The following is a 55,814-nucleotide window of genomic DNA, read 5'->3' as shown; positions in this document are numbered from 1 at the left end:
TGTCGTGCCGCCCGGTGACGAGGCTTCGTGGAGCCATCCGCCCTTTGCCGCCGAGATCGCCGATGGCGAGTTGTTTGGTCGCGGCGCGGTGGACATGAAGGGCGGGATTGCCTGCTTTATCGCCGCCGTAGCCCGCCATATCGAACAGCATGGTGCGCCAGAAGGCTCGATCTCTTTCCTGATCACCGGCGACGAGGAAGGCCCGGCCGTCAATGGCACGGACAAGCTGCTGAAATGGGCAGCCGAAAAAGGCGAGCGCTGGGATGCATGCCTTGTCGGCGAGCCGACCAACCCGGACGTGCTCGGCGACATGATCAAGATTGGCCGTCGCGGTTCCGTTTCTGGCAAGGTCGTCGCCTACGGGGTGCAGGGCCATGCCGCCTACCCGCATCTGGCAGATAATGCGGTGCGTGGCGCATTGGCATTGGCATCGTCCCTGATGGACCCGCCATTCGATGCCGGCACACCGGAATTCCCTGCTTCCAATCTCGAAGTGACGACGATCGATGTCGGCAATCCGGCAACCAACGTGGTGCCGGCCAAAGCGACATTCGCCTTCAACATCCGCTTCAACGACACATGGACGGCCGATACGGTGAAGGTGGAAATCCTGCGCCGTCTGGATGCTGCGGCGGCGACAAACCCGCTGCGCCCCGGCCGTGATGCGACCCGCTACGAGATCACCTGGGCTGAACGCCCCAGCCATGTCTTTCTCACCCGCAACGATGCGCTGATCGGATCGGTCGCCGCCTCGGTCAAGGAGATCACCGGCAAAGAACCGAAGCTGTCTACGACCGGCGGCACGTCCGATGCCCGTTTCATCAAGGATTATTGCCCGGTGGTGGAATTCGGCCTTGTCGGCCAGACCATGCATATGGTGGACGAGCGTGTGGCTGTGGCCGATCTCGAAACACTGACCCGCATATATGGCGACTTCATCACCCGGTGGTTTGCCGATGCCGTCATTCGCTGAAATTCAACTTTACATCTCCGGCCTGTGGCTGCTGATCAAGGGCGACGCACAAGGGTTTCGCCGACTTGACTTGACCGACCGCGGCATGAACCGCTCGTTCTGGGCGATCGCCTGGTGCCTGCCGCCGATGCTGATCTCCTGGAACTGGGCGCGCCTTGCGGTGCTGGAAGACAGTCCGCCGGGCACAAGACTGGGCCTGGCATTCTTCGCCAAACTGGGGCTGATCGACGGCATGAACTGGATCGTGCCGCTGGTGCTGGTCGCCGTGCTCTGCATGGTGCTTGGCTTGCGCGGGCGTTTTCCGGCCATCGTGGTGATTTCGAACTGGCTGTCGGTGCCGTTTTCCTACGGCTATGCGCTGCTGATCGTCATCGCGTTCCTGCTGCCGGGAAGCGAAGGTTTTGTTGCGCTTTTATGGCTGGCGCTGCTGCTGGGCCTGGTGTTTTCGCTGTCGCGCATCCTGCGAATGATCTTGGGGCCTCAGCCGCTGATCGTCGCCACCACGGCGATGACGCTGATCATTCCGTCGCTGCTGCTGTCTGATGCGCTGCAGACGTTTCTGGGCGTCTCGCCCTGATAGACATTCCTCCCGGCGTCAGAGATCGCCGGGATAGTCCACCTTCATGAAATAAAGCCCTTCCGGCGGCGCCACCGGTCCGCATTCCTTGCGGTCACGGGCTTCCAGTGCCTTGCGCACATCATCCGGTGTCACCTTGCCTTCACCCGCAATCTTCAGCGTACCGGCAAAGGAGCGGATCTGGTTGTGCAGAAAGCTCTGGGCGCTGGCGCGGATCTCGATCAGATCGCCGACGCGCGTCACATCCAGCCGATCGAGCGTGCGCACCGGGCTTTTGGCCTGGCAATGCGTGGAGCGGAAGGTGGTAAAGTCATGATGGCCGACCAGAGTCTGCGCGGCGGCATGCATGGCCTCGTGGTCGAGTTCTTTTGCCACCCACCATGCCCGGTTCTTCTCCAGCGCCAGCGGCGCCGGGCGATTGAGAATGCGATAGAGATAATGCCGCTTCAGAGCCGAAAATCGTGCATCGAACGTGTCATCGACCGCCATGACCTCGACGATCGAAACGCCTTCATTCGCCATCATCAGATGGGCGTTGACGGCATTGCGCAGCTTGTGGGGCAGCCATTGCCGCGACAGATCCGCATGAATGACCTGACCACGCGCATGCACGCCGGAATCGGTGCGGCCGGCGCCACGTATCGATACCGTCTCCCCGGTCAGCTTGAGAATGGCTTTCTCGATGGCCGACTGAACGGAGTGCCCGTTATCCTGACGCTGCCAACCGACATAGGCGGTGCCGTCATATTCGACGACCATGCGAAAGCGCGGCATCAGGCGACCTCGGAGGGCACGGGCAAAATGGTGCCGGCGACGATCGGCGTGCCACGCAGGAAATCGGCGGCATCGAGCGGCTTGCCGCCGGCCTTCTGCAGGCGTGTCAGCCGCACGGCACCCTCGCCGCAGCCCACGAGCAACGCAGTATCGGCCAGAACTTCCCCGGCCTTGCCCTGAGCTTCACCACATTCGGACCCCAGAACCTTGATGCGTTCCGGCTTGCCGTTGATCTCCAGTTCGAACCACGCGCCCGGAAACGGCGACAGGCCGCGGATGTGGTTATGCACATCACGCGCCGGTCTGGCAAAATCGATGCGCGTCTCGCCCTTGTCGATCTTGGCGGCATAAAGCACGCCCTCTTCCGGCTGGGTCGTCAGCGGCAGGTCGTCTGCCTCCAGCTTTTCCATGGCCTCGACCATGGCGCGGGCGCCGACCAGCATCAGCTTGTCGTGCAGCTCACCGGCCGTCATCGCCGCGCCGATCTCGACTTCTTTCGTCAGCGCCATCGGGCCGGTATCGAGGCCCTTTTCCATCTTCATGACAATCATGCCGGTTTTCTGGTCGCCGGCCATGATGGCACGCTGGATCGGGGCGGCACCGCGCCAGCGCGGCAGAAGTGAGGCGTGGCCGTTATAGCAGCCGAGCTTTGTACCTTCGAGAATGGCGACCGGCAGCAGCAAGCCGTAAGCCACCACAACGGCGACATCAGCCTCGAACGCGCGAAACGTCTCGCGGTCTTCCTCGGCCTTGAAATTCAGCGGCGTCAGAACCGGAATGCCGAGCAGTTCGGCGGCCTGATGCACCGGCGATTTGGTCAAATCCAGTCCACGCCGTCCTGCCGGCCGCGGTGGCTGGCTGTAGACCGCGACGATCTCATGGCCCGCGTCCTTCAACGCCCGAAGCGTCGGCACGGAAAAATCCGGAGTCCCCATGAAGATGATGCGAAGCGACATGCTGTTCTGCCCGTTTTTGTTCAGTGGTCTTCAAACGGGTTTACCAGAAGAAGATCAAGCCCCTCGAGATCTTTTCGATTGCGGGTGGCAAGCGTCGCGCCATGGGAAAGACAGGTGGCGGCAATCATGGCGTCCTGCACGCCGAGAGGACGACCAATGTTTTCGCGGCGGGCGCGGAGTTGGCCGGCCAGTATTGCACTCTCGTGTGTGAGTGGCAGAATTTTTCCGCCGAACCTTTTCAGCGTCTCGGAGAGCTTGGTTTCATGCCGAGAGGAACCGGTGCGTCGCAAGAACCTTTCAGCACCATAAGCCTGCTCCATCACCACGATATCACAGAGATAGATATCCGAATGCAGATTGGCGCCGTACCAACGCGCGACCGACCGGTGAAGGTTGGCATGGGTGAGTTCGGAAATGATGTTCGTATCGAGAACGATCACTCGAAATCCTCGAACGGACGACCGAAGTCGCGTTTGCGCTCCGCCTCGATCTCCTCCATGATCTCGATATATATGGCTTCTTCTTCTGCGTTATCCGCCTTCATGATGGAACGCAAAGCTTCGAGCGCCGACATCCCATCAAGGTCAGGCGCCTGCGGAACCTCTCCCACTTCCTGCCGCAGGATGGCCTTCACTTCATCGGACACGCTGTGGCCTGCCCTGTCGGCTCGGGCCACAAGGCTTTCTTTCAATTCCTCGGAAACATCGCGCACCAGCAGATCACCCATGGCCACCTCCTGTGATATCGGCAATATCATAGGTGCGGCGCGACGTTTTTTCAACGCAGCCGTCAGACCACCTTCGCCTTGGCAGCCTTGGTGAACCGCTTGATCACCATCTCGCGTTTCAGGCGCGAAATATGGTCGATGAAGAGGATGCCGTTGAGGTGGTCGAGCTCGTGCTGGAAGCAGGTGGCCAGCAGGCCGTCGGCCTCCAGCATATGTTCCTTGCCGTCACGACCGATGTGTTTCACCGTCACCGTCGCCGGGCGTTCGACCTCGGCATAATATTCCGGGATCGACAGGCAGCCTTCTTCGTAAACCGAGCGCTCGTCGGAGGACTTAACGATCTCCGGGTTGATAAACACCATCGGCTGTGCGGGATCGCCTTCCTTGGCGACATCGATCACCAGCAGGCGGCGCGCTACGCCGATCTGGATGGCGGCAAGGCCGATGCCGGGCGCGTCATACATCGTTTCCAGCATGTCGTCGGCGAGCTTCAATACCTCGTCGTCGACACGTTCGATGGGGGCGGAAACCGTGCGCAGCACTGGATCGGGCAGAATAATAAGCGGCTTGATCGTCATGCCCTCCCCATATCTCATCTTTTTCGGCGGGAAAACAAAAATTGCAAAGCCGGTTCATGCGACTATCGGCCAACGAACAATCTTCATTGCCATCGCGCGCATCATCGCATTTTGTTCCTGTTTTGATCTTTCGCACAACAGGAAATCTGCTAGGCTTGCGCCATGGAAACCCAACAAACCCTTCTGGCCGTGCTGACCGGCAACCCAATGCTTGCGGCCCTTGCCGGCGTCGTTGCCCTGCTGCTGATCTTCGCGTTGCTGATGGCATTGTCCGGCAGACGCGCTGCTGCCGATGCGCAGGAAGAGGCGGCGCGCCGCGCCACGGAGGCGGATGCGCGGCTTGCCGAACTGCTGCGGGCGCAGGCGGAAATGCAGGGGCGCATGGCGGCGATGGGCGAAGCGCTGAGCACGCGCCAGTCGGAACTCAACCGCGCCGTCAGCCAGCGACTGGACGGCATGAGCCACAGGCTCGGTACCACCATCACCGAACAGACCAAATCCACCCATGACAGTCTGCGGGCGCTGCAGGAGCGGCTTGCGGTCATCGATGCAGCGCAGAACAATATCCAGACGCTGGCGAAGGACGTGGTTGGCCTGCAGGCTATTCTCTCTAACAAGCAGACACGCGGCGCCTTCGGTCAGGGGCGGATGGAAACGATCGTTGCCGACGCGCTACCGCTCGGCGCCTACGGTTTTCAGACCATGCTGTCCAACGGCACGCGGCCGGATTGCACGATTGCCATGCCAAACGGCGCGCCGCCGCTGGTGATCGACGCAAAATTCCCACTGGAAGCCTGGAATATTTTTCGCGAAGCCACGGATGCGGATATTCGCCGCAATGCCGGCCAGCAGTTTCGCCGCGACCTGGAAGTCCACATCAAGGATATTTCCGAAAAATACCTGATCCATGGCGAGACGCAGGAGACCGCTTTCCTGTTCGTGCCATCGGAATCGATCTTTGCAGAGATCCACGAGCATTTCGAAGGCGTGGTGCAGAAGGCACAGCGCGCCCGCATCGTCATCGTCTCCCCTTCCCTGCTGATGCTTTCCATTCAGGTGATACAGGCTGTGCTGAAGGATCAGCGCATGCGCGAGCAGGCGCATCTGATCCAGGGCGAAGTGGCGCTTTTGATGGACGATCTCGGCAGGCTGGACGACCGCACGCGCAAACTGCAGAGCCATTTCATGGCAGCGCAGAAGGATGTCGAACAGATCCTGACCTCATCAGACAAGCTGAACCGTCGCGGCGCGAAAATCGGCGCGCTGGAGCTTGAGGCTCCCGCGCCTCACAGCCCAGGCATCGAGGCCCATCCCCCCACAGTTTCGCACGGCGTCGAAAGCCGCACCGGCCTGCTGAAACTGCGGGTGGTTGACGAGGACTGATACAGTCGGGCAGTGTCGCCCGCAAAATATCTGCTTCGAACGCACGCACAGGCTTTTCATGATCACTGTCCTCGGCTCCATCAACATGGACCTCATCGCCACCACGCCCCGCCTGCCGGAGCCCGGCGAAACCGTTGCCGGCACCGGCTTCTCGACGGCTGCCGGCGGCAAGGGCGCCAATCAGGCGCTGGCGGCCAGAAGGGCAGGCAGCAGCGTACACATGGCAGGCTCTGTGGGCGAGGACGAGTTTGCCGGGCCCGCGCTGGAATTGCTGGATGAAGCCGGCGTCGATCTTTCGGCAGTGGCCCGCAGCAGCGAGCCGACAGGCACTGCGCAGATCCTGGTGGGCGGCGATGGCGAGAACATGATCGTCGTCGTGCCGGGTGCCAATGGCACGATCGATGACGATCAGGCTCACATTGCCGTCGGCACGATGCGGGCCGGCAGCCTGCTCATGCTGCAGCTGGAAATTCCGGCGGCGAGCGTCGAACGCGCCCTTCTGTCTGCCCGCGCCCAGCATATCGTCAGCATTCTCAACACTGCGCCGCTGACACCGGAGGCTGCAGAGCTGGCAACGCTTGCCGATATAGTCGTTGCCAACGAGACGGAATTTTCACTGCTGATCGGCAGGACCATCACACGCGCTGACGAACGTGAAGCGGCGATGCTGGAATGGCACTCCATACGCGGCCAGGCGCTGGTCGTCACGCTTGGTGGTGATGGCGTGATCGCTGTCCGCAACGGCATGGTGCACAAGGCCAAGGGGCTTGATATTGTGCCCGTGGATACGGTCGGTGCCGGCGACACGTTCTGCGGTTATCTCGTGTCCGGGCTTGAGCAGGGGCTTGATTTCCCCGACGCGCTGCGCCGCGCCGCCATTGCCGGCTCGCTTGCCTGCCTGAAGGCCGGCGCACAACCGTCGATACCGACGGCGCAAGAGGTTGCCGCGCATCTTTGATGCGCTTTCCCCTTGCTGCGGGCGCTTTCGGTGCTTGCAGCAAGGCTGCAGATTTCCCATATGAATGTCGGAGCCGCATGCCACTTTCGGGTGCGGACATGGTCGCTTGAATTCAAGGACTGACACGACATGAGCCGAAGCACGACCTTCGCAAGCCCGCTGTTTCTGGGTTTTGACGCGATGGAAAAGACCCTTGAGCGCCTGGCAAAGGCGAATGACGGCTATCCGCCCTACAATATCGAGCGCATTGCCGCGAGCACCACAGGATGTGATGAGCGCTTGCGCATCACCATCGCGGTTGCGGGGTTTTCAGAAGAGGAACTCGACGTCACTGTCGAGGAAAACCAGCTTGTGATCCGCGGCCGCCAGATCGACATGCCGGAACGCGATTACCTCTATCGCGGCATTGCTGCGCGGCAGTTCCAGCGTGTGTTCGTGCTGGCTGACGGCATGCAGGTGGGCGGCGCCGGATTGCGCAACGGGCTTCTGTCGGTGGATCTCATTCGCCCGGAACCGGAGCGTATGGTGCGAAAAATTAATATTTCCGTCTCAGAGTAGGTCAACGGCGACGATGCCGGAATGCCCTCAAGACGGAGGCTGGAATGCTGCTTAAAGAAGCCACTGCGCGCCTGACGCAGAATGAACTTGTGGATCTCGGCGCCGGTGAAGTCGGCTATATCCGCAGGATGCGCTCAGAAGAAGTTTCGCGCTGCTTTCCGGAAGCTCCAGACATCGATCCGACCCTTGACCTCTGGGCCCTGTTCGGCGCCGACGGCACGCCGATTCTCTTGACCGACAACCGTTCCAGCACCTTTTTCAAGGCAGCGGAAGACGAGTTGCGCACCGTCAGCCTTCACTGAGAAAAAAACGGCGCGGTGCCTTGGGCAACCGCGCCTTTATCGTCTCCACAGAACTGCGTTCAGCGCGTCAGACGCGGCGGAACGTCAGATAGGCCGAGGAACGGCCTTCGCGCTTGGCCTTGGCCTCGTAGCGCGTGCCCGGCCAGCCGGCGAAGGGTGTCAGCCAGTCCGCAGGCTCTTCAGCCGTCCAGGCAAAGCCACCATGGTCGTGGCAATGGGTCAGCGTCCAGTTCACATAGGTATCGATGTCGGAGGCGAAGCAGAACAGCCCGCCCGGCTTCAGCACGCGGTGAAAACGCGTCAGGTTTACCTGCGACACGAAGCGGCGTTTCCAGTGTTTCTTCTTCGGCCACGGATCGGGATAGAGAAGATCGATCCGATCGACGCAGGCCTCCGGCATCCAGTCCAGCAATTGCGTGGCGTCATCGGCGTAAACGCGGATATTGTTCAGATCCAGCTCGCCGGCGCGGCCCAGAAGCTTTGCCATGGAATTGACGAAGGGTTCGACGCCGATGAAGCCGGTGGTCGGCTCTTCCTGCGCCCGGTGCACCAGATGCTCGCCACCGCCGAAACCGATTTCCAGCCGGATACGCTCCGGCGTGAAGGGAAACAGTTCGCCCAGATCCTTCGGCGCTTCGGTGTTCAGATCTACGGCGAGAGCCGGCAGAACCGTATCCATCGTTTCCGCCTGGCGTTCGCGCAGGGGTTTTCCCTTGCGTCTACCGAAAAAGGCTTCGGTGGCGCGTGTCGGATGCGATGGTTCGGTCATGGTCGGTCTTTCGAAATCAAAAAGCGGACGTCTCGGTTAGGAGACATCCGCTTTACAGTTTTATTCACTGGTCCGTAAAGACCGATCAAGCTGCCTTGATGGCATCCTTGAGCGGCTTTACCAGATCGGTCTTCTCCCAGGAGAACGAACCGTCGCGGCCGTTCTTGCGGCCGAAGTGACCGTAGGACGCAGTCTTGGCATAGATCGGCTTGTTGAGATCCAGGTGACGACGGATGCCGCCCGGCGAAAGGTCCATGGTCTTGCGGATAGCCGCTTCGATCTGATCTTCGGTGACGTCGTTGCCGGTCTCGTGCAAATCGACATAGACCGAAAGCGGCTGAGCGATACCGATCGCGTAGGAAAGCTGGATCGTGCAACGTTCTGCAAGACCGGCAGCCACGACGTTCTTGGCAAGGTAACGGGCGGCATAGGCGGCAGAGCGGTCGACCTTGGTCGTGTCCTTGCCGGAGAACGCACCGCCGCCATGCGGAGCAGCACCACCATAGGTGTCGACGATGATTTTGCGGCCGGTCAGGCCTGCGTCACCATCTGGACCGCCGATGACGAACTTGCCGGTCGGGTTGATGTACCACTTGCAATCGGCGTCGATCGGCAGGTCGCCGATGGCTTCGCGGATATAGGGCTCGACAACTTGGCGAACCTTTTTCGAATCCCAGCTCTCATCGAGATGCTGAGTGGACAGAACGATCGAGGCAACACCAGCAGGCTTGCCGTTTTCGTAACGCACGGTCACCTGGCTCTTGGCATCAGGACCAAGCTTGCCGGCATCGCCCTCGCCTTTTTTACGGGCCGTTGCGAGCAGCTGAAGGATCTTGTGCGAATAGTAGATCGGCGCTGGCATGAGGTCCGGCGTTTCCTTGCAGGCATAACCGAACATGATGCCCTGGTCGCCGGCACCTTCATCACCCTGCTGATCGGCGGCGCTATCGACACCCTGCGCGATGTCCGCAGACTGCGAATGCAGCAGCACGTCGATCTTGGCCGTTTTCCAGTGGAAACCGTCCTGCTCGTAACCGATATCGCGGATTGCCTTGCGGGCGGCCGACTTGAACTTCGCCGGATTGATGACGTCGTTGCCGTTCTTGTCCTTCTTCATCAGGCTCGGCGGCAGACGAACTTCACCGGCAATCACGACACGATTGGTGGTGGCCAGTGTTTCGCAGGCGATGCGCACCGTCCAGGGATTGACCCCGGTCTTCACGGCTTCGCGGTAGACCAGATCGACGATCTCATCGGAGATACGATCGCAAACCTTGTCGGGATGACCCTCAGCAACGGATTCGCTGGTGAAGAGGTAGTTGGCACGCATGTTGGGATTCCCCTCAAGAACAACTCGGCGAATGTGTAATGTCTTCGCCTCCGGAAAACAATAACACAACGACATAAATATATCTTTATGCGGTGATTTCGCTTTGATACGGCATGCATGCGACACCAGATCGCGCCCAAGGCGGCGAAAAAACATAAAAAAAAGCGGCCGTGAGGCCGCTTTCGAATAAGCAGTCTTGGGAGGAAAGCGTTATTCGGTATCTGCTTCTGCAGCGAGTGCCTTGACCAGATCAACCAGACGGCGGCGAACCTTCGGGTCGGAAATCTTCACGAACGCGCGGTTGAGTTGCAGGCCTTCCGAAGAAGACAGGAAGTCGACAACGTAGTTCGAGCTGGAGGCTTCGGCCATGCCGGACTGGCCATTTGCCTGATCGCCGGGAGCATCTTCGAAGAAGAAAGAAACCGGTACGTTCAGTATGCTCGAAATATTCTGAAGACGACTGGCGCCAACGCGGTTGGTGCCCTTCTCGTATTTCTGGATCTGCTGGAAAGTAATGCCGAGGCTTTCGCCCAGCTTTTCCTGGCTCATACCCAGCATGGTACGACGAAGACGAATGCGACTACCGACGTGAATGTCAATCGGATTCGGCTTCTTCTTATTCTCAATCATCTCACAGTCCTAGTTAAGTTGCTATCAAATCCCCATGACCCGTATCCCGTGTGTAAATACACTCATTGCTAATTTAGCTGCACGCAACATAAACGAGAAAGCATATGGCAACACGATAGGCTGACAGCACTATGCAATTTTGGGGGTTTTTGGTCAATTGACGCGAGATTTAAAACCCAGACGGGAAATCAGTGCAATCAGAAACATTGCGGCCACAATCAACCATAGGTGCCCTTCCCGACTAGAATTGTTCCAATGAGAGACAGCCCCGCCACCCACGGTAGAATCGATCACGCCTTTGTGATCAAGTTCTAAACCTGTGGATATACGTCCGAAGGGGTCTACCACCGCCGATATGCCGTTGTTGGCATCGCGAATCAAAGGAAGACCCGTCTCGATTGCACGTATTCGCGCCTGCTGAAAATGCTGGTATGGACCTGGGCTGATACCGAACCAGGCGTCATTGGTTATGTTGAGGATAACGCTCGCCTTTTCTATATCCGAGGTGATTTCATCCGGAAAAATCGCCTCGTAGCAGATCAGCGGATAGAAGCTGGTTCCGGAAGGAAGCGTAATGAGACTGCGCCGGCTACCGGCCGTGTAACCGCCCGGCATATCGACGACATTGCCGATGCCGATAGAGTTAAAAAAGTCTTCATAGGGCAGGTACTCGCCAAAGGGTGTAAGATGCACCTTGTCGCTGGCGCCGATAATCTGGCCCTGGCTATCGATCGCGTAGATGGAATTGTAGTAGCGCGGCGGACGTCCGGGGCCGGCATCCTCGGCTCGAACGGCGCCGACAATCAGAACCTGACCATCCTGAAGGACGTCTGAAATGCGCACCAATGCGTCCTGGTTCTGGGTGAGGATGAACGGCAATGACGTTTCCGGCCAGACGATCACATTCGGTCTGGTGGCACCCTCGGAGGGCGGCATGGCGCTCAGTGCCAGATGCTCCTCGAAAATGGCGATACGGTCGCTGTTGTCCATCTTGCGCGCCTGATCGATGACAGGCTGCACGAGACGCACGGAAATCTCCTGCGGGGGACGAGCGGCCATGAGCGCATCAGCACCGTGCAGACGCCAAGCTCCATAACCAAGATGGGCGGCAAAAAGCGCGGAAGCGATCGAGAGCCCTGTCACCATACCCTTGCGCGTACCGATGAGAGCCGGTGCGGCAAAGATGAAGACGGCAAGTATGGAAAGCCCGAAAATGCCGACAACGCCGGCAGACTGCATCATCATCGGAATGGGCATGATGCCATAGGCAATCGTGTTCCATGGAAAACCGGTCATCACGAAGCTGCGCAGCCATTCGCCCAGGCCGAAGCCAAGCGCCAGCGCTGCAAGCCGGCCGAAACCGTCCGACCATAAAATACCGGCGATCGCAGTCGCAAGACCATAATAGAGGGCAAGGAAGGCGGGCAGGCCAAAAATGGCGAGCGGCAAGGCCCAGGCAAACTCGTCGGAATCGACCAGAAGCGCATTGCCCAGCCACCACAGGCCAGCCACGAAATAACCGAAGCCGAACAGCCAGCCGAGAATGAAGGTGGCGCGGAACCGCCTGAGGAAACCACCTTCGGAACCGGCAGTGGAACCATCCATCAGCCAGACCAGAAGCGTGAAGGAGACAAAGAGCGCGGCAAAGAAGCCGACCGGTGGCAGCGCCAGAGCACCGATCGCACCGGCAGCGATCGCCAGAAGCGCCCGCTGCCAGCCCCATAGAAGCATGACCTTGCCTGCAAGCCGCTCCATTCACACCCTCATTTCGCCCGAATCAAACCCCGCGGCAGTGTTCCAAAAAAACCGCCTTTTGTCGTGCAGCTTGTCCGTGCAGTTTTGGCGAGAGCGCAAACGGCAAAACGGCACGCTCTCGCATGCCGTTTGAGATTGTCACGCCGGATTTATTCAGGTGCGCGGCTGCTCGCTACGGGCAGCCTGTGGCGGGGCCATGCCGTTGATCGACGTCACGTCCACGCCGGAGCCGGCTTCCGCTTCCGGGCTATATTCAAGATCGGTCTTGATACGGCGACGGACGGCGGCGCGCTTGCGCAGAATGCGGACGCGCTTGATGCGGCGCGGATCGGCCTCCAGAATCTGGAATTCGAAACCGGGAACCGCCTGCACGACTTCGCCCCGCACCGGGATACGGCCAAGCGCGGAGAAGATCAGGCCGCCAAGCGTGTCGACGTCTTCGAGCTGCACACGCACGTCGAAATCCGCGCCAACCGCCTTGGCGATATCCTCCAGCTCGACACGGGCATCGGCAACAAAGACGTCTTCGCTGACCTGCGAGAACATCACTTCGTCGTCGTCGTGCTCGTCCTCGACATCACCGATCACCATCTCGACGATGTCTTCGTGGCTGACGAGACCGTCAGTGCCGCCGTATTCGTCGATGACGAGCGCCATCTGGGTGCGGGCGGCCTGCATGCTGCTCAAAAGCTCGGATGCGAGCATGGACGGCGGCACGAACAGGATTTTACGGACCAGACCGGCTTCGGCGACAGTCTTGGTGAGATCGACGCGGCCGAGATCGAAGGCGGCCTTGGCGGTGCGGGCCGGCTTTTCAGCCACTGCCCCTTCGGCGGCGATATCCACCTGAACCGTGCGCGCAGTGGCGCCGCGGCGTTTGTTGCGAGCCTGCTTGGCCAGATAGGACAGAAGATCGCGGATATGCACCATGCCGCGCGGATCATCCAGCGTGTCGGCATAGACCGGCATGCGCGAACGGCCGGTTTCCTCGAAATGGATCAGAAGGTCGCCGAGCGTCATCGTCATGTCGACGGCTTCGATATCGGCGCGGGGGATCATCACGTCTTCAACACGGACTTCGCGGAAGCGGAGGATATTGTGGAGCATTGCCCGCTCTTCTGGCGAGAACGCATTGCTGACGGCCGCATCGGTCATCAGCGCGTCGGCCAGATCCTCACGCAGTCTTTCGCCCTGCGAGGGCCGCAGCAGCCGGACGGCGCGCGACCAGAAAGACGACTGGGTCCGGTTGTTATTTTCGTGACGTAACGGACTTCCGCCCTCTTCTGAGGAGGACGATTCCGCATTGCCGTCACGGGCGGCAGCATTGCTCGAATGATCGTTCATTGTTCCAGACTATACTATCGGGTCCTGCCCCGCATAGGGGTCAGATAAGCCAAGCGTGGCCAAAATGCGAGTCTCCAATCCTTCCATCTCTTCCGCCTCCTCCGTTTCGAGGTGGTCGTAACCGAAGAGATGCAGGAAACCATGCACCATCAGATGCGTCAGATGATCGTCGAAATTCTTGTCGAGATCAACCGCCTCGCGTGCCACTGTTTCGTGTGCAATCACGATATCACCCAGCATGGGGCCGGGTTTTCCGCCCGGTTCCAGCGGGTAGGCCGGGAAGGACAAGACATTGGTCGGCTTATCCTTTTGCCGCCATTCGGCATTGATCTGCCGGATGGATTCATCGTCCGTGAAGACGAGCGAAATTTCCACCGGCAGCGGCGGAAAAGGCTGTTTTTCTGTCTCCGCAAGGAAGGTGGCGGCGGCATTGAGCACCTTTTCGCTGAGCGCGAACAGGGTTTCCTCGTCCGGCCAACCGCCTTCTTCCACGCTGATCTGTATATCGAGTTCAGGCATCAAAAAATTCCCGACCGCTTATCTGCGGTCGAGATCCTCGCTTTCCTCATGGACGGCATATTGCGCGTCATAGGCACGCACGATGCGGCCAACCAGCGGGTGACGCACGACGTCCGTATCCTGAAAGCGGATGACGGAGAGGCCTTCGACACCCTTGAGGATATGCAGGGCTTCGACCAGACCAGACTTGACGCCACGCGGCAAGTCGACCTGGCTCGGGTCGCCAGTGATGATCATCCGGCCGTTTTCACCCAGACGCGTCAGGAACATCTTCATCTGCATCGATGTGGTGTTCTGTGCCTCGTCGAGGATGATCGCGGCATTGGACAATGTGCGTCCACGCATGAAGGCGAGCGGCGCGATTTCGATGACGCCGGCCGTGATGGCGCGGTCGACCTTATCGGCCGGGATCATGTCGTAAAGCGCGTCGTAAAGCGGACGCAGATACGGATCGACCTTTTCCTTCATGTCACCGGGCAGAAAGCCAAGGCGCTCACCGGCTTCGACGGCCGGACGGGTGAGGATGATCTTGTCGACAGCGCCGCGCTCCAGAAGCTGGGCGGCGTGAGCGCAGGCGAGATAGGTCTTACCGGTACCGGCCGGGCCGACACCAAAAACCAGCTCGGTGCGCTCCAGTGCGCGCATATAAGCGTCCTGGGTCGGTGTGCGGGCCTGAATGGTTTTCTTCTTGGTTGAAATCTGGCTCATCGACAGCCGGGCCTTCTTTTCCAGCGTCGGCAGTTGCAGCTGGTCGTCCGCGGCCTGCGCCATGCGGATGGCGCCCTCGACATCGGAGATTTCCACGGAACCGCCCTTTTGCAGGCGCTCATAGAGGAAATCCAGAGCACGGCGCGCCTGATTGGTAGCCGTTACTTCGCCCGAGATGGTCACGGAATTGCCGCGCGCCCGCGCATCGACGTTGAGACGCTGTTCCAGAAGTTTTAGGTTCTGGTCGAACTGCCCAAACAGTTCGCTGGCGAGCCTGTTGTTCTCGAACGTCAGAATGAAGTGATTTGCGTCGGTCGCGGCTGGGCGTGGCTGGCGCGCTGATGAAGAAACCAATTCACGTTCGATCAATAGGCAGGCTCCCGTTTCTGTTGGTGACCTATTTAACTCCCTGCCCGCTCGGCAAACAAGCTGTTCGGCCCCGTTGCGATGATTCGCACCTGAATAATGTCACCGATTTGCGATTCTTTTGCATCAACATTCACGGATTGAAGCCATGGCGAGCGACCTATCAACTGTCCCGGCATGCGACCCGGCTTTTCCAGCAGCAAATCGATGGTTTTTCCGACGCAAGCTTCGGCAAATTCCTTCTGCTGACGCAGTAGCAGAGCCTGAAGCCGTTCCAGCCGTTCGGTCTTCACCGCTTCATCCACCTGAGAACCAAGTTCTGCGCCGGGTGTTCCCGGGCGGGTGGAATATTTGAACGAATAGGCCGAAGCGTATTTCACGTCCTCGACGATCTTCAGCGTGTCCTCGAAATCCTGATCCGTCTCACCCGGAAAACCGACGATGAAATCGCCCGACATGGCGATATCGGGACGGGCGCTGCGGATGCGCTCGATCAGACGCAGGTATTCGGCACCCGTATGACGGCGGTTCATGGCTTTGAGAATGCGGTCGGAACCGGCCTGAACCGGCAGATGCAGATAGGGCATCAGGACCCGCAGGTCGCGATGCGCCTCGATAAGACAGTCGTCCATATCGCGCGGATGGCTGGTCGTGTAACGCAGGCGGGCAAGGCCGGGAATTTCCGCCAGACGATACAGCAGTTCGCCAAGACCCCATTCGCCGCCCTTCGGGCTTTCGCCACGCCAGGCATTGACGTTCTGGCCAAGCAGGGTGATTTCGCGCACGCCGCTATCGACCAGACGCAGGGCCTCGTCGACGATCTGCGAGACAGAACGAGAGACTTCCGAACCACGTGTGTATGGCACGACGCAGAAGGTGCAGAACTTGTCGCAGCCTTCCTGAACCGTCAGGAACGAGGTAACGCCACGCGCGCGCGCTCTTGCCTTGTCGACCTTCGGCAGGTGGTCGAACTTGTCTTCGACCGCATAATCCGTTTCGACCACCCGTTCGCCCTGACGGGCACGCGCCAGAGCCTGCGGCAGGCGGTGATAGGTCTGCGGACCGACAACCACGTCGACCGCCGGTGCACGACGCAGAATTTCCTCGCCCTCGGCCTGAGCCACACAGCCGGTAACACCGATCATCAGTTCGCGACCATGTTCGGCGCGCGTGCGCTTCATGTCGCGCAGACGGCCGAGTGCGGAATAGACCTTGTCGGCCGCCTTTTCGCGGATGTGACAGGTGTTGAGCAGGATCAGATCCGCTTCACCCATTTCCTCGGTCGGAACATACCCTTCGCTCGCCAGCGCATCGCTCATGCGATTGCTGTCGTAAACGTTCATCTGACAGCCGTAGGTCTTGATGAAGACCTTGCGGGTGTTGCTGGCGACGTCAGCCTTTTCGGCCGTGTCCGGGGAAATGACGGTGATCTGGTTCATGGCCGCTCTTTACCGCAAGAAAGGCCGGATTTGAAGGGCCGTGTTACGGCGTGTCGGTCGGAGGTTGCGGCGTGTCCGCCTTGACGGGCTCGAGACCGGTCTCGGCCATTTCCGCATCCGGCGTCTTCTTCCGTACGCCGTAAAGCCGATCCTGCAGCATTTGCTTCATGGAAGCGATCACGGCTGCACTCAGATGTTTGCGGTTATCGCCTTCGCGAAACGCAATGGCCTCGCCGAAATCGACATCGACATCGATCGCTTCGGCACGGAAAATGCCCATCAGATGCGGCAGAAGCTGGATATCGCCCGGCCAGGCGGCGATCGGGCGATGGTAACGGCCCATCGGCATGCCGTAGATGCCGGTATAGGCGATGGTGACCGGCTGGACGTAGACGACCTTTTCCGGCGTGTGCGGCACGGCAGCGGTGGCGGCGCCGAACAGCGAGGATTTGACATCGAGCAGACGGTTTCCGTCCGACGTCGTGCCTTCCGGGAAGAGTACGACGATTTCGCCACCGGTCATCCGGGCAGCGATCTCGTTGACCTGTTCACCGGTGCGGCGTTTCTGTTCGCGCACCACGAAAATCGTCTTCTGCAATTTGGCGAGAATGCCGAAAACTGGCCATTCGGCCACCTCAATCTTGGCGATATAGGCGACATCTGCCACCGCGCCAAGAACGAGAATATCCTTCCACGAAGCGTGGTTGGCGGCCAGCATGACCGGCCGGCGACGCTCGACCGTGCCATGCACACGAATGCGGATGCCAAGCAGGTAACAGGCGATGCGGTGCCAGATGCGTGGGACGTAACGGCGGATTTTAAGATCGAAGGCAAGCCCGACCAGCTGGAAGGGCAAGAGGACCAGCGTCGTCAGCACAAGGCCGGTGATGATGACGGTGATCCGTATCCAGGTGATCAAGGATCATCCTTGTCGAGCGGGATGCCGTATAGCTCCAGCCTGTGGCCAACAAGGCGAAAGCCGTGCTCGCGGGCGATCCGTTCCTGCAAAGCCTCGATCTCTGCCGAATGGAACTCGATGACCGTGCCCGACTGCACATCGATCATGTGGTCGTGGTGTTCTTCCGGCACGGTTTCATACCGCGAGCGGCCATCGCGAAAATCGTGGCGCTCGATAATGCCCTCGTCCTCGAACAGTTTGACGGTTCGGTAAACGGTGGAAATGGAGATGCGCGGATCGACCTTGGAAGAGCGGCGATAGAGCTCCTCGACATCGGGATGATCGTCCGATTCCTGCAGCGTCCGGGCAATGACGCGACGCTGGTCGGTCATCCGCATGCCCCGCTCGGCACACAGTTCCTCCAGCGATTTGGTAAGATCTGTCACGTCGTTCGGCCCTGAATCATGCGAGTTGTAAAGGTTCGGTCTAGCCAAGATCGCGACGCATGACAAGCGCCGCCGCCTTCTTGCCATCGGCTGTTTCGTAGTAGGCGGGGCGTGTCGCGACCGTGGTAAAACCGAGCCTGCGATAGAGGCCGATTGCGGCGACATTACTGTCTTCCACCTCGAGAAACATCGTCTCGCCACCGCGCTCCGCCGCTTCGCGGATGGCCGATTGCATCAGCCGCCAGCCAAGGCCGGTTCGGCCGACTTTTTCCGAAACGGCGATGGTCAGGATCTCGGCTTCACCCGCCACTTCACGGGCGAGAACGAAACCGCCCAGCGGCCTGCGGAAAAACGCATTGGTCTGGTAGGCGACAAAGCCAAAGGTGTTTTCCTGGCTCAGAAGGCTGTGGATTTCGCCATCGTTCCAGCGACGGGCGAAACGAAAACCATGCAGCTCGGACACCGCCTGGCAGTCTTCGGCCTTCATGGCGACGATTTCGAAAGTGGGCTTCAAACTCAGGTAATCGTCGATCATGCGCGTCTCAGGAGCGGGCCAGTGCGAATCCGATCTGAGGTTTAGCATCCGGGCCGCGAAGGTAAAGCGGTTTCGGTTTTGCACTGCCGAAGGGTTTTGCAGCGCCCAGCTTCGCGACAGTGGCGATATCGAAGCGATCCGGCACGGTTTTGATGCCGGGTTCGCTGATTTCACCGGCTGCCGCAGCAGTGATGGCGACAGCACCTGTACCAAAAATGGTTGCACTGTGATGCGTGGCAAGAGCCGTGACGGCTTCCGGCGGCAGCGCCTGCGCTTCTTCGAGAGAAGCACCATCGGCTGCAAAGGCTTGAGCGTAAATTTCGCCGCGCTTGGCATCCATGGCGGCGATAACCGGGTGACCGGCAGCGCCGGCCAGCTGGTGGGCGGCCATGGCTTCCAGCGTGGTGATGCCGACCGCCTCGATGCCGAGCGACAGCGCAAAACCACGGGCGGCAGCGACACCGACGCGGATGCCGGTGAACGAGCCGGGGCCGATGGTGACGGCAACGCGGTTGACCTGCTGGAGCGTGATGCCTGCCTCAGTCAACGCGGCCTCGACCTGCGCCATCAGCTTTTCAGCGTGGCCCTTGCCGATCATCTCGGTCTGGATGGAGAGAATTTTGTCAGCTGTCGCATCATACAAAGCGACGGAACAATCGATGCCGGCGGTGTCGAGGGCGAGAACGATCATGACAAGTTACCGGCAGTTTGGTGCGCCGACCTTAGGCCGGCGCCAAGATTTTATCAGAGGGATTCGACGGCCTGGACTTCCGGCACAAAGTGCTTGAGCAGGTTCTGGACACCATGCTTGAGCGTGGCGGTCGATGATGGGCAACCGGCGCAGGCGCCCTTCATGTTGAGGTAGACGGTACCGTCCTTGTAACCCTTGAAGGTGATATCGCCGCCATCCTGGGCAACGGCCGGACGGACGCGGGTTTCCAGGAGTTCCTTGATGGTGGCAACGACGGTTTCGTCGCCTTCATCGAAGAACTCACCTTCCTCATCGGTGGCTTCCGCCATGGCGGAACCGCCGCCCATGACCGGCTGGCCGGACATGAAGTGTTCCATGATCGAGCCGAGAATTGCCGGCTTCAGATGCTGCCATTCGGCATCGGACTTGCTGACGGTGATGAAGTCATAACCGAAATAGACGCCGGTGACGCCCGGCACGTCGAACAGACGGGCAGCGAGCGGAGACTTTTCAGCCTCGGCAGCGGAACGGAATTCGGCGGTGCCGCTTTCCAGCACGACCTTGCCCGGCAGGAATTTCAGGGTGGCCGGGTTCGGCGTGGCTTCCGTCTGAATGAACATCTTTATGTCTCCTGGCGAAGCGCGCTCGCCCGTTTAGAATTCTTCCAAAGAAGATAAGACCGTTCAGGTTTCGGTTCAAGTGCGCCTTTGCGGAAACAAGGTCAAGGGTGAAGGTTTATGCGCGGGGACAAAAGACCTTTAGGCCAGCGCGTCGATTTCCTCGTCGGTCAGCGTGCTGGGCAGCACGGTGACGGGGATCGGAAAGGCTGCGGTGCGGCCGGCGATCGAGGTGACGAGCGGCCCCGGACCTTCCTTGGCGGAACCGGCGGCAAGCACGAGGATGGCGATATCCTGGTCTTCCTCGATCAGGGAATTGATCTCGTCGGCAGCATTGCCCTCGCGGATCACCACTTCGGGATCAATGCCGATACTTTCCCGCACGCTCTGCGCGGCCTTGGCCATCACGGCTTCGGCCTCTTCACGCGCTTCGGCACGCATGATCGCCTCGACACCCAGCCATTGCTGGAAATCGCCTTCGGGGATGAGATAGAGCAGCAAGAGTGCGCCATTGGAATTTTTGGCGCGGCGTCCGGCATAATGCACGGCCTTTTCGCATTCCGGCGTGCCATCGATGACCGCCATGAACTTGCGACGATGGCCTTCGAGACGCGATAGCCGAGTTGAAACCATGCCGATCCCCCTGATGCGCTGACACGACCCGTTTGGTCGTGATGGACATTATACAAAAGAGCGGGGATGTAAAAGCGGGGGTGGTTGAGGGCGGGGCCGCCTGCCCTCGGTCGTCATCCTCGGGCCTGTCCCGAGGATCTGCTGAGGCCCATTGCTGGCGTGATTAGATCCTCGGCACAAGGCCGAGGATGACGAGGCGGGTTTGGCAACCCTCGGGAAAACCGCCGGTCCTTGCAGACCGGCAACCGAAATCAGCGCAGGAATCCGATAATGTCGGAAACCTCGTTCATGGTCTTTTCGGCGCGGGCGCGAGCGCGTTCGCCGCCATCCTTGAGGATCGCGTCGATATGCGTCGTGTCGTCCATCAGGCGGCGCATTTCCGTGGTGATGGGGGCAAGCACCTCCACCGCCAGATCGGCGAGCGCCGGCTTGAACACCGAAAACTGCTGGCCGCCGAATTCGGCAAGCACGTCCGCCTTGGTGCGATCGGACAGGGCCGCATAGATGCCGACGAGATTGCCGGCTTCCGGGCGACCTTCGAGACCATCGACTTCGCTCGGCAAAGCATCCGGATCGGTCTTGGCCTTGCGGATCTTTTTCAAAATCGTGTCGGCATCGTCCATCAGGTTGATGCGTGACAGATCCGACGGATCCGACTTCGACATCTTCTTGGTGCCATCCTTCAAGGACATGACGCGGGGTGCCGGGCCACCGATCAGCGGCTCGACCAGCGGGAAATAACCGTGGATCGGCTCCTCACCGACGACCATGTCCACACCCGTGCCGGCCTCGCGGATTTTGGGACCGAAATCGATATTGAAACGCTGGGCGATATCGCGGGCAAGTTCCAGATGCTGCTTCTGGTCGTCACCGACCGGCACATGGGTGGCGCGGTAGACGAGGATGTCGGCAGCCATCAGGCTCGGATAGGCGAGCAGACCGAGCGAGGCGTTTTCGCGATCCTTGCCGGCCTTGTCCTTGAACTGTGTCATGCGGTTCATCCAGCCGATGCGCGCGACACAGTTGAAGATCCAGGCGAGTTCCGCATGCTGCGGCACGGCTGACTGATTGAAAACGATATGTTTGACCGGATCGATGCCCGACGCGATGAAGGCGGCGGCGATGGAGCGGATCTGGCCCTTCAGATCGTCATGGACGAGCTGGGCGGTAATGGCATGGAGATCGACGACGCAATAGATGCAGTCGTTGTTTTCCTGCAGCGCCACGAATTTGCGGATGGCGCCGAGATAGTTTCCGAGATGGAGATTGCCCGTTGGCTGTACGCCGGAAAATACGAGCGGCTTAAACGTGTTCATGTCGTCCTCATCAGGCTTGTGGAAGGCCCCAGGGCATGGTGAGCAGGACGGATAACCCGGCCTTTGGCGCTCATGTCGCCCATGTTGCTAACGGCCGGGCTTATGCACGGCGGATGGGGCGGGATCAAGAGGATGCACCCGGCGTCAGATGCATATTCTGACGCGCTCTAAGACTCATATCCCAATTCGACGACGGAGGTGGGAATGGGCTGACGCAGGATGAACAGGCCCTGCGTCCCCCTCCCCTCACAAGGACGCGATCTTGTCCGTCAGCGCCACCCAGCCGCCGGGTTCCATGATGAGTGCTGCGATATCGTATTTGCCAAGCACGGCAAGTGCCGAACGACGGGTATAAAGTTCCGTCACCAGACTGGTGGCCGGGCCGGCGTCGCGGTGGAAATAAAAGCTCTGACGGGCGTCATGAACCACCCGGTCGAAATCGCGTGACGGCAGGCGGGATTGTGGCGGATCGTGCGCTTCCAGTGCCTCACGGGCAGCGGAAAGGCCCATGCCGGTCAGGCGCGGCGGGCGATCGGCCTCGCGCAGTTTTTCATTGGCCTTTTTCAAACCCATGCCGGTCAGCCGTGGTGGACGCTTGCGGGCAAGATAATCCTCACGAGCAAAGAAATCGGCAGGATCGAGCTTGTGCATGCGACAGAAGGCGGAAAACTGTTCCTGATAGGCGCGCCAGTGGATTTCCAGCGCCAGCTTTGCGCAGTTCTTGGCGTGATAGGCCTTGTCGAACGTCTTGGCCGCAGATGCCGCGCCATTGATGCCGGCATTGACGCTGGCCGTGACGATCTCGCCAAGCACCGGAATGGAGCCGGTAACCAGCTTGGCGCCCTCGATGCCGGATTTATGCGCCTTGACCTTGATGACATCGCGCACCAGCTCGGAGAGCGTGACACCACGTTCCGCGCCCGCGCCGAGCGCATCGATCTCACGCGCGAGAATTTTCAGCTTGGTAAGATGGGCAGCTGTCGAGCCGGTCGTGTTTGCCTGTCTGGCAATCGACAGCGCATTGACCGGCAGCGCACCCATGGAAGCGGCAACCGCCACCGTGCCGGCAATGCTGAAACCGTTGCCGCCCATTTCCTTGACCCGGCGACGCTCCAGATACTTTAACGTCGCCGGGCTTTCGGTGTTGAGATCGCCCCGGCTGTGACCGTGGCCGACAAACAACGGATTGGGTGGCGCCGACACGCTTTTGGTCGCCTTGTAGCTTTTCTGGGCGCTATCGGCGACCGTCTGGGCCAAGCCCGCATAACCGGAACTGGCGCCGCCAGCGGCAGAACCAAAGGCAACATCGAGACAGGTGTTGACCACATCGGTGATGGAAAGCGGCGCATCCTTCTTGTCGTATGTGCCTTTCTTGTCGGCCTCGGCCTTCACCTTATCGGCCAATGTCGGGATGACATTCTTGCTGATCGGCGTGTTCACCGAAGGCGGATTGCGCTTGAAAGGATTGAGGGAAGACGCGTCTTTTGAAAAACCAAACATCGAAATCGGCCTTTTGCTATCGGCGCATCGACGTTTTTTTACGAAAATCCGAATGATTTTCACGGTCGATGCAGAAGGAGGAGCAGGCACTTTTTCGTCGGTGCCATATCCATCGGTGAAATGCACGGCGTATGAGGGGAAACTGGAGCAGGGTCGCGCGGTGTCAACCGTTGGATTGTGAAGGATTTTTACCAAAAATGTGACAGGTGGCATCCGGCCCGGTTTCCGGCCTTCACTGCACAAAAAGAGGCCTCGGGAAGCGGTCCTTCAATACCGCACAATGAGTACAAAAATGCGAAATTCTTAACGGATATTCATTATTATGGCAGACAGACTCCTAATTTAGAGCATTTTCTCCCTTATTGCCGTCACTTTTAGAAAAGAAATACTCCGAAATTAGCTTTCCGTTCGCCATGAGTGACGGATACGGTTTCGGAGTCCAGAATGCGCATTCTTTCCCGCGTCGCGCTTGCCTGCTTTATGACAGCCAGCGTCGTCCTTTCAGCCATTTCCGCAGACGCGGCGGATAAAAGCGGCAAACGCCGTGGCACCACCTTCAAGCATGACTATTCGGCGGCCTATACCGTGCAGCGCGTCAGCGTGCGCACCGCCTGTTTTCCGGAAAAGCTGGAAGCGATCCTCGCCCATATCCGCGCTGAGACCGGCAAGAAACCGATGGTGACGTCAGGTCACCGCCCGCGTTCGGGCACCTCGCAGCACAGCCGCTGTTATGCCGCAGACATCCGCGTGCCGGGTGTTTCGGAAAAGGCGATCCTGGCGGCAGCCGCCGGCGCGCCGGGCATTGGCGGCATCGGCCGTTATTGCAACGGCATCGTGCATGTGGACATCGGCCCGAAACGCCGCTGGGCGCATTGCGGCGGAAAATCCAAGGGCAAGGGTGGTTTGGCCAATCTGAAGCGTCACCACCGCCGCAGTTGATCAGCCTTCCGGATCGACCGTTGCTGCCGCCTGTTTTGGCTTGCGCTTGAGATTGCGGCGGATCATGCCGAGATCGGCACCGCCGATCAAAAAGGCGACTGAGAAGTAAACCAGCATCGAAATGGCAATCAGCACGCCAAGTGCCAGGACCTGCTGCAGAAAATGCGAACCGGACGCGAGCCACGGGCTGGCGTAACGCAGCGCATAGGTCAAAGCCACCGCCATGATGCCGGCAGAGACAAGCAGCATGGCCGTGCGACGGGCAAAGGCCCATTCCCATTTCAGATGGCCGCGCCAGACCAGCGTGGAAAACAGAAAGATCGTGTTGATCCAGCCGGCCGCAGCCTCCGCCGTGGCGATACCGCGTTCCTCGATCAGTGGGAAAAGCGAGATGGCGAGGCCCGAATTGACCACAACGGCCATCATGGTGAACCGCATCGGGGTTTTGGTATCTTCGCGGGCATAAAAACCGGGCTGCAGCGCCTTGATCAGCACAAAACCGGGAAGACCCAGACCGTAGATCGCGAGAATGGAACCGACAACGGCGGTGTTTTCGGCAGAAAACGCACCGCGCTCATAGAGCACGCGAATGATGGAATCCGACAGGACCCACAGCCCTGCAGCAGCAGGCAAGGTCAGGAACAGCACGAATTCGATCGAGCGGTTCTGGATATTGGCGGCTTCCTTGAGATTGCCGCCCTTCAGTGCGCGCGCCAGTTCCGGCAGAAGCACGACACCGACGGCGACACCAACGACGCCCAGAGGCAGCTGATAGATACGGTCGGCATATTGCAGGGCGGCAATCGCGCCTTCCTTGCTGGACGCGATTGCCTGGCCGATGATCTGGTTGATCTGGGTGACGCCGCCGGTGATGGCGGCAGGCACGGCAAGCACCAGCAGACGCTTGACATTGGGCGTCATGCGCGGACGGCGGAAACCGATCTTTATGCCGGCATGGCGCACGCCGACATAAACCACGGCAAGCTGCAACACACCGGCGACCAGCACGCTCCACGACAGATACCAGGCGGTGGAGAGCGGATCGGCACCGGTCCACAGCGCATAAAACAGCGCGGCGATCATCACCACGTTCAGAAAGACCGGCGCGATGGCGGCGGCAAAAAAATGATGCAGCGAATTGAGCATGCCGCTCATCATCGCCGTCAGCGACATGCACATCAGGTAAGGGAACATCACCACGGCCAAGCGAATGGTGATCGACGTCTTTTCCGGGTCATCGGCAAAACCGGGGGCGATGATCCAGGTGACCAGCCACGGCATCGCCAGTTCCATGGCGATGGTGATGATCAGCAGCGCCGAAAACAGGACGCCAAACACTTCCTCGGAAAACCGCTTGGCACCATCGATGCCGTTGGCCTCGATCTCCTTGGAGAACAGCGGCACGAAGGCGGCATTAAACGCGCCTTCGGCAAACAGCCGGCGAAAAAGATTGGGAAAGCGGAAGGCCGCGTAAAACACGTCGGCCATCGGCCCGGTGCCGAGTGCAGCCGCCATCAGGGTTTCGCGGGCAAAACCAAAAATGCGGCTGCCGAGCGTGGCACCGCCGACGGTCGCGAATTTTTTCACAAGGCTCATGCGGGGGCTCACCGGAAGGTTCGATTCGTGGGGGTGTTATAGCGGGAGGTGAAGCGGACGGCCATCTCTCGAAAGACTGAGAGATGGAGCGTATGCGAAACATGCCCGATCACCTGACAATCACAGCGCCCCGGCATCCCTCAGCCAACGGAGAGCAGCTTTCGCATCTCGCACAGCGGCAGCCATCTCGTCGTAAATTCCGGAAACGTGAGTTGGCGCCCAGTAGGTGTGGGGGCCGAGGCCAGGCACCTCGTCTTCAAGCTCTTGCTCTTCATTAAACGAGTAAAGGCCATTCCCGTGCTGAACGAATTCGACACGCGCCTTCCCGTCGGATCTTTCGATATTATGGATGATGATCATCCACCCTCACACCTTCACCTTCGGCGCACTCCCCGGCCCCAGATCCGGCGTCGATCCTTCCGAAGGTGCCGGCTCGGGTGCAATAATCCCCGATGGCATGCGGGAGCGCAACTCGTCGTCCTGATCGGTCATCACCGGTTTCAGCCTTGCGGTAATGCTTGCCTGGCGGTTTTCGTTGGTGATCTTCATGCCGACGATATCCGTCACGTAGAACGTATCGATCACCTTTTCGCCAAACGTGGTGATGTGGGCCGACTGGATATCCAGTGACAAGTCCGACAGCACGGCGGTGATTTCCGCAAGGATGCCGACGCGGTCGAGGCATTCCACTTCGATGACCGTAAACTTGTTGGACAGCGTGTTGGAGATCGTGACCGACGGATGCACGGAAAACGTCTTGTTGCGCTTCTTCGACTTGGCGCGCGAGGCGATGACTTCGGGTAAGCGTTTCTTGCCCGAAAGCACATCCTCGATCATGCGGCCAATCGTGCCGGCACGGCGCAGTTCATCGGCATCGTCGGTGAATTCACGGCTGACGAGGATGGTGTCGAGGGCGCGGCCATCGGTGGTGGTAAAGATCTGGGCGTCGGCGATATTGGCGCCGGCTGCGGCGCATGCACCGGCGATGATGGAGAGCAGGCGCGGATGGTCGGGCGCCAGAACGGTGATCTCGGTGATGGCGCGAAAACTGTCGGTGCGTACCATGGTGGCCAGCACCTTGCCGGCCTTGTCTGTATCGCGGATGAAGGCCGCATGACGGATCTGGTCGTTCAGTGGCACGGACAACAGGTAGGGCTGGTAATGCAGCTTGCCGTAGGTCTTGCGGTCCTTGGCGGTCCAGCCCTCATCCAGCGCCTGCACCAGCGCTTCTTCGGCGGCGATGGTGCGCTGCTTGCGGGAACTGTCCGAAAAACCGCCGGATAGCAGCAGTTCGGTCTCGTAATAAAGCGTGCGCAAAAGCTGGCCCTTCCAGCCGTTCCACACACCCGGCCCGACGGCGCGGATATCGCAGACGGTGAGGATGAGCAGCGCCTTGAGGCGCTCCATCGACTGCACGTGTTCGGCAAAATCGCTGATCGTCTTGCGGTCGTTGAGATCACGGGTCTGAGCGGTCATCGACATCAGCAGATGCTGGTCGATCAGCCAGACGACCAGTTCCGTCTGTTTCGGGTTGAGGCCGAAACGCGGGCAGAGCTTTCGCGCCACGCGGGCACCGGCGATGGAGTGATCCTCCTGGCGGCCCTTGGCGATATCGTGCAGCAGCACGGCCACGTAAAGCGCGGTGCGGTCCTCGATGGTCGGCATCAGCTTGTTGATCAGCGGATGTTCATCGCCGAACTTGCCTTTGTCGATATCCGACAGGGCCTCGACGGCGCGGATCAGGTGCTCGTCCACCGTATAATGGTGGTACATGCTGAACTGCATCAGCGCGACGATCTTGCCGAATTCGGGAATGAAGCGGCCGAGCACACCGGCCTCGTTCATGCGCCGCAATGTCATGGCCGGCGTGCGCGGCGAGGTGAGGATGGAGAGGAAAAGGCGGTTGGCCTCCTCGTTCTCACGCAGGTCATTGTCGATCAGCCGCAGGCCGCGATTGACCTGCTTTAGCGCATCCGGGTGATATTCCAGCCCGGCCAGATCCGCAACATGGAAAAAGCGGATGAGGCTTATCGGATCACGGCGAAATACATCGGGATCGGCAAGCGCGATACGGCCGCGATCCTCCACGAATTCGCTGCTGCCGGGAATTTTGCGGGTGCGATAGCGGAAACGGGAAATGACGCCGGTGAGGCCGGGGGCAGGTTTGGCCTGTTCCTCTTCCAGAGCGGCACACAGAATGCGGGTGAGATCGCCGACATCCTTGGTGACGAGAAAATAATGCTTCATGAAGCGCTCGACGGCCGAAAGGCCCGGACGCGCATTATATCCGATGGCGGCCGCGACTTCGCGCTGGATATCGAAGGACAGGCGTTCTTCGGCTTTGCCGGTCAAAAAATGCATGTGGCAGCGCACCGCCCAGAGAAAATCCTCGGCCTTTTCGAACAGGCGCAGCTCTGTGCGTGACAAGACACCACGTTTGACGAGAGCCGCTGCATCGCGCACGCCATAATGATATTTGGCAATCCAGAACAGCGTCTGGATATCGCGAAGCCCGCCCTTGCCTTCCTTGACGTTCGGTTCGACCAGATACCGCGTATCACCGGCCTTCTGGTGACGCATGTCGCGCTCTGCCAGTTTGGCGGCGATAAAATCCGGGCCGGAATTGTGGATGATCTCGCGATCGAAACGGTTATCGAGCTCTTCCGCCAGAGACTGTTTGCCGCAGATGAAGCGGGTTTCCAGAATTGCGGTGCGGATGGTCATGTCCTCGCGCGACAGGCGGATACATTCTTCCACCGTGCGGGTGGCATGACCAACCTTGAAGCCGAGATCCCACAGAACATAGAGCAGGAATTCCACCGATTTGCGCATGGCATCGGTGCTGGAGGCCGGCAGCAGGAAGAGAAGATCGATATCCGAGCCCGGCGCCAGCGTGCCGCGTCCATAACCGCCGACGGCGGTGATTGCCGTGGAGCCGGCCGCCTGCGGGTAAACATGCGCATCAACGAGATCATGAATGGCGACGATCAACTGGTCCTGCAGCCAGGAAATCCGCTCCGCGCACAGAATGCCGCCACCCTTGTTGGCCTCCAGCAGTTCGCGCGCCTTGTTGCGGCCGTCATTGTTGATGGTGCGCAAAAGCGGCAGAAGCGCTGCGCGCATATCGGCGGACTTGCCGGCATGGGTGGTGGCAATTGCTGCGATATCGGCCTTCAGCTTGGCGACGTCGAGCAGTTCTGGATAATCGGTATCGGGTCTGGCCATGTCTTCCTACCGGTGCCCAGGCCGCCACTCGTCCAATCGACTGGGCTTCGACCTGTGTCACACACCTTCTTGCGCATCATTATGCTTGCTGGATGTTTCCAACTTGTTGCTTTGCGGCAACAAGATCAACCCCGTTACCAGACACGGCAGCCGTGCTTCTGTCGCGTGCCTTCCACTGGCGCGGATTTTTGCCGGTGACGCGGCGAAACTCCCGATTGAAGTTGGATTTTGTCGAAAAGCCGACGTCGAACAGGATCGTGGTTGCAGATTTTTGTGTTTCATCCAGCAGCCGGCATGCCTCCGCCACACGGCGGTTGTTGACGAATTGCGAAACATTGACCCCGGTGGAACGGTTGATGGCGGCAGATACATCGCGGGCCGGCAGGCCGGCCTTGCGGGCAAGCCGCGCCAGGCTGAGATTTTCGTCGGCATAGAGCGTTTCAAGCGCGGCCGACACGCGGGTGATGATCGCATCGTCCTCCGGTGATGCAGCAGGTGCTGCCGCCCCTTGCATTTTCGGTGAAGTTTCCGGCAATTGCGGCCAGAGGTAATAGGCAATGACCGCAACGATCGCGGCAAGGTTCATCACCGAAACGGCAAACGGCACTTCGGCATTGCCGTAAAATTCCGCATAGATGGCAAGTGCGCCGTCGCTCAGCGCGAAAAACAGCATGAGGGCGGCGGTGAGTTTTGCCGCACGCAGAGCCGGACGCATGCGTTGCAAGGCGGCTTCGGCCATCACTTCATCACCGCCCGCGCGCGTGATGCGCCAGAGCGCGATGCTGTAGCCGATGAAGGTGAGGAACAGCAGCAGATCGACGAACTGCCGGGCAAAGGCGACGGCCAAGGCCAGACCAAGCGGTGGCAGGACATGCAGCCACGGGCTTTTGACAGGCATGGCGGTCAAACTGCGAAAGGCGAGATAGGCGAGCGGCGGCATGGCCGAGGCAGTGACCGGCAGAAGCGGCATGAGGCTTTCGACGCCATAACCGAAGCGCAGGCCTATGCCGATGCCCTGCGCCGCATAGAGCGCCAGAAAGACATTGAAGATTTTTCGCGTGCCCGGCAGCGCGACGCCTTTGAGACTGAGGTGCAGCGTGAGAACGAAAACAAGGCCGGCGAAAAACGGCAGCGGAATGGTGAGCAAGGTGGCGCCCCGATGATGACAGCGGATGTCGGTCAGATGGGATGGGTTATATCATTGGCGGCGGGGTGGTGCATCCGGGAATGCATGTTGCCATCCTTGAAGAAAGCGCAAATGTGCCGTGTAAAGGCATACAGATCCCCATCGGCATAGCGGATCAATCATCACCCGCCGGGCGGCTGGTCAATCGTCCACATACCCGGAAAAGCGACCTCGGTTTGCCGACACTGAAGGGAGGCATTCTGGAACCTGACAGTCGACGAGCCAGGCACCATGATTGAAGATAATGCAATTCCACATTATTCTTTCCTTCACCTCGGAGGTCAGTTCATGACGACATTGACGGTTACGGCGCGCGGCCAGATCACCATCAGGAAAGATGTCCTCAAACATCTCGGCATCCAGCCGGGTGGCAAGATAAGGATCGATCTTTTGCCGGATGGGCGGGCGGAACTGACCGCTGATACGGGCAACGGCTCCTGGCGGGACCTTAGCGGCATACTGAAGGGCAAGACAAACGGCGCAAAACTTTCCATCGACGAGATCAATGACGCCATTGCCGAGGCTGGTGCGGCAGCCGGCGAGGCAGGCATCAAAAACAAATGAAAATCAGCCTCGACACCAACGTGCTTTTGCGGCTGATCGTGGGCGATGACGAGGCGCAGCAGCAGATTGCGGTGAAGGCGCTGGAAGAGGCCGAACTGGTTGCCATCAGCGTTCATGCACTCTGCGAATTCGTCTGGGTGTTGGACCGAAGTTATCGTGTTGGAAAAGCCGATATTGCAACTGCCGTCCGCGGTATCCTCGATATGCGCAACGTGGCCACCAACCGGCCAGTCATCGAAGCCGGTCTGGCTGTGCTCGATGCAGGCGGGGACTTTGCCGATGGCGTTATCGCATTCGACGGCCAGTGGCTCGGTGCCGATACATTCGTGTCGTTCGACAGAAAAGCGACAAAGCTGATCGAACAACAGGGCATGGCGGCCCTGTTGCTATAACCCTCGCCAAACAGCTTGCCCTGATACAGCCCGGTCGAAACCGGGCTCTCGCCTCATCAGATCGGGTTGACCACACCCGAAACCAGCAGGCCCAGCAGCACCACGCCGATGACCAGACGGTACCAGACGAACGGCATGTAACTCTTGGTCGAGACCAGTTTCAGGAACCAGACGATGACGGCGTAACCGACCACGAAGGCGATCACGGTCGCTAGTGCCGTCGGGCCGGCAGCGACGGCGGTTTCCTCGCCCATCGTCTTGATGAGCTGGTAGAAACCGGAGCCGAACACGGCGGGGACGGCGAGAAGGAAGGAATAACGGGCGGCGGCTTCCCGCGTGTAGCCCATCAGCAGGCCAGCGGTGATGGTGCCGCCGGAGCGGGAAACGCCGGGGATGAGCGCCATGGCCTGCGCGAAACCGAAAATGATGCCGTCGCGCCAGATCAGCTGTTTCAGCGCATACTTTTTCTTGCCGATCTTGTCCGCCCAGCCAAGGATGAGGCCGAAAACGATCAGCATGATGGCGGTGATATAGAGGTTGCGCAGTCCGTGTTCGATATAATCCTTGAAGGCGAGGCCGAGCACGATGATGGGTAGCGAGCCGATGATGATCAGCCAGCCCATGCGGGCGGCGTCCTTGTCATAATCGCCCAGACGAAACACCTGCCGCAGCCAGGCGGTGGCGATCGCCATGATGTCCTTCCAGAAATAGACGAGAACCGCGGCTTCCGTCCCGAGCTGGGTGATGGCCGTGAACGCCGCGCCGGGATCCGTGCCCGAGGGCAGGAATTCGCCAAGAATGCGCAGGTGCGCACTGGAGGACACCGGCAGGAATTCGGTCAATCCCTGAACAAGTCCAAGGATGGCGGCATCGGTCCAACTCACGCTCATGGCAACTCCGAGGTTTTGGTTTTCGCGGAAGGAAATAGGCGGATTTTCGGTTACTCAAGTCCTGCGGGATGCCATTTTCAAGCGCCCGTGCCTGTCTCGAATGCTCGCTTTGGGGACCGGCAATGTGACGATTGTATGGTTTCCTGACGCTTTCGTGAACGGTAAAAATCTTCGTCGCGGGAAGAGGCGGGTACGGCATTGTTGCAACGCACAATAATCACCCCTTCCGACATTGGCCAGCACAAACGAAACAGACTCGGATTTCGCCAATATGACAATGGCACAAAGGGCTAACCTCTTATTAGGGTTTTATTGACCATAATTGCCCGATCCGCGGCGCTCGCACGAGTGTCAGATGTCCCGCGTAATCTGGGTTTGCAGTTCTTATGGTGGCGTTCGAGTTTCCGCACGGCGTATCGGTCGTAAATTCCTTTTGCCGGAATGTGGTGGCCGGGATGTGCCGTTTCGCGGCGCGTCCCGCGAAGGGTGTGGCGGCAGGTTTGCTGGCCCTGCCCCTGCTGGTTGGCACCACAAGTTTTGCCGCCGCCGAGAACCGATCTCTGAAACTCTATTTCACCCATACGGGCGAACGCGCCGAAATCACCTACAAGCGCAATGGTCGTTTCGACCCGAAAGGTCTCAACCAGATCAACCGCATCCTGCGCGACTGGCGCCGCAACGAACCGACCAAGATGGATCCCCGCCTGCTGGATCTCGTCTGGGAGGTCTATGACCGCGTCGGTGCAAGGGACTATATCCACGTCGTTTCCGCTTATCGTTCGCCGGCCACCAACGGCATGCTGCGTGGGCGCTCGCGCTCCACGGGCGTTGCCAAGAAAAGCCAGCACATGCTGGGCAAGGCGATGGATTTTTTCATTCCGGGGGTCAAGATTTCGACGCTGCGCGCCACCGCCATGCAGATGCAGGTGGGCGGCGTCGGGTATTACCCGACCTCCGGTTCGCCCTTCGTGCATCTCGATGTCGGCAGCGTGCGCGCATGGCCGCGCATGTCTCAAACCGAGCTGGCGAGAATTTTTCCGAACGGCAAGACCTTGCATCTGCCCACCAACGGCAAACCGCTGCCGGGCTATCAGCAGGCCCTGGCCGACTACAAGCGCCGCATCGGCGCGCGCTCGATCGAGATTGCCGCCACCGCCGAGGATGACGACGATGCGGCACCGGTGATTGCGCGCGGCCGTGCCCGCAGCGCCGATGACAGCGGCCTTGTGACGGCGATGCTGCCAACGCCCAAGAGCCGGGCGCAGGCAGCGCTCGACATGCAGGGAAAATTCGGCGGCAGCCCGAAGGAAAAGGCCGAGATTGTTGCGAAGCGCGAGGAAAAGCAGGTTGAACTGCTAACCGCTGCCATTCCGGTGCCCTCGCCGCGGCCGAAGACCGTCGAAACCACCGACCTGCCGCCGGACAATATCGTCGTGGCCTCGATCGGACCAATCCCGGCGCAGCGGCCGACCTTGCCCGCACCCGTATCAAAACCGTTCGGTGATCCGGCCATTCTACAGGACCTCGCAAAAATCCGCGTGCTGAAAGATGCTGCACCGGCAAGCGGGACGGCATCGGCCGAGCCTGTCGCGATCCAGTCGCTGACCCACTGGGCGCTGCTGTCACCGGGCCAGCGCGTGACCATGAAACCGCCGCTTCTGGTGAAACGTTCGCTGGAGACGGAGCCGGGCGCGGCCACGGAAAGCATGGCGCAGAAGCCGATGGCGCATGGCGGCGCGTTCGATTTCGGACGGTTCAGTTTTGAGGATGAGGGGTAAGCGGAGCGCGCTTTCTCAGGCGATCCAGCTTGATGGATCGCGCATCCCATGCACGATGGTACGACCTCGACACCGTATTTCGTCGGCTCGTAGATCGCGACGTAGCGTCCTTCGACCAGCATACGCGCCACATCGCCAATGTCTGGCCGAGCCACGCCGATTTCCGGATGGGAGGCAGCACGTTTGAATTTTGCGACAAGATGGCTCAGAAAACGATCGGCCGCCACTTCGTTATGAACTGCAATGTCATGCCAGATGTCACGCAGCTGTTTTCTTGCATGCGGTGACAGCCTGTATCTAGCCATTGCGAGAGCGCCGCTCGGCCTTCAACTCCTGCAAAAACAGTTCGGGGTCAAACTCCTCCGCCTCCCCACTCGCTTTGCCCAATGCATATTCACGGCGTAGGAATTCGAGTTCCAGAGCATCAGCTTTGGCCTCCTGCTCCACCAGCCGCAGCCCCTCACCCAAAACTTCGCTGGCATTCTGGTAACGGCCGGATTTCACCAGACGATCAATAACTTCGGCGTGATGGTCAGTCAAAACGACATTGCAGGTGGGCATGGCTGGACCTCGCGGCTGTTGTGCGAGGGCCATCATACCATAATGGCATAAACTGCCAATGCATCCCTACTTCTCCGCAAGCTGCTTGCGCAGCGCGTAAAGCGCATCCATCGCCTCGCGCGGGGTCATGTCATCCGGGTTGAGAGCCTTCAGCGCTTCCTCGACCTTGGACGGGCCGCGGCGCGTTTCTTCCTTGCGCACCGCCACCTGGAACAGCGGCAGATCATCGATCAACTGGCTGGCCGGGTTCTTGCGGTCACTGTCTTCCAGTTTGGTCAGCACATCACGCGCGCGTGCCACCACCGCATCCGGCAGGCCGGCCAAACGGGCGACCTGAATGCCGTAAGACCGGTCGGCGGCGCCAGGGCCGACTTCGTGCAGGAAGATGACCTCGCCGTCCCATTCCTTCACCTTCATGGTGGCGTTGGAGAGGCGGCCCAATTTTTCCGACAGGACGGTCAACTCGTGGAAATGGGTGGCGAACAAGCCGCGGCAACGATTGGCTTCGTGAAGGTGTTCGACAGCGGCCCAGGCGATCGACAGACCGTCGAAGGTCGCCGTGCCGCGGCCGATCTCGTCGAGGATGACCAGCGAGCGGTCGGTCGCCTGATTGAGGATGGCGGCGGTTTCGACCATTTCCACCATGAAGGTGGAGCGGCCACGCGCCAGATCGTCGGACGCTCCGACGCGCGAGAACAGGCGGTCGACAACACCGATATGGGCAGCAGTTGCCGGCACGAAGGAGCCCATCTGGGCCAGAATGGAAATCAGCGCGTTCTGGCGCAGAAACGTCGATTTACCGCCCATGTTGGGACCGGTGAGCAGCCAGAGTGCACCGAATTCGCCACCATCCCGTGGCGACAGATCACATTCGTTGGCGATGAACGCACCGGCCGACTGGCGGCGCAGCGCCTGTTCGACCACCGGGTGACGGCCGCCTTCGATTGCAAACATGCGGCTGTCATCGACGATCGGGCGACGATAACCCCACTCTTCCGCCAGCATGGCAAGGCCTGCGGCGACATCGATGATGCCAAGAGCACGCGCACCGGCCTTGATGGCTTCGGCGGCGGCAGTGACCGCGTTGGTCATGTGAGTGAAGGCTTCGAGCTCGATGACCAGTGCCTGCCCGGCGGCATTGGCGATGCGGCTTTCGAGATCGGCCAGTTCCGTCGTGGTGAAACGCATGGCATTGGCCATGGTCTGGCGATGGATGAAGCGGGCCTTGGCTTCCGGCGTATCGGTCATCGGCCCGGCATTGCCGGCGGTGACTTCGATGAAATAACCAAGCACATTGTTATGCTTGATTTTCAGCGACTTGATGCCGGTCTCGTCGGCATATTGCAGCTGCAGCCCGGCAATGACGCGACGTGACTGGTCGCGAAGCGCCCGGACTTCGTCGAGCTCGGCATAGGCGCCATCGGCAACAAAGCCGCCATCGCGCTTCAACAGTGGCAGTTCTTCCGCCAGCAGGCCGGAGAGCAGGTTTTCGACATCATCCGGTAGGGCGGCGAGTGCGGCCATCGCCTCTTCCAGCTCCGGCGGCAGCATGACCTTCGAGAGGTTCTGGCCGACGGTGCGGGCGGCCTGCAGGCCGATGAGGATGGCACCGAGATCGCGCGGACCACCACGGTCGAGCGCCAGACGCGACAGCGCGCGCGGCATGTCGGGCACGTGTTTGAGGCCTGTGCGCAGATCGCCGCAGAGCGATGGTTCCTCGATCAGGAAAGAGATGGAATCGAGGCGGTTGTTGATGACAGCCGGATCAGTGAGCGGCGACATCAGCCGCTCGGCAAGCAGACGGCCGCCACCGCCGGTGACCGTGCGGTCGATGGCTTTCAACAGTGAGCCATCGCGGCTGCCGGAAAGCGTTTTCGTCAGTTCAAGATTTCCGCGCGTGGCGGGATCGATAAACAGGGTGGAGTTGCCGCTTTCACGCTCCGGTCGGCCAAGCGGCGGACGTTCGGCAATCTGGGTTTTTTCGACATAAGCCACTGCTGCTGCGGCTGACGTCAATTCGGCACGCGAAAACGTACCAAAGCCGTCGAGGGTTTCGACGCCGAAATAGCGGGTGATACGGCTTTCTGCCATGGCGCTGTCGAACAGCACGGCCGGCTGGGGCACAGCGACGCGGCCGAGAACGTCGAAGACGGGTTTCAGTTCCGGATCGTGAAAAATGGCATCGGCAAGAATGAGTTCGCGCGGTTCGATGCGCAGGATATCGGCGAGAAGACGTGTCTGTTCTGTTTCGGCAACGCGGAAAACGCCCGTCGAAATATCGATCCAGGCGATCGCCATCTGCTCTTCGCTATTGCCGCGAATACGGGCGAGCGTCATCAGGTAATTGGATTCGGAGGCGACGAGGAGTTTTTCTTCGGTCAGCGTGCCGGGCGTGACGAGGCGCACGACATCGCGTTTCACCACCGATTTCGAGCCGCGTTTCTTGGCTTCGGCGGGATCCTCGATCTGTTCGCAGACGGCAACGCGATAGCCCAGCGAAATCAGCTTCTGCAGGTAATCGTCTGCCGCATGGACGGGCACACCGCACATGGGGATGTCGTAGCCCATATGCTGGCCGCGCTTGGTGAGCGTGATGCCCAGCGCCCTCGAGGCTTCGGCGGCATCGTCGAAGAACAGCTCGTAAAAATCGCCCATGCGATAGAACAGCAGCGAGCCGGGGTTGTTGGCCTTGATCTCGATGAATTGTTCCATCATCGGGGTGGCCGAAGCGCGGCTTTCCTCGGTGATCAGGCGGGCAGTGTCGAGCGTGTCGGTCGGCAGGCGTTGCAAATCGATGGTCCGTTTTGTGTTGCGTCCGGGAAAAGGCGACCTTATCGATGATGGCCCCGGAAAGACAACAATGGCGGAGGCGATCCGGCCTTTGCCCACATGATACTGACAGAGACACAGGGAACGGAAACACAATGGCAGCAGACAAGAAGGCGCCCGGCGCCAAAACCCGCACATCGGTGACCGATCGCGAGGCGCTCGACTTCCACGCCAACGGCCGCCCCGGCAAGCTGGAAATCACCCCCACCAAGCCGATGGCGACGCAGCGCGACCTGTCTCTGGCCTATTCTCCCGGCGTTGCCGTGCCGGTGAAGGCGATCGCCGCCGACCCTGCCACCGCCTACGATTACACGACGCGCGGCAACATGGTGGCCGTGATTTCCAACGGCACCGCCATTCTGGGCCTCGGAAATCTTGGCGCACTGGCATCCAAGCCTGTCATGGAAGGCAAGTCGGTTCTCTTCAAGCGTTTTGCCGATGTCGACAGCATCGACCTTGAAGTCGATACGGAAAATGTCGACGAGTTCATCAACTGCGTGCGCTACCTCGGCCCCTCCTTCGGCGGCATCAATCTCGAGGATATCAAGGCACCGGAATGTTTCATCATCGAAAGCCGCCTGCGCGAGCTGATGGATATCCCGGTTTTCCACGACGACCAGCATGGCACGGCAATCATTGCCGCCGCGGGCCTGATCAACGCGCTGGAATTGACCGGCCGTGACGTGAAGACCACCAAACTGGTCTGCAACGGCGCGGGTGCAGCCGCGATCGCCTGTATCGAACTCATCAAGGCGATGGGTTTTGCGCCCGAAAACATCATTTTGTGCGACACCAAGGGCGTGATCTATCAGGGCCGCACCGAGGGCATGAACCAGTGGAAATCGGCTCACGCGGTAAAAACTGACCGCCGCACGCTGGTGGAAGCCATGAAGGGCGCCGATGTCGTGTTCGGCCTGTCGCAGCAGGGCGCATTCACCGAAGAGATGATCCGCTCGATGGCGGACAAGCCGATCATTTTTGCGATGGCCAACCCGGACCCGGAAATCACCCCGGAAGAAGTGGCGCGCATTCGTGATGACGCGATCATGGCGACCGGCCGCTCGGACTATCCGAACCAGGTCAACAACGTGCTGGGCTTCCCCTACATTTTCCGCGGAGCGCTGGATGTGCGTGCCAGCCAGATCAACGATGCGATGAAGATTGCTGCCGCACAAGCGCTGGCAGACCTTGCCCGCGAAGATGTACCGGACGACGTGGCCGCCGCCTATCAGGGCGTTCGCCCACGCTTTGGGCCGCAGTACATTATCCCCGTGCCGTTCGATCCTCGGTTGATCTCGGCCATTCCGGTTGCCGTTGCCAAGGCTGCAATGGACAGCGGCGTCGCCCGTCGCGACATCACCGATCTCGCCGCCTATGCTCGCCAGCTTTCGGCACGTATCGACCCGATCGCCGCCAACACGCAGGACATCTATGAGCGCGTGCGGCAATATCCCAAGCGGGTGGTGTTTGCCGAGGCCGAGGAAGAACAGGTCATGCGTGCAGCCGTCGCCTATATGGCGCAGGGGCTGGGCACCGCCATCCTGCTGGGTCGCGACGACGTGATCCGTGCAACGGCGGAAAAGGCCGGGATCGAGCTCGACCGCCCCGGTATCGAGATCGTCAATGCGCGTATTTCCAACCGCGTCGAGGTCTATATCGATTACCTCTACGAGCGCCTGCAGCGCGAAGGTTATCTGCTGCGCGATGTGCAGCGTCTGATCCACAACGACCGCAACCACTTTGCCGCCTGCATGGTGGCGCTGGGTGATGCCGACGCGATGGTGACGGGCACAACGCGAAACTACGCGACAGCGCTTTCCGACGTGCGCCGTTGCATCGATGCCAAGCCGGGCCACAAGGTGATCGGCGTATCGATGATCCTGGCACGCGGACGCACCGTTTTTGTGGCCGACACCGCCGTGCACGACATGCCGACAGCCGATGATCTGGCAGAGATCGCCATTGAAGCGGCGCGTCTGGCCAAGCGCATGGGGCATGAGCCGCGCGTGGCGATGCTGGCCTATTCCACCTTCGGCCAGCCGATCGGCGAGCGCTCCGAGCGGGTCCGCGAAGCGGTCAAGATCCTCGACGGCCAGCGGGTCGATTTCGAATATGACGGAGAGATGGGGGCCGATGTGGCGCTCAATCTGGAGCGCATGCAGCAGCAATACCCGTTCTGCCGTCTTTCCGGAACGGCCAACGTGCTGGTCATGCCAGCCATCCATTCGGCGGCGATTTCCACACGCATGCTGCAGGAACTCGGCGGTTCTACGGTGATCGGCCCGTTGCTGGTCGGTCTCGACAAGTCGGTGCAGATCGCACCGATGGGGGCAAAGGATAGCGACATCGTCAACACGGCGGCGATCGCCGCCTATAACGCCGGCATGTGACGCGATAGCCCAAGCTTGAATGGCAACCGCGAGTGGATTACCTTAAAAGAACAAGGTCCACTCGCGGAATGTCGCTCATGAAGACCGTCAGTATTCAGGAAGCTCGGGAAGATCTGGCGCGGCTTTTGGAAGAGGCCGCGAAGGGACAGCCGTTTGTCGTTACCCGGGAGGGGAAACCTTCGCTGAAGGTGACGGTGGAGGTGATCGATGAGATCCTGCTGCAAGACAAGCCGGTCGATACAGCGCACGCAGACTAATTAGGAGATTGCTTATCATGGCAAGTTTCACACTCGCCGAGCTGGGCCATAAGTCAAATGAGGTGGCCGAAGCCACCTTTTACGGACCCGTGGAGATCACTGCGCAGGGCAGGCGCAAATTCGTGCTGATGACAGTCGAGCAATTTGACCACATGCGGAGAGGCGGCGACCAAAAAGCCCACCACGTCGATGATATCGAACCGCGTGAACGTGAGGAGTTGATCACGGCGCTGGAAAGCATGGGGGTGAAAGGCAACTTATAGAATGAGCAGGTTCGCCCATGGCGATGTCATTCTCTATTCGTACCTCTGGGCTCGCGAATATGACCGCGGCGAGGAAAGCGGTCGCAAAGCCCGTCCAACCTGCGTCATGCTGATCGTGATCAGCCAGGATGGTCGCAAAAAATCGCTGTTGTTTCCAATCACCAGTCAACCGCCACGATTGAACCGATGGGCGATTGAAATTCCACCCGCCGAGGCACGCACCGCAAACCTGCGCATGCCGGCCTGGGTGATTGTGGACGAGTTCAACACCGATGATCTCGTCGCATCTTTCGCAGTCGAGAAACAATCGCCACTTGGCCACTTCAGCAAAATGTTCATGTCGAAGATTGCCGTTACAGCCGCACAGGCAATGCGGGCAGCGTCCGCCCGCAATATTCCCCGCGACCCTGTGACGGGATAACGCGGGGAGCCTTGGTGGCTAACCGGCACAAGCTATCAGCTCGCGAACCGCCCAGCATCGGCGCCGAAATGGTTGATGTAGCGGCCGGAGATTACGGCGATGGGAAGCACGATCAACACGTCCGTGGTGTTGAAGGCCTGATCGACCACGGCGCCGTCACCGATCATCGCACCGAGGCGCAGGTAACCCTTCACCAGCGGCGGCATGGCCGACAAAGCCTGACGCGGGTTGATTTCTTCGGCCGGGACCATGTTCATGTTCTTGTAGAGTTCGGGCAACGCCGACACCATCCACTCGTCCTTCACCTGCGAATTGTGGTGCAGGAAAGAGAGCGCCAGCGCATGGTCCTGCGGATCGACGCCGGGGAAGGAGGCGCAACCGAACATGGCATCCATGCCGTGTTTCAGCGCATAAGCCCAGTTGCCGAGCCAGAGGAGTTCGACAGTACGTTTGGTGCGGTAGTCGGGCAGCACGCAGGAGCGGCCAAGCTCCATGAACTGTTTTCCGGGATGACGAGCGAGAAGCGGTGCGAGATCGAACTCGCTGGAGGAATAAAAGCCGCCATGCGCCATCGCCACTTCCTGCCGCAGCAGGCGGTAGGTGCCGACGATCTGGTCTTCGATATCACCTTCGATGGCGTGGTCGATGACGAGAAGGTGGTCGCAGATATCATCGAATGCATCGAAATCGCGCTCGCGACGCATCGCTTCCGCCGGCAGCTGCGCACCCATTTCCTGAACGAAAACACGAAAACGGACAGCCTGCGCAGCGTCGATCTCACGGGAAGATCTGGCAAGGCGGGTTTCGAGAGTGCCTATCCGGCCGAATACGTCCGTGCCCGCAAGTTGCGGCGGGACAACCTGGTTAGTTTCGATGGTGACGCCCCGAGTAAGCAGTTCGACAGTCATGATCTTTCGCCCGTAATAGCGCTTCACTGACTGTCATAAATCATTTCCATGCGACATTGCCGTGACAGTGTTTGCCACAACGGCTGACGGCGTCAAGATGCCTGTCGCATGGCTGCCGTTCCGAATTGACGCACCACTTCATTGAGCCTGTCGGGCGAGACGGGCTTTTCCATGACCTGTACGGCACCGGCTGAAAGCATCTGCACATGCTGACTCAGGCGCCCTTCGCCCGTCAAAATTATGACAGGCAGACTTTCGCCACGCCCGTTTGCCGAGGCCGTGATTGCGGCAAGCGCATGGGCGATTTCGCCGCCCGGCATATGCATGTCGGAGATGACGAGGTCGGGCGGATTGTCCCCACAGGCAGCCGCCAGCAGAGAGGGAAAATCGGCAACGCGCGTGACGGTATGGCCGGACCGTTTGAGGATCGTCGCATAAAGCATGGCGCTGACGGCATCGTCTTCCGCCAGCACGATGGACAGGCCGGACTTCGACGCTGGCGATGGTTCGGCCACTTGCTGCGTGGCGGCGGGCAGCTCTGGAACGGCCGGAACCAACGGTTCACGGTTGCCGAGACGGCCGCGCAGCACATCGATCAGGGTGCGCTCACGAAGCGGGCGGATGAGCCAGGCGTCATACAATTCCTGCGGCTGACTGCCACGATCTTCCGGGTTGACCAGCAGGATACGGCGCAGGCCATCGTGAACGAGCCCACCTGCCGGGCCGCCGGCAAGGCGGTGATCGACGATGACATCGGTGAAGCGATCCGCCCCCCTGCCCGCAGTTTCAATCAGTTTCTCGGCTTGCGCATTGCTGCCTGCCTGCACGCAAGTGCCACCAAGCGTTTCGATCATTCCGACAATGGCGGAAGACGACGGACCTTCCGGGGCCAGCAGCAATACACGCGACGGACGCAGCGCCTCGGCGCGGCCGGATGGCAATGCACGAATTCCCTCGATGGCGGCTGCTGCAGTCTCGGTCGGCGCCAGTGGCAGACGGATGGTGAAGGTGGAGCCGACGCCCTTCTCACTCTCGACAGACAATGAACCGCCGAATTCCTGTACGAGAAGGTGTGAAATCGCCATGCCGAGGCCGGTGCCGCCGCTGCGGGCTTCGGCACTGCCTGCCTGTTCGAACTCGCCAAAAATACGGGCCTGTTCTTCCGCCGTCATGCCGGGTCCGGTGTCGGACACCGCAATCACGACGTTATCGGTTTCCGGCCAGGCGCGGATGAGCACGCCGCCGGTCTGGGTGAATTTCACCGCATTGCCGATGACATTGAACAGGACCTGACGCAGGCGCGCCGGATCGAAATCATGCAGGTCCGGCAGTTCGGACATGACCGCGGCGCCGATCTCGACGTTTTTTGCGTGGGCACGCGGGGCCAGCATTTCCACGACGCTTTCGATCAGTTGGCGCAGGTTTTCCGCACGCGTGTTGAGCTTGAAGCGACCGGCTTCCATGGTGGAATAATCGAGAAGGTCATCGACCAACTGCGCAAGCGCCTGCCCTGCCTGGCCGATGCCGCCGATATAGTTCTGTTGTTCCGGCGACAGATGCGTGCGGCCGAGAAGCTGGCCCATTCCGAGAATGCCGTTGAGCGGCGTGCGCAACTCGTGCACGACGGTGGCAAGCTGGCGGGATTTGGTGAGGTTGAGCGCCTCTGCCTTCAGGCGGGCGGCTTCCTGCTCCTCGCGTGCCAGCCGTTCCTCGGTGACATCGCGGGCGAAACCGTGGAGGAGAATTTTGCCATCAGCATCGGCGACGGGAACGTCACGCCACCAGAAGATGCGCAGTTCGGCCGCCCCGGTGATTTCGAGATCGCGACCGGAAATTGTCGGCTCGGCGAGATCGATCGGCTGGCTGGATTCAGCACGTGCGCGAAAACCGAGACCTTCGAGCGTGCGGCCTTCCGGGGCAAGGCAGCCGGTCAGCTTGCGGAAAACACCATTGGCGCTGACGATACGCCCATCCGCCGTGCGGGTAACGGCGACTTCGCCAAGGGCATCGGCCAGATTGGCGGGATCGACCGCGCCACCGGCCGACATCGGCGGCGTTTCGCGATGGCTGCCGAGGCGGGTGAAGAAGTTCAGCCAAGCAGGGCTTGGCGATGGTTGCGGAGACGCCTGTTTTGGAAAAGCAATCGGAGCAGAAGCATCGTCACGGCCGCGATCCGCCTCGGACGGTACCGGGGCACCGAAGGCAGCGATCAGTCGATTTTGCATGTCGGCTATCTTGCGCATGTTTCAAAACTAACATGCGCTTCCTTCCGAATGCTTTCGGGCAAAGGTTAACGTTTTAGATTTTTGGCTCTTCGGTCTTTTTGCGCATCGAGCCCAGAATTTCGTCTAGAATGACGCAGCCCGCACCGATGGTGATAAAGCTGTCGGCGAGATTGAAGACGGCAAACGACCAGGTCGACGTGTAAAACAGGATGTAATCGATCACGTGGCCATACAGGAAACGGTCGAACAGGTTGCCAAGCGCGCCGGCAATGATGAAAGCGAAACCGGCATGGGCAAAGGTGCGGTCTGCCGGCGTGCGGCGCCACAGCCAGATGACGAAGGCGCAGATGGCAAGCCGCATGGTGACGATGAACCAGCCATCCATGTGATCCAGCATGGAGAAGGCAACGCCGGTATTATAGGTGCGATACAGCGCCAGCATGGGCACGACATGCACCGCCTCTTCCAGCGGCAGATAATGATCGACAGCGATCTTGATGATCTGGTCGAGGATCAGGGCGATGACGATAAAAATCGCGATCGGCAGCGGCTGCGAAAGGAGCGCCGGTCGTGCAGTCGGGCCGTGGCTGGCGGGTTCGGTCGTCATGCCGGTCCTTTTCAGATTTTCAGGAGATGGCGGCGGGCTTCGAACAGCATGACCGCCGTTGCCACCGCGAGATTGAGACTGTCTGCGAGGCCCTGCTGCGGAATGCGCACCAGACGCGTGGCTGCCTTGGCGAGGTTTTCCGGCAGGCCGGATTGCTCGTTGCCCATCAGGATCGTGACCGGCTTTTTCGAGTAATCGACCGTGCGGTAATCGACGGCACCGGCAAGATGCGTGGCGACCAGCTCCGAACCGGCATGTTTCTGCCAGGACAGGAATTCGTCGACCGAGGTGCGGATCAAAGGCGTCGCAAAGATCGAGCCCATGGTGGCGCGCACGGTTTCCAGCGAAAACGGATCGGTACATTCGCCGACCAGAATGACGCCCGAAGCACCGGCGGCATCGGCAGTGCGGATGATCGTGCCGAGATTACCGGGATCCCGCACACGGTCGAGCGCGACAAAGGTCTGGCCGTTTTCCGGGCGGATGTCCGACAGGCGGGTCCAGCGGCTTTCGAAAATGCCGACAACCATTTGCGGATTGTCGCGACGGGTGATCGACGACAGCACCTTTTCGCTGACTTCCAGCACAAGGCCGCCATTGGCGACCGTCTTTGTCGCCACCTGTTCGACCAGTGGCTTGCCCTTGGCGGCCTTGGCATAAACCAACGTGCGGATTTTCCAACCGAGTTCCAGCGCATCGATGACCAGCTTCAGGCCTTCGGCCATGAACGTGCCGGTCTCTTCGCGGGTCTTCTTGTCGGACAGCGCCTTGATGTCCTTGACGATCGGATTGGCGAGGCTGGTGACTTCCTTCACCTGGCCGACGCGGCGCGGGCCTTCCCGCCTGAAATCGGAACGATATTCTTCGGTCATTTCGGCACCCAGCGGGAAAAGAGGGAAGTGGAGAGCGCGCGCTCGTGACCCTTGCCGTCAAGACCGGCCTCGCGGATGACGAGTTCGCCAGATTCGACGACGCCGCCTGCGCCACGCATGGTTTCGCGCATCAGTTCATGGATGGAATAGAAGCTGGCGCGGATAGAATAGGCGGTCAACACAAGCCCGACAGCCTTGGGCGACAAAAGCTCGCGGCAGATATCAAGCATGTTCGGCAGGTGCTCGAACAGATGCCAGACTTCGCCATTCGGCCCGCGCCCGAACTTCGGCGGGTCGGTAAGGATGATGTCGTATTTGCTGCCGCGGCGTTCCTCGCGCTGGATGAACTTCATGGCATCCTCGCAGATCCAGCGGATCGGCGCCTTGTCGAGACGGGCCAACGACTGGTTTTCGCGCGCCCAGCCGATCGCCTTTTTCGAGGCATCGACATGGGTGACCTCGGCGCCGGCACCGGCAGCCACCAGCGAGGCGACGCCGGTATAACCAAACAGGTTCAGCACTTTCAACGGACGATCGGCCTTTTCCTGTTGTTCCTTGACCCAGGCCCAATGGACGATCTGTTCCGGGAACACGCCGACATGGCGGAAGGAAGTGAAACGGCCGAGAAAATCGATGCCGAGCAGCGACAGTGGCCAGGTTTCGCCCAGCGCCTCTTTTGGAAAACGCCAGCGACCCATGCCATCCTCATCCGTATCGCCGGTAAAGACCGCATCGGCGTTTTCCCAGACATGGTCGGGCAGAGCCGGCTTCCACAAAGCCTGCGCTTCCGGGCGAACGATACGGTAAGGGCCGTATTGCTCGAGCTTCAACCCGTTGCCGGTATCGATCAGGTGGAAATCGCCGGCACCGGTGGATTCGAGGATGACCGGGATGCGTTCGGGCGGACGCTCTCCCTTGCGCTCGATCATCGGCCGCTGTTCAGCTGCCGCTGCCTGTCGCGCTTCTGCTTCACGCAGATTGCCGAATTGCGCATGCTCGCTGCGGACGGCGCGCGGCTTTGCTTCAACGCGCTGTTCCGGCGGGCGGGCGGGCTTTTGAGGTTTTGCAGCGACCTTGGGCGATGCGTGACGCTCGCTGCGGGCAGCAGCGGGTTTTCCGCCGGCCTTGCCAGTCGGCTTTGCCGGTTTGCCGGCGGGGCGCGATCCCGGTCGCCGTTCCTTGTTCTTCATGGTCATTTTCCCGAGCACGATCAGGCCGATCCGGTCGGGCCTTCCTTTATCTGGCGTGCAAATAGCATTGCTGCGCCCCTTGGCAAAGGGCTTTCCCTTTCGCAGATAGATGACAAAAGACAGGATAAGCGGCATGACCGCGGAAAAGAAGGAGCAGGCCCATGGATGTGACCGGCGAGGAACGCATTGCAGCGCCGCGCGACAAAGTCTGGGCCGGCCTCAATGATGCAGACATATTGAAGCGCTGCATCCCGCACTGCCAGAGCCTGGAATGGCAATCGGACAGCGAACTGGCGGCTGTCATCCGCATCAAGCTCGGGCCTTTTTCCAGCAATTTTTCCGGCACGATCACGCTGTCGAACGTCAATGCGCCTGCCAGCTACCGCCTTTCGGCAGCCGGCAAGGGCGGCATTCTGGGTTTCGCGCAAGGGGCGGCCGACGTGGAACTGGTTGAAGACGGCGGGCAAACCATTCTGCGCTACAGGGCCGCGGCCGAACTCGGCGGGCGGCTGGCGCAGATGGGCACCAAGCTGATCGGCGCTGCGACGCAAAGGCTGGCGGCGCGGTTCTTTTCGGATTTCAATGATGCGGTGAGTGAAGAACGGACGGAAGCCTGAAGCGAACAGGCAAATTCCGCGAGGTTACTTGATCCGCAGCTGCTTCGCCTCGACCGGCGAGATCGACGGTTTGCCGTTCTGCTGCCATTTCAGCGCTTCGCGCGCTTCCGTGCGGGCCTGTTTGCGATAACGGCCCTGGTTCCACCAGGTAACCGTCGAGCCGACCGCCATGCCGAAAATCACCGAGAGGAACAGCACGGCAAAGAGCGGAGCAGAAACCGACAGCACGCTGTCCTGCGGTTGGAACGGGTTGAGCGCAAGCGTGACGCTCTGGCGATTGGCAACGCAGAGCACGATCAGCAGGATGCCGAGCGGTACAAAAATCACGAGATTGGCGATTTTCCTGACCTTTGTCATGGTCCCTCTCATAATTCCTGCAATTGTCGAACTGCGGTATGGGCCGGCGACCGTGATACCGGCCACCTCCATCACCTAGTTCTTGAAATCCGCTTTTCAAGCGAGGCGATGCACTGCCAACGGCTCAGTCGGCATCTTCTTCATCGGCAAGATCGGGGTTCAGCCGCTCGCGCAGCTCCTTGCCGGTCTTGAAGAAGGGCACCCATTTTTCCTCGACGAACACGGTTTCACCGGTGCGCGGGTTGCGGCCAGAGCGCGACGGGCGGTTTTTCACCGAGAACGCGCCAAAACCGCGCAGCTCCACGCGGTTGCCACCGGCAAGCGCGTCGGTGATCTCGTCGAGAACGGCGTTGACGATATTTTCCACGTCACGGTGATAAAGATGCGGGTTGCGGGCCGCGACGATCTGCACCAGTTCCGACTTGATCACGATCTTCCCCCAGAAATCATTGAATTATCTGTCACTACCAACCTGCCAAACGGAAACAAGACCGTCAAGGAACAACTTATCGCCGCCCCACTGCCGCATCGCTTCCGGTGAAAGACCGGTTTCGATGCCCATCAGCCGGGCGAAGTAGACGACGGCTGTCGGCAGCGAGAAAAACGAGCTATCGTCCTTCTTCTTCCAATCCAGCACCGGCAGGCTTTTTGCAACACCCTTGGTATCGAGCCAGTCACGGATTTCCTTCTCGCCGCCGAGCTGATCGACCAGCTTAAGCTTCAGCGCCTGACGGCCGGTGAAGATCGAGCCATCGGCAAGCTTCAAGGTTTCCTCACGCGACAGGCCGCGACGTTCTGCCACAAGATCGACGAACCAGTCATAGCTGTCCGTGATCATCGAGCGGATCATCGCCTTGGCCTCTTCGCTGGCCGGATGGAATGGCGAAGGTTCGGCCTTAAGCGGTGACGACTTGATTTCCTGCAGCGAGACGCCGAGCTTCTTCATCAGCTCATCGACCTGCGGATACTGGAAGATGACGCCGATCGAGCCGGTGATCGAGCTTTCGCCGGCGATGATCATGTCACCGGCAGAGGCGATCATGTAGCCGGCGGAAGCAGCAAGCGTGCGCACATCGGAGACGACCGGCTTCTTTTCTGAGATGGCGCGGATGGCCTTGAAGATGCGCTCGCCGCCATAAGTGGTGCCGCCCGGCGAGGAGATCGAGACGATCACGGCCTTGACCTGATCGTTGTTGGCGATCCTGTCGAGCCTTTCGAGCAGCTCGGTATTGTCAGTGATCATGCCGGAGATTTCGACACGCGCCACATGCGGGCGCACTGTGCCCTGCTGATCGCCGGCTGCAAAACGATAAAGGGAAAAGCCGATGGCAACGACCAGAACAAAGGCGGCGATGCGCCAGAAGGTCAGCTTGCGGCGCAGACGCCTGCGGTCGGCATAGGCCATTTGATCCATGATGGTCTTTATTCCTCGTCAATCTCTATCGGTCCTAGAACCTTTCACGGAAAAAAGGAACCGGGCCGGTAAAAATCAAGGGAAGCGGTGTTGTAACAGCCGAAAAAAGCCGGGCAACCGCAGGTGCTTGGCAGATCAGACGATTGCGGGTACACGTATTTGTGTCGTCCATTATTGTTTGTTGATGATTAATCGCCATATTCAAGGCTCAGGACGCAGGCTGCCAAGCGCCGCGGCCATTCACATTAGACAATGCGGACGCATAACCGACTGCCTGGAGATACCCACTGCAGACCCTCGCTCAATCCGGCCCCACTGATGATGCAGCGCTTCGACAGACCAGAGCCTACAAGCTGGCGCTGACGCATTCGTCGCGTGTGAAGAAGCTGAAGGTGCTACTGCCGGTCGCCGCACTGATCATTTCAATGCTTTTTATCGGCGTGTCGTTCATCCGCACGTTTCTGCCGGAAAACCTGACGATCCAGAGCGCCAAGATCGAGGACGGCAAGATCGTCATGGAAAGCCCGGCGATTGCAGGGCGCAACGACGATGGCGTCAGCTATTCGATGACGGCGTCGCGGGCGCTGCAGGATCTTGCCGATCCCAACATGATCTCGCTGGAAAACGTCAAGGCGGCGATGCCGATGAGCAAGGACGTGATCGCTCGCGTCGTGGCCACCAGCGGTCTGTTCGATCGCGCCACCGACCGCATGAAGCTGACCGCGCCGTTCGACGTCAACCTCAGCAATGGCCTGACGGCAAAGTTCCAGTCGGCCAATATGGATGTGAAGGCGGGAACACTCGAGACAGCCGACACAATAACAATCTCCACTCCGGAAGCGTCTATTGTTGCAGACTCGATGAAGATAACGGATAAGGGAAAAACCATTACCTTCACAGGCGGGGTCCGGGTCGATCTCGAAGCCGCCTCGCTCAACAACCAAGATAAATAGAGCCCGGCCATGACCCTTCGCCGTTTCCTGACCTCGATGACCGTCCCGGCTGCGCTGGCTGCCTGTTGCATGGCCAGCTCCGCGCTGGCGCAATCGTCCACCCGCATGGAGGGCATGACGCTTTCCAACGACAAGCCGATCCAGATCGAAAGCGACCAGCTGGAAATTCAGGACACCGAAAAGAAGGCTTATTTCACCGGGAATGTGCGCGTTGTGCAGGGTACGACGACGATGCGCGCCGGCAAGATGACCGTGCTTTATCTGGGTGAAGGCTCTTCCGTGACCTCGGGCAACACCCAGATCGACAAGATTTTTCTGAACGACACCGTTCACCTGACCTCTGGCGAGCAGAATGCCACCGCCGATCAGGGCATATTCACCATGGCCTCGCAGACATTCGAGTTGACCGGCAAGCAGGTCGTTCTGTCCGACGGGCCGAATGTTTTCCGCGGCTGCAAGCTGACCGTGCTGATGAAGACGGGCGAGGCCAAACTGACGCCATGCAGCGGCACGCGCGTTCAGATCCTGCTCGACCCGAAATCGAAGCCACAGCAGTAATCGCGCCCAGTGAAGAAAATTTTCGCCAAACAGCCGAAGCCAGGCCAGCCGGAACCTTTCGACCCGCGTGACAAAGCGCGTTACGAAGGCACGCTCATCGCACATGGCCTGACCAAGACCTATGACTCGCGACGCGTCGTCAATGGCGTGTCGCTGGTCGTGCGCCGCGGCGAGGCTGTCGGACTGCTGGGACCGAACGGTGCCGGCAAGACCACCTGTTTCTACATGATCACCGGCCTGGTCGGCGTCGATCTCGGCATGATCGCCATCAACGGCAATGACGTGACGCGGATGCCGATGTACCGCCGCGCACGCCTTGGCGTCGGCTACCTGCCACAGGAAGCGTCGATCTTTCGTGGACTGACGGTGGAGGAAAACATCCTTGCCGTTCTGGAAGTCCACCAGAAGGACAAGAAGCTGCGTGCCCGCAAGCTCGATGAGCTGCTGGAAGAATTCCACATCGAGCGGCTGCGCAAGTCACCGGCCGTGGCGCTTTCGGGTGGTGAACGTCGCCGCCTGGAAATTGCGCGCGCTCTCGCCACCGACCCGGCCTTCATGCTGCTTGACGAACCGTTTGCCGGCGTCGATCCAATTTCGGTATCGGACATCCAGAATCTCGTGCGCCACTTGACGGCACGCGGCATCGGCGTTCTGATTACGGACCATAACGTGCGTGAGACGCTGGGCCTCATTGACCGCGCCTATATCATCCATGCCGGCGAGGTTCTGACCCACGGTCGCGCAGACGACATCGTCAACAATGCCGATGTGCGCCGCCTTTATCTGGGCGACAAGTTCAGCCTCTGACGAACAAACGTCATGAAAATGGCGCCGACGGCATGTCGGCGCTTGACCAAACCAATTTAAAAAGCAATTTTTGGGCCAAGTGAGATTTCCCGCGCTTCCACGCGGGAAAAAACCCACGACTGGGAGATCGTCAGGGGAGTTTCGCGTCCATCATGGCCCTAGCCGCCAGCCTTTTTCTGCGACAGAGCCAGTCGCTCGTCATGACGCCACAGCTGATGCAGTCGATCCAACTGCTTCAGATGACGCATTTCGAGTTGAACCAGTTCATCGCGCAGGAGGTGGAAAAGAACCCGCTGCTCGATTTTTCACCAAACGATGCCCACGGTTCAGGCAACAATGCCGGCCTCGAAGCTTCCGGCGACGAGCGGGACGCCCCCTCCTCCGATGAAGTCCGCGGCGATGGCGACAGCCAGCCCGACTGGTATGACGCCGACCGCGACGATGGCGGCAAACATCTTTCCGAACAGCTGGACGTCAATTTCGAAAACGTCTTTCCCGACGACATGCCGCAGGCCCGCCCCGATGCGCCGGAGTTGATGGGCCAGTGGAAGTCCATGCCCGGCGGCGACAGCGGCGAAGCCTATAATCTCGAGGAATTTGTTGCCGGACACCTGAGCCTGCGCGATCACGTCAACCAGCAGGTTCCGCTGCTGGTCTCTTCGCTGGCAGAACGGCTCATTGCCCAGCACCTTGTCGACCAGCTGGATGATGCCGGTTATCTGCAGGCAGATACGGACGAGATAGCCACGCGCCTGGGTACGGGACGCGCCGAGGTGGAAGCGGTTCTGCAGCGGCTGCAGACGCTCGATCCGCCCGGTATTTTTGCGCGATCCCTAGCGGAATGCCTGGGCATTCAGCTGAAACAGAAAGATCGCTTCGACCCGGCCATGCGGACGCTGATCGAACATCTGGAGCTTCTGGCAAAGCGCGATTTCGCGACACTTCGCAAGCTGTGCGGCGTCGACGACGAGGATCTTGTCGACATGCTGGCGGAAATTCGCCAGCTCAACCCAAAGCCCGGCAGCGGCTTCGAAACCGGCATTTCCGAGGCGATCGTGCCCGATGTGGTGGTGCGATCGGGCGCCGATGGCGGCTGGGCGATCGAGCTCAATCCGGACACGTTGCCGAAAGTGCTGGTCAACCAGACCTATTTCCAGACTGTCTCGAAGACGGTGGCGAAAAAGAGCGAGGATCAGGCATTCCTGTCGGAATGCATGCAGAATGCCAGCTGGCTGACCCGCAGCCTCGATCAGCGCGCCCGTACGATCATGAAGGTTGCCACCGAGATCGTCCGCCAGCAGGACGCTTTTCTCGTGCACGGCGTCAGTCATCTGCGACCGCTGAACCTGAAAACCGTGGCCGACGCCATCAAGATGCACGAATCGACCGTGAGCCGCGTCACCTCCAACAAATACATGCTGACGCCGCGCGGCCTGTTTGAGCTCAAATATTTCTTCACCGTATCAATCGGTTCGGCCGAGGGTGGAGACAATCATTCGGCGGAAGCCGTCCGCCATCGGATTCGCCAAATGATCGCGCAGGAATTGCCCGAGTCGGTGCTCTCGGATGACGACATTGTTATCAGCCTGAAGAAGGGTGGCGTGGATCTGGCTCGCCGCACGGTTGCAAAATATCGCGAAGCGATGAACATCCCCTCCTCGGTGCAGAGGCGCCGTGAAAAGCGCGCAATGGCAAAGATTTCCGCCGCCGGCTGAGGCCTTTTCGGACCCCACAAAAGCCCGAGTTACCCACAGGCACAGGACGTTGCGCAATATGCTAATTTTCGTTGCCGTTGACTTTCCGGACCTCTGCGTCTAGAAGCCCGCCGCATCGGCTTGGAGATATGCGCCGCACCCTTGATCCCTCAAACATGACCTGACAACGCAATTTGCCTCATCACCGCGTGAAGAGCTTGGATGCATCCGCGGCTTGGCGTAAACTGGTTCGTGCAAGTCACGACAAGAAGGAAACAATCCATGAGTGTGCGTGTATCTGGAAAGCATATGGAGATTGGCGACTCGTTCCGTCAGAAGATCGAAAGCCATATCGGCGATGCGGTTACCAAATACTTCGACGGGGGATATTCCAGCCAGGTGATCGTCGAGAAGGCGGGTTCTTCGCGCTTCTCGGCAGACTGCAAGATCCACCTCGATTCGGGCGTGGTGTTCCACGCAGCCGGTGAGGCGAACGATCCGCAGCTGAGCTTCGATGCTGCTGCTGAACGGATCGAAAAGCGTCTGCGCCGCTACAAGCGTCGTCTCAAGGACCATCATGCCACCAATGGCAATGGTCACGAGGACGTTGCCTACGCGATCATGGATTCCATTCCTGACGACGACCAGGAAGTGGCGGAGGATTACGCTCCGACCATCGTCGCCGAGAGCTCAAAGCAGCTGCGCACCATGACGGTGGCAACGGCTGTCATGGCGCTCGACATGACCGATGAACCGGTTCTTCTGTTCCGCAGCCCGGACAAGGAATTGAACATCGTTTACCGCCGCAACGACGGCAATATTGGCTGGGTCGACGCCGCCAATATCAAAGGATAAGAGACTTGTCGGGAGCGGTTAACGCCGCTCCCCTCGCCCCGGTTGGTGGCAAAAGGATGAGAAGAATGGCTTTGGCAGATCTGCTGCAGCAAGATGCAATTATCCCCAGCTTGAAGGTGAATTCCAAAAAGCAACTGCTGCAGGAACTGGCTGCCAAGGCTGCCAAACTGACCGGCGTGCCTGAACGCGAGATTTTTGACGTGATCGTGCAGCGCGAACGCCTCGGCTCGACCGGCGTCGGCCATGGCATTGCCATTCCGCACGGCAAGCTGACAGCCATTTCGCAGATCGTCGGCCTGTTTGCCCGTCTCGACACGCCTGTCGATTTCGAAGCGCTGGATGACGAACCGGTCGATCTCGTCTTCCTGCTTCTGGCACCTGAAGGTGCCGGCGCCGACCACCTGAAGGCGCTTTCGCGCATTGCCCGCGTGCTGCGTGACCAGGACCTGGTAACCAAGCTGCGCGCCACCGATTCCGCCTCGGCGATCTACGCCTTCCTTAACGAGGAACAGGCTTCCAACGCCGCCTGAGGTAATCTCAAGGTTTCACAAACGAAAAGCCCCGGGTATCTGTCGATACCCGGGGCTTTTTGCTGGAATGCTGTCCCGCTGGAATGGCGTCAGGCCTATCAGGCCTTTTCGTCGGCCACTTCAATCTTCGGGCCACCCTTGGCAACGCCGACCATAGCCGGACGCAGGACGCGGTCGCCGATTTTGTAGCCGTCCTGGACGACCTGTACGACGGTGTTGTTGGGAACGGCCGGGTTCGGCACTTCGAACATCGCCTGATGGAAGTTCGGGTCGAACTTTTCGCCTTCCGGCTCGATCTTTTTCACGCCGTGGCGCTCCAGCGTCGAGAGCATGGAGCGTTCGGTCATTTCCACGCCTTCGAGAAGCGTGGTGAGGCCGGCATCCGCTGCTGCACGCATTTCTGCCGGAACGGCATCGAGCGCACGGCGAAGATTGTCGGACACGCCGAGCATGTCGCGGGCAAAGCTGGTGACGCCATAAACCTTGGCATCCTTCAGTTCGCGTTCGGTGCGGCGGCGCAGGTTGTCCATATCGGCAGCGAGGCGCACGAAACGGTCGCGCAGGTCGGCATTTTCGGCCTGAAGCTCCGCAATCGGATCAAACTCGGCGACGTCGGCTTCGGTCGCAGCAGTATCCTCCAGCGCGGATGCCACGGCTTCGGCAGCGTTTTCGTCCGCTGCCGCGTCAGTGCCGTTGTTCTTGGTTTCGTCGGTCATGACGGTCTCCGGATGGTGTTCGTGTGAAGTGGCCCCGATATCAGGGTTTGAGGCGAAAAAATCAAGGCTTTGCGGCAATCAAGCGACATCCGGGCAATCAAGGCCCTCAAAGAGGGTTGCGCGACATGCGGGCGAGAAGCTGGGCGGTGTAATCCACCATCGGCACGATGCGCGAATAGTTGAGCCGTGTCGGGCCGATGACGCCGACAGCGCCGACGATGCGATCGTCTCCGTCACGATAGGGCGCAACGATGAGCGACGAACCGGACAGCGAAAACAGCTTGTTTTCCGAGCCGATGAAGATGCGCACGCCCGGCCCGCTTTCGGCGAGGTCAAGGATCTCGATCAGACTGTCCTTCTTTTCCAGATCATCGAACAGGAGACGCAGACGATCCATGTCGTCCGCCCCTTCCAGCCCCTGAAGAAGGTTGGCGCGGCCACGCACGATCAGCTGTGCCGGCTTGCCCTCGCCATTGTCGCCTGACCAGACGGCAAGGCCACGGGCAACGAGATCCTGTGAAAGGGCATCAAGTTCCCCCTTCACCTCATCCTTGAGCTTCGAGATCTGGCTGCGGAAATTGGGCAGCGTCTGGCCGGTCAGGTGGGCGTTGACGAAATTGGCAGCTTCGGTGAGCTGCGACGAGGTGATGCCCGAAGGCAGCTCAATGACGCGGTTTTCCACCTGATTGTGCTCGCCGACCAGGATGGCGAGTGCCTTGGTGGGCTCCAGCCGGATGAATTCGACATGTTTGAGAACCGGATCACTTTTCGAGGTGATGACGATGCCGGCGCCGCGCGAGACGCCGGACAGCATGCGGCTCGCCTCTGTCAGCATGCTCTCGATCGGCTGGCCGCGATCCGACGCCCGCACTTCGCGATCGATATTGGCGCGTTCTTCCGGTGACAGGTCCCCCACCTGCATGAAGGCATCGACGAAG

At 59.9% G+C, this 55,814-nt stretch carries 60 protein-coding genes and 1 pseudogene (2 of these 61 only partly in view); 22 read left to right on the top strand and 39 right to left on the bottom strand.

What is annotated here, in order from left to right; all coding sequences use genetic code 11:
• Together dapE and EDF70_RS18465 are read left to right on the top strand one after the other, a co-directional pair.
• Nucleotides 1-973, top strand: the 3' portion of a protein-coding gene (gene dapE / locus EDF70_RS18470) for a succinyl-diaminopimelate desuccinylase (RefSeq protein WP_132276847.1). The gene continues 224 nt to the left of window position 1, outside the view; the window shows 973 of its 1,197 coding nt (coding positions 225-1,197); the start codon falls outside the window, past its left edge; it ends in the stop codon at nt 971-973.
• Nucleotides 957-1,550: a hypothetical protein gene (locus EDF70_RS18465; RefSeq protein ID WP_132276540.1), complete on the top strand. Its 594-nt coding sequence runs from the start codon at nt 957-959 to the stop codon at nt 1,548-1,550. Before dapE ends, EDF70_RS18465 begins: the two co-directional genes overlap by 17 nt.
• A gap of 18 nt (nt 1,551-1,568) precedes the next feature.
• Here EDF70_RS18465 and truA read toward each other — a convergent pair whose 3' ends face one another.
• From truA to def, 5 genes are all read right to left on the bottom strand, one after another.
• The gene (gene truA, locus EDF70_RS18460; protein WP_132276538.1) at nt 1,569-2,324 is read right to left on the bottom strand and encodes a tRNA pseudouridine(38-40) synthase TruA; all 756 of its coding nucleotides are present in this window, start codon (nt 2,322-2,324) and stop codon (nt 1,569-1,571) included.
• On the bottom strand, nt 2,324-3,280 hold the full coding sequence (gene fmt / locus EDF70_RS18455) for a methionyl-tRNA formyltransferase (protein WP_132276536.1): 957 nt from the start codon (nt 3,278-3,280) through the stop codon (nt 2,324-2,326). The genes truA and fmt overlap by 1 nt, the downstream gene beginning before the upstream one ends.
• 20 nt (nt 3,281-3,300) lie before the next feature.
• Complete coding sequence (locus tag EDF70_RS18450; protein WP_132276534.1) at nt 3,301-3,720, bottom strand: PIN domain-containing protein; 420 nt, start codon at nt 3,718-3,720, stop codon at nt 3,301-3,303.
• Nucleotides 3,717-4,007, bottom strand: a complete 291-nt coding sequence (locus tag EDF70_RS18445; RefSeq protein ID WP_132276532.1) for a plasmid stabilization protein — start codon at nt 4,005-4,007, stop codon at nt 3,717-3,719. The genes EDF70_RS18450 and EDF70_RS18445 overlap by 4 nt, the downstream gene beginning before the upstream one ends.
• Before the next feature lie 62 nt (nt 4,008-4,069).
• Complete coding sequence (gene def / locus EDF70_RS18440; protein WP_245519230.1) at nt 4,070-4,585, bottom strand: peptide deformylase; 516 nt, start codon at nt 4,583-4,585, stop codon at nt 4,070-4,072.
• Between the two features lie 162 nt (nt 4,586-4,747).
• Here def and rmuC point away from each other — a divergent pair, with 162 nt between their 5' ends.
• The 4 genes from rmuC to EDF70_RS18420 all read left to right on the top strand — a co-directional run bounded on the left by rmuC (nt 4,748) and on the right by EDF70_RS18420 (nt 7,786).
• A complete protein-coding gene (rmuC, locus tag EDF70_RS18435; RefSeq protein WP_132276528.1) occupies nt 4,748-5,968 on the top strand; it encodes a DNA recombination protein RmuC in 1,221 nt (406 codons plus the stop codon).
• A gap of 58 nt (nt 5,969-6,026) precedes the next feature.
• Entirely contained in the window at nt 6,027-6,926 is a 900-nt protein-coding gene (locus EDF70_RS18430) for a ribokinase (protein WP_132276526.1), read from the top strand.
• Nucleotides 6,927-7,055: 129 nt separating this feature from the next.
• Nucleotides 7,056-7,484, top strand: coding sequence for an Hsp20 family protein (locus tag EDF70_RS18425; protein WP_132276524.1), 429 nt, complete (start codon nt 7,056-7,058; stop codon nt 7,482-7,484).
• A gap of 44 nt (nt 7,485-7,528) precedes the next feature.
• A complete protein-coding gene (locus EDF70_RS18420) occupies nt 7,529-7,786 on the top strand; it encodes a DUF1150 family protein (RefSeq protein ID WP_132276522.1) in 258 nt (85 codons plus the stop codon).
• 67 nt (nt 7,787-7,853) lie between these two features.
• Here EDF70_RS18420 and trmB read toward each other — a convergent pair whose 3' ends face one another.
• The 16 genes from trmB to EDF70_RS18340 form a co-directional block, all read right to left on the bottom strand.
• Complete coding sequence (gene trmB / locus EDF70_RS18415) at nt 7,854-8,555, bottom strand: tRNA (guanosine(46)-N7)-methyltransferase TrmB (RefSeq protein WP_132276520.1); 702 nt, start codon at nt 8,553-8,555, stop codon at nt 7,854-7,856.
• Nucleotides 8,556-8,640: 85 nt separating this feature from the next.
• Nucleotides 8,641-9,885, bottom strand: coding sequence for a methionine adenosyltransferase (gene metK / locus EDF70_RS18410; RefSeq protein WP_132276518.1), 1,245 nt, complete (start codon nt 9,883-9,885; stop codon nt 8,641-8,643).
• Nucleotides 9,886-10,095: 210 nt separating this feature from the next.
• A complete protein-coding gene (locus EDF70_RS18405) occupies nt 10,096-10,515 on the bottom strand; it encodes a helix-turn-helix domain-containing protein (protein ID WP_132276516.1) in 420 nt (139 codons plus the stop codon).
• A 153-nt stretch (nt 10,516-10,668) separates the two neighbouring features.
• Entirely contained in the window at nt 10,669-12,270 is a 1,602-nt protein-coding gene (lnt, locus tag EDF70_RS18400) for an apolipoprotein N-acyltransferase (RefSeq protein ID WP_132276514.1), read from the bottom strand.
• A 153-nt stretch (nt 12,271-12,423) separates the two neighbouring features.
• Nucleotides 12,424-13,614 (bottom strand): hemolysin family protein, encoded by a 1,191-nt coding sequence (locus tag EDF70_RS18395; RefSeq protein WP_132276512.1) that lies wholly within the window; start codon nt 13,612-13,614, stop codon nt 12,424-12,426.
• Nucleotides 13,615-13,623: 9 nt separating this feature from the next.
• Nucleotides 13,624-14,133, bottom strand: a complete 510-nt coding sequence (ybeY, locus tag EDF70_RS18390; RefSeq protein ID WP_132276510.1) for an rRNA maturation RNase YbeY — start codon at nt 14,131-14,133, stop codon at nt 13,624-13,626.
• A gap of 18 nt (nt 14,134-14,151) precedes the next feature.
• Nucleotides 14,152-15,210 carry a PhoH family protein gene (locus EDF70_RS18385; protein WP_132276508.1) on the bottom strand — a complete coding sequence of 353 codons (1,059 nt, stop codon included), beginning with the start codon at nt 15,208-15,210 and terminating at the stop codon, nt 14,152-14,154.
• A gap of 32 nt (nt 15,211-15,242) precedes the next feature.
• Nucleotides 15,243-16,646 carry a tRNA (N6-isopentenyl adenosine(37)-C2)-methylthiotransferase MiaB gene (miaB, locus tag EDF70_RS18380; RefSeq protein WP_132276506.1) on the bottom strand — a complete coding sequence of 468 codons (1,404 nt, stop codon included), beginning with the start codon at nt 16,644-16,646 and terminating at the stop codon, nt 15,243-15,245.
• Between the two features lie 43 nt (nt 16,647-16,689).
• Complete coding sequence (locus tag EDF70_RS18375) at nt 16,690-17,565, bottom strand: lysophospholipid acyltransferase family protein (protein ID WP_132276504.1); 876 nt, start codon at nt 17,563-17,565, stop codon at nt 16,690-16,692.
• Complete coding sequence (locus EDF70_RS18370) at nt 17,562-17,990, bottom strand: Fur family transcriptional regulator (protein ID WP_112733765.1); 429 nt, start codon at nt 17,988-17,990, stop codon at nt 17,562-17,564. The genes EDF70_RS18375 and EDF70_RS18370 overlap by 4 nt, the downstream gene beginning before the upstream one ends.
• A gap of 40 nt (nt 17,991-18,030) precedes the next feature.
• Nucleotides 18,031-18,525 (bottom strand): N-acetyltransferase, encoded by a 495-nt coding sequence (locus EDF70_RS18365; RefSeq protein WP_132276502.1) that lies wholly within the window; start codon nt 18,523-18,525, stop codon nt 18,031-18,033.
• Between the two features lie 7 nt (nt 18,526-18,532).
• Nucleotides 18,533-19,216 (bottom strand): tRNA (adenosine(37)-N6)-threonylcarbamoyltransferase complex dimerization subunit type 1 TsaB, encoded by a 684-nt coding sequence (gene tsaB, locus EDF70_RS18360; protein WP_132276500.1) that lies wholly within the window; start codon nt 19,214-19,216, stop codon nt 18,533-18,535.
• Between the two features lie 53 nt (nt 19,217-19,269).
• Nucleotides 19,270-19,836, bottom strand: a complete 567-nt coding sequence (locus EDF70_RS18355; protein WP_132276498.1) for a NifU family protein — start codon at nt 19,834-19,836, stop codon at nt 19,270-19,272.
• Nucleotides 19,837-19,974: 138 nt separating this feature from the next.
• Entirely contained in the window at nt 19,975-20,466 is a 492-nt protein-coding gene (locus EDF70_RS18350) for a universal stress protein (protein ID WP_132276496.1), read from the bottom strand.
• Nucleotides 20,467-20,717: 251 nt separating this feature from the next.
• Complete coding sequence (trpS, locus tag EDF70_RS18345) at nt 20,718-21,782, bottom strand: tryptophan--tRNA ligase (RefSeq protein ID WP_132276494.1); 1,065 nt, start codon at nt 21,780-21,782, stop codon at nt 20,718-20,720.
• Nucleotides 21,783-22,028: 246 nt separating this feature from the next.
• Nucleotides 22,029-23,222, bottom strand: a complete 1,194-nt coding sequence (locus EDF70_RS18340) for a hypothetical protein (RefSeq protein WP_132276492.1) — start codon at nt 23,220-23,222, stop codon at nt 22,029-22,031.
• On the opposite strand from EDF70_RS18340, the gene EDF70_RS18335 reads away from it, so the two are divergent.
• The gene (locus EDF70_RS18335; RefSeq protein ID WP_132276490.1) at nt 23,203-23,463 is read left to right on the top strand and encodes a hypothetical protein; all 261 of its coding nucleotides are present in this window, start codon (nt 23,203-23,205) and stop codon (nt 23,461-23,463) included. The genes EDF70_RS18340 and EDF70_RS18335 overlap by 20 nt on opposite strands.
• 263 nt (nt 23,464-23,726) lie before the next feature.
• A complete protein-coding gene (locus EDF70_RS18330) occupies nt 23,727-24,221 on the top strand; it encodes a D-Ala-D-Ala carboxypeptidase family metallohydrolase (protein ID WP_132276488.1) in 495 nt (164 codons plus the stop codon).
• Here EDF70_RS18330 and murJ read toward each other — a convergent pair whose 3' ends face one another.
• From murJ to EDF70_RS18310, 4 genes are all read right to left on the bottom strand, one after another.
• A complete protein-coding gene (murJ, locus tag EDF70_RS18325; protein ID WP_132276486.1) occupies nt 24,222-25,817 on the bottom strand; it encodes a murein biosynthesis integral membrane protein MurJ in 1,596 nt (531 codons plus the stop codon). It abuts the gene before it with no gap.
• Between the two features lie 120 nt (nt 25,818-25,937).
• The gene (locus EDF70_RS18320; RefSeq protein WP_132276484.1) at nt 25,938-26,177 is read right to left on the bottom strand and encodes a hypothetical protein; all 240 of its coding nucleotides are present in this window, start codon (nt 26,175-26,177) and stop codon (nt 25,938-25,940) included.
• 6 nt (nt 26,178-26,183) lie between these two features.
• The gene (locus tag EDF70_RS18315) at nt 26,184-29,042 is read right to left on the bottom strand and encodes a [protein-PII] uridylyltransferase (protein WP_132276482.1); all 2,859 of its coding nucleotides are present in this window, start codon (nt 29,040-29,042) and stop codon (nt 26,184-26,186) included.
• 79 nt (nt 29,043-29,121) lie between these two features.
• Complete coding sequence (locus EDF70_RS18310) at nt 29,122-30,189, bottom strand: helix-turn-helix domain-containing protein (RefSeq protein WP_132276480.1); 1,068 nt, start codon at nt 30,187-30,189, stop codon at nt 29,122-29,124.
• Nucleotides 30,190-30,516: 327 nt separating this feature from the next.
• Between EDF70_RS18310 and EDF70_RS18305 the strand changes: the two genes are divergently transcribed.
• Both EDF70_RS18305 and EDF70_RS18300 read left to right on the top strand, forming a co-directional pair.
• A complete protein-coding gene (locus tag EDF70_RS18305) occupies nt 30,517-30,792 on the top strand; it encodes an AbrB/MazE/SpoVT family DNA-binding domain-containing protein (RefSeq protein WP_132276478.1) in 276 nt (91 codons plus the stop codon).
• A complete protein-coding gene (locus EDF70_RS18300) occupies nt 30,789-31,184 on the top strand; it encodes a type II toxin-antitoxin system VapC family toxin (RefSeq protein ID WP_132276476.1) in 396 nt (131 codons plus the stop codon). Before EDF70_RS18305 ends, EDF70_RS18300 begins: the two co-directional genes overlap by 4 nt.
• Nucleotides 31,185-31,240: 56 nt before the next feature.
• Here the strand turns inward: EDF70_RS18300 and EDF70_RS18295 are convergent, their stop codons facing one another.
• Nucleotides 31,241-32,074: an undecaprenyl-diphosphate phosphatase gene (locus EDF70_RS18295; RefSeq protein ID WP_132276474.1), complete on the bottom strand. Its 834-nt coding sequence runs from the start codon at nt 32,072-32,074 to the stop codon at nt 31,241-31,243.
• Nucleotides 32,075-32,529: 455 nt separating this feature from the next.
• On the opposite strand from EDF70_RS18295, the gene EDF70_RS18290 reads away from it, so the two are divergent.
• Nucleotides 32,530-33,852, top strand: a complete 1,323-nt coding sequence (locus EDF70_RS18290; protein ID WP_207908275.1) for a DUF882 domain-containing protein — start codon at nt 32,530-32,532, stop codon at nt 33,850-33,852.
• 140 nt (nt 33,853-33,992) lie between these two features.
• Here EDF70_RS18290 and EDF70_RS30715 read toward each other — a convergent pair.
• From EDF70_RS30715 to mutS, 3 genes and pseudogenes are all read right to left on the bottom strand, one after another.
• Nucleotides 33,993-34,157: pseudogene (locus EDF70_RS30715) on the bottom strand (type II toxin-antitoxin system RelE/ParE family toxin); the annotation flags it as partial.
• The gene (locus tag EDF70_RS18280) at nt 34,150-34,413 is read right to left on the bottom strand and encodes a type II toxin-antitoxin system ParD family antitoxin (RefSeq protein ID WP_132276470.1); all 264 of its coding nucleotides are present in this window, start codon (nt 34,411-34,413) and stop codon (nt 34,150-34,152) included. The gene EDF70_RS18280 and the pseudogene EDF70_RS30715, both read right to left, overlap by 8 nt.
• A gap of 66 nt (nt 34,414-34,479) precedes the next feature.
• Nucleotides 34,480-37,128, bottom strand: a complete 2,649-nt coding sequence (mutS, locus tag EDF70_RS18275) for a DNA mismatch repair protein MutS (protein ID WP_132276845.1) — start codon at nt 37,126-37,128, stop codon at nt 34,480-34,482.
• A gap of 209 nt (nt 37,129-37,337) precedes the next feature.
• Between mutS and EDF70_RS18270 the strand changes: the two genes are divergently transcribed.
• From EDF70_RS18270 to EDF70_RS18255, 4 genes are all read left to right on the top strand, one after another.
• A complete protein-coding gene (locus EDF70_RS18270) occupies nt 37,338-39,632 on the top strand; it encodes an NADP-dependent malic enzyme (RefSeq protein ID WP_132276468.1) in 2,295 nt (764 codons plus the stop codon).
• A 77-nt stretch (nt 39,633-39,709) separates the two neighbouring features.
• Nucleotides 39,710-39,889, top strand: a complete 180-nt coding sequence (locus EDF70_RS18265; protein WP_165932062.1) for a type II toxin-antitoxin system prevent-host-death family antitoxin — start codon at nt 39,710-39,712, stop codon at nt 39,887-39,889.
• A 17-nt stretch (nt 39,890-39,906) separates the two neighbouring features.
• A complete protein-coding gene (locus tag EDF70_RS18260) occupies nt 39,907-40,152 on the top strand; it encodes a type II toxin-antitoxin system prevent-host-death family antitoxin (protein WP_132276464.1) in 246 nt (81 codons plus the stop codon).
• Nucleotide 40,153: 1 nt separating this feature from the next.
• Nucleotides 40,154-40,573: a hypothetical protein gene (locus EDF70_RS18255; protein ID WP_132276462.1), complete on the top strand. Its 420-nt coding sequence runs from the start codon at nt 40,154-40,156 to the stop codon at nt 40,571-40,573.
• 35 nt (nt 40,574-40,608) lie between these two features.
• On the opposite strand, the gene EDF70_RS18250 is transcribed toward EDF70_RS18255, so the two are convergent.
• The 5 genes from EDF70_RS18250 to EDF70_RS18230 form a co-directional block, all read right to left on the bottom strand.
• Nucleotides 40,609-41,481: a GNAT family N-acetyltransferase gene (locus EDF70_RS18250; protein ID WP_132276460.1), complete on the bottom strand. Its 873-nt coding sequence runs from the start codon at nt 41,479-41,481 to the stop codon at nt 40,609-40,611.
• A gap of 92 nt (nt 41,482-41,573) precedes the next feature.
• Nucleotides 41,574-43,706, bottom strand: a complete 2,133-nt coding sequence (locus EDF70_RS18245) for an ATP-binding protein (protein WP_165932061.1) — start codon at nt 43,704-43,706, stop codon at nt 41,574-41,576.
• Between the two features lie 73 nt (nt 43,707-43,779).
• The gene (gene lspA / locus EDF70_RS18240) at nt 43,780-44,313 is read right to left on the bottom strand and encodes a signal peptidase II (RefSeq protein WP_132276456.1); all 534 of its coding nucleotides are present in this window, start codon (nt 44,311-44,313) and stop codon (nt 43,780-43,782) included.
• Nucleotides 44,314-44,324: 11 nt separating this feature from the next.
• Entirely contained in the window at nt 44,325-45,185 is an 861-nt protein-coding gene (locus EDF70_RS18235; protein ID WP_132276454.1) for an RNA methyltransferase, read from the bottom strand.
• Nucleotides 45,182-46,375, bottom strand: coding sequence for a class I SAM-dependent rRNA methyltransferase (locus EDF70_RS18230; protein ID WP_132276452.1), 1,194 nt, complete (start codon nt 46,373-46,375; stop codon nt 45,182-45,184). Before EDF70_RS18230 ends, EDF70_RS18235 begins: the two co-directional genes overlap by 4 nt.
• Before the next feature lie 161 nt (nt 46,376-46,536).
• On the opposite strand from EDF70_RS18230, the gene EDF70_RS18225 reads away from it, so the two are divergent.
• Nucleotides 46,537-46,992, top strand: coding sequence for a carbon monoxide dehydrogenase subunit G (locus EDF70_RS18225; protein WP_132276450.1), 456 nt, complete (start codon nt 46,537-46,539; stop codon nt 46,990-46,992).
• A gap of 24 nt (nt 46,993-47,016) precedes the next feature.
• On the opposite strand, the gene EDF70_RS18220 is transcribed toward EDF70_RS18225, so the two are convergent.
• The 3 genes from EDF70_RS18220 to sppA all read right to left on the bottom strand — a co-directional run bounded on the left by EDF70_RS18220 (nt 47,017) and on the right by sppA (nt 48,763).
• Entirely contained in the window at nt 47,017-47,349 is a 333-nt protein-coding gene (locus tag EDF70_RS18220; protein ID WP_132276448.1) for a LapA family protein, read from the bottom strand.
• A 124-nt stretch (nt 47,350-47,473) separates the two neighbouring features.
• Nucleotides 47,474-47,779 (bottom strand): integration host factor subunit beta, encoded by a 306-nt coding sequence (locus EDF70_RS18215; RefSeq protein WP_112729732.1) that lies wholly within the window; start codon nt 47,777-47,779, stop codon nt 47,474-47,476.
• Nucleotides 47,780-47,803: 24 nt separating this feature from the next.
• Nucleotides 47,804-48,763 carry a signal peptide peptidase SppA gene (gene sppA, locus EDF70_RS18210; protein ID WP_132276446.1) on the bottom strand — a complete coding sequence of 320 codons (960 nt, stop codon included), beginning with the start codon at nt 48,761-48,763 and terminating at the stop codon, nt 47,804-47,806.
• A 377-nt stretch (nt 48,764-49,140) separates the two neighbouring features.
• On the opposite strand from sppA, the gene lptC reads away from it, so the two are divergent.
• The 6 genes from lptC (at nt 49,141) to ptsN (ending at nt 54,160) form a co-directional block, all read left to right on the top strand.
• On the top strand, nt 49,141-49,716 hold the full coding sequence (gene lptC, locus EDF70_RS18205) for an LPS export ABC transporter periplasmic protein LptC (RefSeq protein ID WP_348639725.1): 576 nt from the start codon (nt 49,141-49,143) through the stop codon (nt 49,714-49,716).
• A gap of 9 nt (nt 49,717-49,725) precedes the next feature.
• Nucleotides 49,726-50,274, top strand: coding sequence for an LptA/OstA family protein (locus EDF70_RS18200; protein WP_132276444.1), 549 nt, complete (start codon nt 49,726-49,728; stop codon nt 50,272-50,274).
• A gap of 96 nt (nt 50,275-50,370) precedes the next feature.
• Nucleotides 50,371-51,081: an LPS export ABC transporter ATP-binding protein gene (gene lptB / locus EDF70_RS18195; RefSeq protein WP_245519243.1), complete on the top strand. Its 711-nt coding sequence runs from the start codon at nt 50,371-50,373 to the stop codon at nt 51,079-51,081.
• Between the two features lie 152 nt (nt 51,082-51,233).
• Nucleotides 51,234-52,796, top strand: coding sequence for an RNA polymerase factor sigma-54 (gene rpoN / locus EDF70_RS18190; protein ID WP_132276442.1), 1,563 nt, complete (start codon nt 51,234-51,236; stop codon nt 52,794-52,796).
• A 261-nt stretch (nt 52,797-53,057) separates the two neighbouring features.
• Nucleotides 53,058-53,630, top strand: a complete 573-nt coding sequence (gene raiA / locus EDF70_RS18185; RefSeq protein WP_132276440.1) for a ribosome-associated translation inhibitor RaiA — start codon at nt 53,058-53,060, stop codon at nt 53,628-53,630.
• Nucleotides 53,631-53,695: 65 nt separating this feature from the next.
• Nucleotides 53,696-54,160, top strand: a complete 465-nt coding sequence (gene ptsN / locus EDF70_RS18180) for a PTS IIA-like nitrogen regulatory protein PtsN (protein ID WP_132276438.1) — start codon at nt 53,696-53,698, stop codon at nt 54,158-54,160.
• Nucleotides 54,161-54,258: 98 nt separating this feature from the next.
• On the opposite strand, the gene grpE is transcribed toward ptsN, so the two are convergent.
• Together grpE and hrcA are read right to left on the bottom strand one after the other, a co-directional pair.
• Entirely contained in the window at nt 54,259-54,876 is a 618-nt protein-coding gene (gene grpE, locus EDF70_RS18175; protein ID WP_132276436.1) for a nucleotide exchange factor GrpE, read from the bottom strand.
• A gap of 106 nt (nt 54,877-54,982) precedes the next feature.
• Nucleotides 54,983-55,814, bottom strand: the 3' portion of a protein-coding gene (gene hrcA / locus EDF70_RS18170; RefSeq protein WP_132276434.1) for a heat-inducible transcriptional repressor HrcA. It continues 257 nt past the right edge of the window; only the last 832 of its 1,089 coding nucleotides appear in the window; its start codon lies beyond the right edge, outside the window — the gene reads right to left on this strand; the stop codon is at nt 54,983-54,985.

The sequence above is a fragment of the Neorhizobium sp. JUb45 genome (assembly GCF_004343585.1).
GTDB lineage: Bacteria > Pseudomonadota > Alphaproteobacteria > Rhizobiales > Rhizobiaceae > Neorhizobium.
The sequence above is the reverse complement of the archived record's forward strand: the minus strand, read 5'-3'. Positions and strand labels throughout refer to the sequence as shown.

Excerpts from the sequence above, each read along its gene's own strand:
- EDF70_RS18465 (WP_132276540.1), top strand. The coding sequence starts at position 957 with ATGCCGTCATTCGCTGAAATTCAACTTTACATCTCCGGCCTGTGGCTG.
- truA (WP_132276538.1), bottom strand. The coding sequence starts at position 2,324 with ATGCCGCGCTTTCGCATGGTCGTCGAATATGACGGCACCGCCTATGTC.
- fmt (WP_132276536.1), bottom strand. The coding sequence starts at position 3,280 with ATGTCGCTTCGCATCATCTTCATGGGGACTCCGGATTTTTCCGTGCCG.
- EDF70_RS18445 (WP_132276532.1), bottom strand. The coding sequence starts at position 4,007 with ATGGGTGATCTGCTGGTGCGCGATGTTTCCGAGGAATTGAAAGAAAGC.
- def (WP_245519230.1), bottom strand. The coding sequence starts at position 4,585 with ATGACGATCAAGCCGCTTATTATTCTGCCCGATCCAGTGCTGCGCACG.
- rmuC (WP_132276528.1), top strand. The coding sequence starts at position 4,748 with ATGGAAACCCAACAAACCCTTCTGGCCGTGCTGACCGGCAACCCAATG.
- EDF70_RS18430 (WP_132276526.1), top strand. The coding sequence starts at position 6,027 with ATGATCACTGTCCTCGGCTCCATCAACATGGACCTCATCGCCACCACG.
- EDF70_RS18425 (WP_132276524.1), top strand. The coding sequence starts at position 7,056 with ATGAGCCGAAGCACGACCTTCGCAAGCCCGCTGTTTCTGGGTTTTGAC.
- EDF70_RS18420 (WP_132276522.1), top strand. The coding sequence starts at position 7,529 with ATGCTGCTTAAAGAAGCCACTGCGCGCCTGACGCAGAATGAACTTGTG.
- trmB (WP_132276520.1), bottom strand. The coding sequence starts at position 8,555 with ATGACCGAACCATCGCATCCGACACGCGCCACCGAAGCCTTTTTCGGT.
- metK (WP_132276518.1), bottom strand. The coding sequence starts at position 9,885 with ATGCGTGCCAACTACCTCTTCACCAGCGAATCCGTTGCTGAGGGTCAT.
- EDF70_RS18405 (WP_132276516.1), bottom strand. The coding sequence starts at position 10,515 with ATGATTGAGAATAAGAAGAAGCCGAATCCGATTGACATTCACGTCGGT.
- lnt (WP_132276514.1), bottom strand. The coding sequence starts at position 12,270 with ATGGAGCGGCTTGCAGGCAAGGTCATGCTTCTATGGGGCTGGCAGCGG.
- EDF70_RS18395 (WP_132276512.1), bottom strand. The coding sequence starts at position 13,614 with ATGAACGATCATTCGAGCAATGCTGCCGCCCGTGACGGCAATGCGGAA.
- ybeY (WP_132276510.1), bottom strand. The coding sequence starts at position 14,133 with ATGCCTGAACTCGATATACAGATCAGCGTGGAAGAAGGCGGTTGGCCG.
- miaB (WP_132276506.1), bottom strand. The coding sequence starts at position 16,646 with ATGAACCAGATCACCGTCATTTCCCCGGACACGGCCGAAAAGGCTGAC.
- EDF70_RS18365 (WP_132276502.1), bottom strand. The coding sequence starts at position 18,525 with ATGATCGACGATTACCTGAGTTTGAAGCCCACTTTCGAAATCGTCGCC.
- tsaB (WP_132276500.1), bottom strand. The coding sequence starts at position 19,216 with ATGATCGTTCTCGCCCTCGACACCGCCGGCATCGATTGTTCCGTCGCT.
- EDF70_RS18355 (WP_132276498.1), bottom strand. The coding sequence starts at position 19,836 with ATGTTCATTCAGACGGAAGCCACGCCGAACCCGGCCACCCTGAAATTC.
- EDF70_RS18350 (WP_132276496.1), bottom strand. The coding sequence starts at position 20,466 with ATGGTTTCAACTCGGCTATCGCGTCTCGAAGGCCATCGTCGCAAGTTC.
- trpS (WP_132276494.1), bottom strand. The coding sequence starts at position 21,782 with ATGAACACGTTTAAGCCGCTCGTATTTTCCGGCGTACAGCCAACGGGC.
- EDF70_RS18330 (WP_132276488.1), top strand. The coding sequence starts at position 23,727 with ATGCGCATTCTTTCCCGCGTCGCGCTTGCCTGCTTTATGACAGCCAGC.
- murJ (WP_132276486.1), bottom strand. The coding sequence starts at position 25,817 with ATGAGCCTTGTGAAAAAATTCGCGACCGTCGGCGGTGCCACGCTCGGC.
- EDF70_RS18320 (WP_132276484.1), bottom strand. The coding sequence starts at position 26,177 with ATGATCATCATCCATAATATCGAAAGATCCGACGGGAAGGCGCGTGTC.
- EDF70_RS18315 (WP_132276482.1), bottom strand. The coding sequence starts at position 29,042 with ATGGCCAGACCCGATACCGATTATCCAGAACTGCTCGACGTCGCCAAG.
- EDF70_RS18305 (WP_132276478.1), top strand. The coding sequence starts at position 30,517 with ATGACGACATTGACGGTTACGGCGCGCGGCCAGATCACCATCAGGAAA.
- EDF70_RS18300 (WP_132276476.1), top strand. The coding sequence starts at position 30,789 with ATGAAAATCAGCCTCGACACCAACGTGCTTTTGCGGCTGATCGTGGGC.
- EDF70_RS18295 (WP_132276474.1), bottom strand. The coding sequence starts at position 32,074 with ATGAGCGTGAGTTGGACCGATGCCGCCATCCTTGGACTTGTTCAGGGA.
- EDF70_RS18290 (WP_207908275.1), top strand. The coding sequence starts at position 32,530 with ATGTGCCGTTTCGCGGCGCGTCCCGCGAAGGGTGTGGCGGCAGGTTTG.
- EDF70_RS18280 (WP_132276470.1), bottom strand. The coding sequence starts at position 34,413 with ATGCCCACCTGCAATGTCGTTTTGACTGACCATCACGCCGAAGTTATT.
- mutS (WP_132276845.1), bottom strand. The coding sequence starts at position 37,128 with ATGATGGAACAATTCATCGAGATCAAGGCCAACAACCCCGGCTCGCTG.
- EDF70_RS18270 (WP_132276468.1), top strand. The coding sequence starts at position 37,338 with ATGGCAGCAGACAAGAAGGCGCCCGGCGCCAAAACCCGCACATCGGTG.
- EDF70_RS18265 (WP_165932062.1), top strand. The coding sequence starts at position 39,710 with ATGAAGACCGTCAGTATTCAGGAAGCTCGGGAAGATCTGGCGCGGCTT.
- EDF70_RS18260 (WP_132276464.1), top strand. The coding sequence starts at position 39,907 with ATGGCAAGTTTCACACTCGCCGAGCTGGGCCATAAGTCAAATGAGGTG.
- EDF70_RS18255 (WP_132276462.1), top strand. The coding sequence starts at position 40,154 with ATGAGCAGGTTCGCCCATGGCGATGTCATTCTCTATTCGTACCTCTGG.
- EDF70_RS18250 (WP_132276460.1), bottom strand. The coding sequence starts at position 41,481 with ATGACTGTCGAACTGCTTACTCGGGGCGTCACCATCGAAACTAACCAG.
- EDF70_RS18245 (WP_165932061.1), bottom strand. The coding sequence starts at position 43,706 with ATGCAAAATCGACTGATCGCTGCCTTCGGTGCCCCGGTACCGTCCGAG.
- lspA (WP_132276456.1), bottom strand. The coding sequence starts at position 44,313 with ATGACGACCGAACCCGCCAGCCACGGCCCGACTGCACGACCGGCGCTC.
- EDF70_RS18235 (WP_132276454.1), bottom strand. The coding sequence starts at position 45,185 with ATGACCGAAGAATATCGTTCCGATTTCAGGCGGGAAGGCCCGCGCCGC.
- EDF70_RS18230 (WP_132276452.1), bottom strand. The coding sequence starts at position 46,375 with ATGAAGAACAAGGAACGGCGACCGGGATCGCGCCCCGCCGGCAAACCG.
- EDF70_RS18225 (WP_132276450.1), top strand. The coding sequence starts at position 46,537 with ATGGATGTGACCGGCGAGGAACGCATTGCAGCGCCGCGCGACAAAGTC.
- EDF70_RS18220 (WP_132276448.1), bottom strand. The coding sequence starts at position 47,349 with ATGACAAAGGTCAGGAAAATCGCCAATCTCGTGATTTTTGTACCGCTC.
- sppA (WP_132276446.1), bottom strand. The coding sequence starts at position 48,763 with ATGGATCAAATGGCCTATGCCGACCGCAGGCGTCTGCGCCGCAAGCTG.
- EDF70_RS18200 (WP_132276444.1), top strand. The coding sequence starts at position 49,726 with ATGACCCTTCGCCGTTTCCTGACCTCGATGACCGTCCCGGCTGCGCTG.
- rpoN (WP_132276442.1), top strand. The coding sequence starts at position 51,234 with ATGGCCCTAGCCGCCAGCCTTTTTCTGCGACAGAGCCAGTCGCTCGTC.
- raiA (WP_132276440.1), top strand. The coding sequence starts at position 53,058 with ATGAGTGTGCGTGTATCTGGAAAGCATATGGAGATTGGCGACTCGTTC.
- ptsN (WP_132276438.1), top strand. The coding sequence starts at position 53,696 with ATGGCTTTGGCAGATCTGCTGCAGCAAGATGCAATTATCCCCAGCTTG.
- grpE (WP_132276436.1), bottom strand. The coding sequence starts at position 54,876 with ATGACCGACGAAACCAAGAACAACGGCACTGACGCGGCAGCGGACGAA.